Annotated in this window: 54 protein-coding genes (2 of these 54 only partly in view); 20 read left to right on the top strand and 34 right to left on the bottom strand. The window is 71.4% G+C overall.

Annotation, left to right across the window (positions count from 1 at the left end; translation table 11 throughout):
* Positions 1 to 749, top strand: the 3' portion of a protein-coding gene (locus ACWEVS_RS05760) for an aspartate kinase (protein ID WP_354921164.1). 526 nt of this gene lie to the left of the window's left edge; the window shows 749 of its 1,275 coding nt (coding positions 527-1,275); its start codon lies off the left edge, out of view; it ends in the stop codon at positions 747 to 749.
* The gene (locus tag ACWEVS_RS05755; protein WP_452550139.1) at positions 746 to 1,807 is read left to right on the top strand and encodes an aspartate-semialdehyde dehydrogenase; all 1,062 of its coding nucleotides are present in this window, start codon (positions 746 to 748) and stop codon (positions 1,805 to 1,807) included. The genes ACWEVS_RS05760 and ACWEVS_RS05755 overlap by 4 nt, the downstream gene beginning before the upstream one ends.
* Before the next feature lie 581 nt (positions 1,808 to 2,388).
* On the opposite strand, the gene ACWEVS_RS05750 is transcribed toward ACWEVS_RS05755, so the two are convergent.
* Positions 2,389 to 3,159: a hypothetical protein gene (locus ACWEVS_RS05750; RefSeq protein ID WP_452550137.1), complete on the bottom strand. Its 771-nt coding sequence runs from the start codon at positions 3,157 to 3,159 to the stop codon at positions 2,389 to 2,391.
* 35 nt (positions 3,160 to 3,194) lie between these two features.
* On the opposite strand from ACWEVS_RS05750, the gene ACWEVS_RS05745 reads away from it, so the two are divergent.
* The 5 genes from ACWEVS_RS05745 to ACWEVS_RS05725 all read left to right on the top strand — a co-directional run bounded on the left by ACWEVS_RS05745 (position 3,195) and on the right by ACWEVS_RS05725 (position 8,945).
* Entirely contained in the window at positions 3,195 to 3,863 is a 669-nt protein-coding gene (locus tag ACWEVS_RS05745; protein WP_354921155.1) for a TetR/AcrR family transcriptional regulator, read from the top strand.
* Positions 3,864 to 3,966: 103 nt separating this feature from the next.
* A complete protein-coding gene (locus tag ACWEVS_RS05740) occupies positions 3,967 to 4,917 on the top strand; it encodes an LLM class F420-dependent oxidoreductase (RefSeq protein ID WP_452550135.1) in 951 nt (316 codons plus the stop codon).
* Between the two features lie 411 nt (positions 4,918 to 5,328).
* Positions 5,329 to 6,750 (top strand): amidase, encoded by a 1,422-nt coding sequence (locus ACWEVS_RS05735; protein ID WP_452413130.1) that lies wholly within the window; start codon positions 5,329 to 5,331, stop codon positions 6,748 to 6,750.
* A 128-nt stretch (positions 6,751 to 6,878) separates the two neighbouring features.
* Positions 6,879 to 7,223: a YkvA family protein gene (locus ACWEVS_RS05730; protein WP_452550133.1), complete on the top strand. Its 345-nt coding sequence runs from the start codon at positions 6,879 to 6,881 to the stop codon at positions 7,221 to 7,223.
* A 222-nt stretch (positions 7,224 to 7,445) separates the two neighbouring features.
* Positions 7,446 to 8,945, top strand: a complete 1,500-nt coding sequence (locus ACWEVS_RS05725) for a multicopper oxidase family protein (protein WP_452550131.1) — start codon at positions 7,446 to 7,448, stop codon at positions 8,943 to 8,945.
* Positions 8,946 to 9,086: 141 nt separating this feature from the next.
* On the opposite strand, the gene ACWEVS_RS05720 is transcribed toward ACWEVS_RS05725, so the two are convergent.
* The gene (locus ACWEVS_RS05720; RefSeq protein ID WP_449915889.1) at positions 9,087 to 9,209 is read right to left on the bottom strand and encodes a hypothetical protein; all 123 of its coding nucleotides are present in this window, start codon (positions 9,207 to 9,209) and stop codon (positions 9,087 to 9,089) included.
* Positions 9,210 to 9,261: 52 nt separating this feature from the next.
* Positions 9,262 to 9,759: a winged helix-turn-helix transcriptional regulator gene (locus ACWEVS_RS05715; RefSeq protein ID WP_452550129.1), complete on the bottom strand. Its 498-nt coding sequence runs from the start codon at positions 9,757 to 9,759 to the stop codon at positions 9,262 to 9,264.
* Between the two features lie 103 nt (positions 9,760 to 9,862).
* Here ACWEVS_RS05715 and ACWEVS_RS05710 point away from each other — a divergent pair, with 103 nt between their 5' ends.
* Positions 9,863 to 10,384 carry a pyridoxamine 5'-phosphate oxidase family protein gene (locus tag ACWEVS_RS05710; protein ID WP_452550127.1) on the top strand — a complete coding sequence of 174 codons (522 nt, stop codon included), beginning with the start codon at positions 9,863 to 9,865 and terminating at the stop codon, positions 10,382 to 10,384.
* A gap of 132 nt (positions 10,385 to 10,516) precedes the next feature.
* Positions 10,517 to 11,866 carry a N,N-dimethylformamidase beta subunit family domain-containing protein gene (locus ACWEVS_RS05705; protein ID WP_452550125.1) on the top strand — a complete coding sequence of 450 codons (1,350 nt, stop codon included), beginning with the start codon at positions 10,517 to 10,519 and terminating at the stop codon, positions 11,864 to 11,866.
* A 55-nt stretch (positions 11,867 to 11,921) separates the two neighbouring features.
* On the opposite strand, the gene ACWEVS_RS05700 is transcribed toward ACWEVS_RS05705, so the two are convergent.
* Both ACWEVS_RS05700 and ACWEVS_RS05695 read right to left on the bottom strand, forming a co-directional pair.
* Complete coding sequence (locus tag ACWEVS_RS05700; RefSeq protein WP_354921128.1) at positions 11,922 to 13,118, bottom strand: amidohydrolase family protein; 1,197 nt, start codon at positions 13,116 to 13,118, stop codon at positions 11,922 to 11,924.
* A gap of 67 nt (positions 13,119 to 13,185) precedes the next feature.
* A complete protein-coding gene (locus tag ACWEVS_RS05695) occupies positions 13,186 to 13,992 on the bottom strand; it encodes a tyrosine-protein phosphatase (RefSeq protein ID WP_452550123.1) in 807 nt (268 codons plus the stop codon).
* A gap of 42 nt (positions 13,993 to 14,034) precedes the next feature.
* Between ACWEVS_RS05695 and ACWEVS_RS05690 the strand changes: the two genes are divergently transcribed.
* The gene (locus ACWEVS_RS05690) at positions 14,035 to 14,679 is read left to right on the top strand and encodes a hypothetical protein (protein WP_452550121.1); all 645 of its coding nucleotides are present in this window, start codon (positions 14,035 to 14,037) and stop codon (positions 14,677 to 14,679) included.
* On the opposite strand, the gene ACWEVS_RS05685 is transcribed toward ACWEVS_RS05690, so the two are convergent.
* Positions 14,584 to 15,420: an SURF1 family cytochrome oxidase biogenesis protein gene (locus ACWEVS_RS05685; RefSeq protein WP_354921125.1), complete on the bottom strand. Its 837-nt coding sequence runs from the start codon at positions 15,418 to 15,420 to the stop codon at positions 14,584 to 14,586. The genes ACWEVS_RS05690 and ACWEVS_RS05685 overlap by 96 nt on opposite strands.
* Before the next feature lie 80 nt (positions 15,421 to 15,500).
* On the opposite strand from ACWEVS_RS05685, the gene ACWEVS_RS05680 reads away from it, so the two are divergent.
* On the top strand, positions 15,501 to 16,172 hold the full coding sequence (locus ACWEVS_RS05680; protein ID WP_449915869.1) for a VC0807 family protein: 672 nt from the start codon (positions 15,501 to 15,503) through the stop codon (positions 16,170 to 16,172).
* Here ACWEVS_RS05680 and ACWEVS_RS05675 read toward each other — a convergent pair.
* A complete protein-coding gene (locus tag ACWEVS_RS05675; RefSeq protein ID WP_354921119.1) occupies positions 16,146 to 16,613 on the bottom strand; it encodes a winged helix-turn-helix transcriptional regulator in 468 nt (155 codons plus the stop codon). The two genes, ACWEVS_RS05680 and ACWEVS_RS05675, sit on opposite strands and share 27 nt — an antisense overlap.
* Before the next feature lie 71 nt (positions 16,614 to 16,684).
* On the opposite strand from ACWEVS_RS05675, the gene ACWEVS_RS05670 reads away from it, so the two are divergent.
* The 3 genes from ACWEVS_RS05670 to ACWEVS_RS05660 are packed head-to-tail and all read left to right on the top strand — an operon-like array spanning position 16,685 to position 18,802.
* Positions 16,685 to 17,197: an N-acetyltransferase family protein gene (locus tag ACWEVS_RS05670; protein WP_449915867.1), complete on the top strand. Its 513-nt coding sequence runs from the start codon at positions 16,685 to 16,687 to the stop codon at positions 17,195 to 17,197.
* Entirely contained in the window at positions 17,194 to 17,796 is a 603-nt protein-coding gene (locus ACWEVS_RS05665; RefSeq protein ID WP_354921113.1) for a TetR/AcrR family transcriptional regulator, read from the top strand. Before ACWEVS_RS05670 ends, ACWEVS_RS05665 begins: the two co-directional genes overlap by 4 nt.
* Before the next feature lie 34 nt (positions 17,797 to 17,830).
* Positions 17,831 to 18,802 (top strand): NAD(P)-dependent oxidoreductase, encoded by a 972-nt coding sequence (locus ACWEVS_RS05660; RefSeq protein ID WP_452413123.1) that lies wholly within the window; start codon positions 17,831 to 17,833, stop codon positions 18,800 to 18,802.
* On the opposite strand, the gene ACWEVS_RS05655 is transcribed toward ACWEVS_RS05660, so the two are convergent.
* Positions 18,792 to 19,079 (bottom strand): hypothetical protein, encoded by a 288-nt coding sequence (locus ACWEVS_RS05655; RefSeq protein WP_449915863.1) that lies wholly within the window; start codon positions 19,077 to 19,079, stop codon positions 18,792 to 18,794. The two genes, ACWEVS_RS05660 and ACWEVS_RS05655, sit on opposite strands and share 11 nt — an antisense overlap.
* A gap of 93 nt (positions 19,080 to 19,172) precedes the next feature.
* Here ACWEVS_RS05655 and ACWEVS_RS05650 point away from each other — a divergent pair, with 93 nt between their 5' ends.
* Complete coding sequence (locus ACWEVS_RS05650; RefSeq protein ID WP_452413122.1) at positions 19,173 to 20,570, top strand: DUF7059 domain-containing protein; 1,398 nt, start codon at positions 19,173 to 19,175, stop codon at positions 20,568 to 20,570.
* A gap of 9 nt (positions 20,571 to 20,579) precedes the next feature.
* Here the strand turns inward: ACWEVS_RS05650 and ACWEVS_RS05645 are convergent, their stop codons facing one another.
* From ACWEVS_RS05645 to ACWEVS_RS05630, 4 genes are all read right to left on the bottom strand, one after another.
* Positions 20,580 to 21,440, bottom strand: a complete 861-nt coding sequence (locus ACWEVS_RS05645; RefSeq protein WP_452550119.1) for a sigma-70 family RNA polymerase sigma factor — start codon at positions 21,438 to 21,440, stop codon at positions 20,580 to 20,582.
* 359 nt (positions 21,441 to 21,799) lie between these two features.
* Complete coding sequence (locus ACWEVS_RS05640; protein ID WP_452550117.1) at positions 21,800 to 24,784, bottom strand: BTAD domain-containing putative transcriptional regulator; 2,985 nt, start codon at positions 24,782 to 24,784, stop codon at positions 21,800 to 21,802.
* Positions 24,785 to 25,020: 236 nt separating this feature from the next.
* Entirely contained in the window at positions 25,021 to 25,665 is a 645-nt protein-coding gene (locus ACWEVS_RS05635; protein WP_354921100.1) for a GNAT family N-acetyltransferase, read from the bottom strand.
* A 152-nt stretch (positions 25,666 to 25,817) separates the two neighbouring features.
* A complete protein-coding gene (locus tag ACWEVS_RS05630; protein ID WP_449915852.1) occupies positions 25,818 to 27,104 on the bottom strand; it encodes a pyridoxal phosphate-dependent aminotransferase in 1,287 nt (428 codons plus the stop codon).
* Positions 27,105 to 27,183: 79 nt separating this feature from the next.
* On the opposite strand from ACWEVS_RS05630, the gene ACWEVS_RS05625 reads away from it, so the two are divergent.
* On the top strand, positions 27,184 to 28,119 hold the full coding sequence (locus tag ACWEVS_RS05625) for a LysR family transcriptional regulator (RefSeq protein ID WP_449915850.1): 936 nt from the start codon (positions 27,184 to 27,186) through the stop codon (positions 28,117 to 28,119).
* Between the two features lie 11 nt (positions 28,120 to 28,130).
* Complete coding sequence (locus ACWEVS_RS05620) at positions 28,131 to 28,799, top strand: ribonuclease HII (protein ID WP_449915847.1); 669 nt, start codon at positions 28,131 to 28,133, stop codon at positions 28,797 to 28,799.
* 21 nt (positions 28,800 to 28,820) lie between these two features.
* Here ACWEVS_RS05620 and ACWEVS_RS05615 read toward each other — a convergent pair whose 3' ends face one another.
* The 17 genes from ACWEVS_RS05615 to ACWEVS_RS05535 all read right to left on the bottom strand — a co-directional run bounded on the left by ACWEVS_RS05615 (position 28,821) and on the right by ACWEVS_RS05535 (position 44,845).
* A complete protein-coding gene (locus tag ACWEVS_RS05615) occupies positions 28,821 to 29,207 on the bottom strand; it encodes an SCO5389 family protein (protein ID WP_449915844.1) in 387 nt (128 codons plus the stop codon).
* 55 nt (positions 29,208 to 29,262) lie between these two features.
* Positions 29,263 to 30,213 (bottom strand): ATP-binding protein, encoded by a 951-nt coding sequence (locus tag ACWEVS_RS05610; RefSeq protein WP_449915841.1) that lies wholly within the window; start codon positions 30,211 to 30,213, stop codon positions 29,263 to 29,265.
* Between the two features lie 88 nt (positions 30,214 to 30,301).
* Positions 30,302 to 30,676 (bottom strand): RrF2 family transcriptional regulator, encoded by a 375-nt coding sequence (locus ACWEVS_RS05605; RefSeq protein WP_354921079.1) that lies wholly within the window; start codon positions 30,674 to 30,676, stop codon positions 30,302 to 30,304.
* Positions 30,660 to 31,520, bottom strand: a complete 861-nt coding sequence (locus ACWEVS_RS05600) for an ABC transporter permease (RefSeq protein ID WP_354921077.1) — start codon at positions 31,518 to 31,520, stop codon at positions 30,660 to 30,662. Before ACWEVS_RS05600 ends, ACWEVS_RS05605 begins: the two co-directional genes overlap by 17 nt.
* The gene (locus ACWEVS_RS05595; RefSeq protein WP_449915839.1) at positions 31,517 to 32,317 is read right to left on the bottom strand and encodes an ABC transporter ATP-binding protein; all 801 of its coding nucleotides are present in this window, start codon (positions 32,315 to 32,317) and stop codon (positions 31,517 to 31,519) included. Before ACWEVS_RS05595 ends, ACWEVS_RS05600 begins: the two co-directional genes overlap by 4 nt.
* A gap of 1 nt (position 32,318) precedes the next feature.
* Positions 32,319 to 33,347, bottom strand: a complete 1,029-nt coding sequence (locus ACWEVS_RS05590; protein WP_452550115.1) for an ABC transporter substrate-binding protein — start codon at positions 33,345 to 33,347, stop codon at positions 32,319 to 32,321.
* A 93-nt stretch (positions 33,348 to 33,440) separates the two neighbouring features.
* Positions 33,441 to 33,842, bottom strand: a complete 402-nt coding sequence (locus ACWEVS_RS05585) for an ASCH domain-containing protein (protein ID WP_452550113.1) — start codon at positions 33,840 to 33,842, stop codon at positions 33,441 to 33,443.
* Between the two features lie 938 nt (positions 33,843 to 34,780).
* Positions 34,781 to 36,118: an LCP family protein gene (locus ACWEVS_RS05580; RefSeq protein WP_452550111.1), complete on the bottom strand. Its 1,338-nt coding sequence runs from the start codon at positions 36,116 to 36,118 to the stop codon at positions 34,781 to 34,783.
* A 126-nt stretch (positions 36,119 to 36,244) separates the two neighbouring features.
* Positions 36,245 to 37,144: an NAD-dependent epimerase/dehydratase family protein gene (locus tag ACWEVS_RS05575; protein ID WP_452550109.1), complete on the bottom strand. Its 900-nt coding sequence runs from the start codon at positions 37,142 to 37,144 to the stop codon at positions 36,245 to 36,247.
* 82 nt (positions 37,145 to 37,226) lie between these two features.
* Positions 37,227 to 38,780 (bottom strand): class I adenylate-forming enzyme family protein, encoded by a 1,554-nt coding sequence (locus ACWEVS_RS05570; protein WP_452550108.1) that lies wholly within the window; start codon positions 38,778 to 38,780, stop codon positions 37,227 to 37,229.
* Positions 38,777 to 39,919 (bottom strand): cytochrome P450, encoded by a 1,143-nt coding sequence (locus ACWEVS_RS05565; RefSeq protein WP_452550106.1) that lies wholly within the window; start codon positions 39,917 to 39,919, stop codon positions 38,777 to 38,779. Before ACWEVS_RS05565 ends, ACWEVS_RS05570 begins: the two co-directional genes overlap by 4 nt.
* Positions 39,916 to 40,647 (bottom strand): glycosyltransferase, encoded by a 732-nt coding sequence (locus ACWEVS_RS05560; protein WP_452550104.1) that lies wholly within the window; start codon positions 40,645 to 40,647, stop codon positions 39,916 to 39,918. Before ACWEVS_RS05560 ends, ACWEVS_RS05565 begins: the two co-directional genes overlap by 4 nt.
* A complete protein-coding gene (locus ACWEVS_RS05555; protein WP_452550102.1) occupies positions 40,647 to 41,603 on the bottom strand; it encodes a 3-oxoacyl-ACP synthase III family protein in 957 nt (318 codons plus the stop codon). The genes ACWEVS_RS05560 and ACWEVS_RS05555 overlap by 1 nt, the downstream gene beginning before the upstream one ends.
* A gap of 78 nt (positions 41,604 to 41,681) precedes the next feature.
* The gene (locus tag ACWEVS_RS05550; protein ID WP_452550100.1) at positions 41,682 to 42,233 is read right to left on the bottom strand and encodes a hypothetical protein; all 552 of its coding nucleotides are present in this window, start codon (positions 42,231 to 42,233) and stop codon (positions 41,682 to 41,684) included.
* A 50-nt stretch (positions 42,234 to 42,283) separates the two neighbouring features.
* Entirely contained in the window at positions 42,284 to 42,937 is a 654-nt protein-coding gene (locus ACWEVS_RS05545; RefSeq protein ID WP_354921045.1) for a hypothetical protein, read from the bottom strand.
* Between the two features lie 68 nt (positions 42,938 to 43,005).
* Entirely contained in the window at positions 43,006 to 43,968 is a 963-nt protein-coding gene (locus ACWEVS_RS05540) for a polyprenyl synthetase family protein (RefSeq protein ID WP_354921042.1), read from the bottom strand.
* Entirely contained in the window at positions 43,961 to 44,845 is an 885-nt protein-coding gene (locus ACWEVS_RS05535) for a LysR family transcriptional regulator (protein ID WP_452550098.1), read from the bottom strand. Before ACWEVS_RS05535 ends, ACWEVS_RS05540 begins: the two co-directional genes overlap by 8 nt.
* Before the next feature lie 72 nt (positions 44,846 to 44,917).
* Here ACWEVS_RS05535 and ACWEVS_RS05530 point away from each other — a divergent pair, with 72 nt between their 5' ends.
* Together ACWEVS_RS05530 and ACWEVS_RS05525 are read left to right on the top strand one after the other, a co-directional pair.
* Positions 44,918 to 45,727 (top strand): dihydrodipicolinate synthase family protein, encoded by an 810-nt coding sequence (locus tag ACWEVS_RS05530; protein WP_452550095.1) that lies wholly within the window; start codon positions 44,918 to 44,920, stop codon positions 45,725 to 45,727.
* Positions 45,724 to 46,167, top strand: a complete 444-nt coding sequence (locus ACWEVS_RS05525) for a MarR family winged helix-turn-helix transcriptional regulator (RefSeq protein ID WP_354921033.1) — start codon at positions 45,724 to 45,726, stop codon at positions 46,165 to 46,167. Before ACWEVS_RS05530 ends, ACWEVS_RS05525 begins: the two co-directional genes overlap by 4 nt.
* Positions 46,168 to 46,188: 21 nt before the next feature.
* Here the strand turns inward: ACWEVS_RS05525 and ACWEVS_RS05520 are convergent, their stop codons facing one another.
* Positions 46,189 to 46,995, bottom strand: a complete 807-nt coding sequence (locus ACWEVS_RS05520; protein WP_452550094.1) for an NAD(P)H-binding protein — start codon at positions 46,993 to 46,995, stop codon at positions 46,189 to 46,191.
* A gap of 78 nt (positions 46,996 to 47,073) precedes the next feature.
* Here ACWEVS_RS05520 and ACWEVS_RS05515 point away from each other — a divergent pair, with 78 nt between their 5' ends.
* Positions 47,074 to 47,484, top strand: coding sequence for a winged helix-turn-helix transcriptional regulator (locus tag ACWEVS_RS05515; protein ID WP_452550092.1), 411 nt, complete (start codon positions 47,074 to 47,076; stop codon positions 47,482 to 47,484).
* A gap of 139 nt (positions 47,485 to 47,623) precedes the next feature.
* Here ACWEVS_RS05515 and ACWEVS_RS05510 read toward each other — a convergent pair whose 3' ends face one another.
* The 4 genes from ACWEVS_RS05510 to ACWEVS_RS05495 form a co-directional block, all read right to left on the bottom strand.
* Entirely contained in the window at positions 47,624 to 52,444 is a 4,821-nt protein-coding gene (locus ACWEVS_RS05510) for a DNA repair ATPase (RefSeq protein WP_452550090.1), read from the bottom strand.
* A gap of 1 nt (position 52,445) precedes the next feature.
* Positions 52,446 to 54,530 (bottom strand): SPFH domain-containing protein, encoded by a 2,085-nt coding sequence (locus ACWEVS_RS05505; RefSeq protein WP_354921020.1) that lies wholly within the window; start codon positions 54,528 to 54,530, stop codon positions 52,446 to 52,448.
* Positions 54,527 to 55,072, bottom strand: coding sequence for a hypothetical protein (locus tag ACWEVS_RS05500; protein ID WP_354921018.1), 546 nt, complete (start codon positions 55,070 to 55,072; stop codon positions 54,527 to 54,529). The genes ACWEVS_RS05505 and ACWEVS_RS05500 overlap by 4 nt, the downstream gene beginning before the upstream one ends.
* Positions 55,073 to 55,146: 74 nt before the next feature.
* Positions 55,147 to 55,678 carry the 3' portion of a response regulator transcription factor gene (locus ACWEVS_RS05495; protein WP_354921016.1) on the bottom strand. The gene runs 119 nt beyond the window's last position, so 532 of the gene's 651 nt are visible here — the last part of the coding sequence; its start codon lies beyond the right edge, outside the window; its stop codon occupies positions 55,147 to 55,149.

The following is a 55,678-nucleotide window of genomic DNA, read 5'->3' as shown; positions in this document are numbered from 1 at the left end:
TCGACGGCGTCTACACCGCCGACCCGCGCATCGTGCCGCAGGCGCGGCAGATCCCCAGGATCTCCTACGAGGAGATGCTGGAGATGGCCGCCTGTGGGGCGAAAATCCTGCACCTGCGCTGTGTCGAGTACGCTCGCAGGTTCAACCTGCCGATCCACGTGCGCAGCTCATTCAGCACCAAGGAAGGCACGTGGGTCGTGGCCGACCCTTACACCGAAGGAACCGAGATGGAGCAGCCGATCATCTCCGGCGTCGCACACGACCGGAGCGAGGCCAAGATCACCGTTGTCGGGGTTCCCGACAAGGTCGGAGAGGCTGCCGCCATCTTCAAAACGCTGTCCGAGGCCGAGATCAACATCGACATGATCGTGCAGAACGTCTCGGCTGCCGCGACCGGCCGTACGGACATCTCCTTCACGCTTCCCGCGGCGGACAGCCAGACGGCGCTGTCGGCGCTCAAGCGGATCCAGGCCCAGGTCGGATTCGAGTCGCTGCAGTTCGACGACCAGATCGGCAAGGTGTCGCTGATCGGGGCGGGCATGCGCTCGCACCCCGGCGTCACCGCGACCTTCTTCGCCGCCATCGCGGACGCGGGGGTCAACATCGAGATGATCTCCACCTCGGAGATCCGCATCTCGGTGATCGTGGGGCAGGACGGCGTCGACGCGGCCGTGGCCGCGGCGCACCGCGCCTTCGACCTCGACTCGGACCAGGTGGAGGCCGTGGTGTACGGAGGGACAGGACGATGAGCAAGCGACCCACTCTGGCCCTGATCGGGGCGACCGGTGCCGTGGGCACCGTGATGCGCGAGCTGGTCTCGACCCGTGAGGACATCTGGGGCGAGATCCGTCTCGTCGCCTCCGCCCGCAGCGCAGGCAAGGTCCTCCAGGTCCGCGGCGAGGACGTCGTCGTCCAGGCGCTCGCGCCCGAGGTGTTCGACGGCGTCGACATCGCCATCTTCGACGTCCCCGACGAGGTGTCGGCCACGTGGGTGCCGATCGCCGCGGAGCGGGGCGCCATCGCGATCGACAAGTCCGGCACGTTCCGCATGGAGCCGGACGTCCCGCTGGTCGTCCCCGAGGTGAACCCGCTGGCCGCCCGCACCAGGCCGCGCAACATCATCTCGACGCCCAACTGCACCACGCTGTCGATGATGGCGGCGATCGGCGCGCTGCACGCCGAGTACACGCTGAAGGAGCTCGTCGTCGCCTCCTACCAGGCGGTGTCCGGCGCCGGCGTGGCGGGTCCCGCGCGGCTGTACGACGAGGTCGAGGCGCTGGCGGGCGACCGTTCGATCGGCCAGACGGCCGGTGACGTGCGCAAGGCCCTGGCCAACAAGCTCGAGGCCGACTCGCCGTTCCCCGCGCCGATCGCGTTCAACGTGGTGCCGTGGGCGGGCTCGTACAAGGACGGCGGCTGGGCCTCCGAGGAGCTGAAGCTGCGCAACGAGTCGCGCAAGATCCTCGGCATCCCCGACCTGAAGGTCTCCGCCACCTGCGTGCGGGTGCCGGTCGTGACCACCCACTCGCTGGCCGTCCACGCCCGGTTCGAGCGGGAGATCACCGTCGCCGACGCGCACCGCATCCTGGAGGCGGCGCCGACCGTGGTCCTCATGGACGACCCGGCCAACGGCGTGTGGCCGACCCCGGTCGACGTGGTGGGCACCGACCCGACCTACATCGGCCGGATCCGCCAGGCGGTCGACTTCCCGAACACGCTCGACATGTTCGTGTGCGGCGACAACCTGCGCAAGGGCGCGGCCCTCAACGCGGCGGAGATCGCCGAGCTGGTGGCCACGGAGTTCTGACCCGCATCTCCCGAGTAACCCCCGGCCCGCCGGGGGTTTCTCCGTTTCCACAGGTCTCCTTCCTGTACGGCCAGCAGTGCCCCGTTTCCCGCCCAGCGGGGCCGCGCCACGCGCCGGTGGTCTCCCTCCTGTACGGCAGGCGGCGCTACGCGCCGGTGGTCTCCTTCCTGTACGGCAAGCCGCGCCACGCGCCTCCGTGGTCACCGGCTGGTGCCCGTCGAAGGGACGCTCCTCGTGCGACGCCCCTTGCCCGCCGCCACGGACCACCCTGACGGACGACCCCTGATAGACGACTGGACGGACTCATGGGCCGCCCGGTCGTGGGCCGTCCCCTGCACGCCGTCCCACGTTCTTCGACGGGTGCCGTTGCGGCGGGGGCCGGAGTCCTGCTGGGCGGCGCGCCCGCGACGGACGGGACCACGCGCCCACGGAGGCGCCAGACCGGCTTGCCGTACAGGAGGGGCGCCGGGCCGGCGGTGTTACTCATGAGGGGCGCCGGGCCGGCGGTAGTGCTCAGGAGGAGGCGGCCCGGCCGGCGGTGTTGCGCATGACGGGCGCCGGGCCTGGTAGGAGGGGAGCGGTCACGGGAACAGGATGTCCCAGTGGTCGGACTCGCTGGCGAAGACGGTGCCCGTCTCCGAGCGGTACAGCGTGGCGCCGTCGGAGCGCACGCCCGCGCTGGGATATGTCTCGGTGATGTACCGGTCGATGCACTTGTTGTGGCTGATGTCGAGCTTGTAGCCGGCCCCGTGGCTGTACCGGCCGGGTGCGTGCCCCGCCTCGGTGCCGCCGGTGACCATGATCTTGCACCCGCTGGCCCGCTTCAGGTCGATCGCCCCGGCGACCGTGGCGGACCTGACGGACTGCAGCGACGTGCATGTGCGGTTGTTCTTGTCGGTGCAGTTCCCGCTGGACTTCCAGCGCAGACCCGCCGACGTGAGACGGTCCATGGCGAAGGTGTGAGAGACGCGCATCGTCCCGCGCGGCATGGCCCGCGACAGGTCGACCTTCGGCTGTTCCGCGGCGCCCGTGTACCAGCGGGCGATCCGGATCACGCCTTCCAACGCGTATGTTCTGATGATCGGCGGTCGCGCCTCGACGACGTCCTCTTCGACGGTCGAGCCGGGCCGAACCGGAGCTGCCGAGGCGGCAGCCGACAGCACGATGATGCAGGTCTGTATGGCGATGAGCGCGGCGACACAGAGCCGCACCAACCAACGTATCCACATGTGATGGCCTTTTTTCGCGGAGATGCCCTTCCGCCCGAAGGGTTCAATCCCACGATTCGGCGCCCGTGATCCCTCCCGTGCGCCGATCTTTACCCTGTGGCGGTGATCACCGTGCGGCTCCATGACCTCACGGGGCCGACTAACGTAAAGTGACGAGCGTGTCCGAACCCCGAACCCGAGGATCGGAGAGCACCCGAGAGCTCATCGTCGAGACGGCCTTGCGCCTGTTCAGGGAACGCGGCTTCGATGCGACCACGATGCGGGCCATCGCGGCGGAGGCAGGGGTCTCCGTGGGTAACGCCTACTACTACTTCGCCTCCAAGGACGAGCTGGTGCAGGCGTACTACGACCGTGCCCAGATCGCGCACGAGGAGGCCTGCCGCGAGCTGCTGGCCTCCGAGGCGTCGTTCGCGGCCAGGCTGACGGGCGTGCTGCGGGAGTGGGTGCGGGTGTCGGAGCCGTACCACGAGTTCGCGGTGAAGTTCTTCAAGCACGCGGCCGAGCCCACCAACCCGCTCAGTCCCTTCAGCGCCCAGTCGACGCCGGCCCGCGAGGCGTCCATCGCCATCTACCGGCAGGTGGTCGAGGGCGCGCGCGACCGGATGGACGCCGAGCTGCGCGAGGAGCTGCCCGAGCTGCTGTGGCTGATGTCGATGGGGATCGTCCTCTACTGGGTGCACGACACCTCGCCCGGCTGCGCGCGCACCTACCGGCTGATCGAGGTGAGCGTGCCGCTCGTCGACCGGCTGGTCGGTCTGTCGAACCTGCCCGGCCTGCGCGGCATCACCAAGGACTTCATCGCGGCGGTGCACGAGCTCAGGGCGTGACCCCGTGTCGTCGCGGCCGTCGCGCAGCGATGCGCCGCCCGTGGCATACCGTCTGGTTGGTATGGTCCTGTGTGCCGACCGGACCCCCGCGGGAAGGCTTGCGATGACCCGGAACCTGGGCATGACGATCCCCTTCTTCGACCGCTCCCTCGCCGCCTCCAAGGCGCTGATCGCCGAGCTGCCGGAGCTCGGCTACACCGACATCTGGTCGGCCGAGGTCGCCGGCGCCGACGCGTTCGTGCCGCTCGCGATGGCCGCCGAGTGGGCGCCCGGGGTACGGCTGGGCACCGCGATCGTGCCGGTGTTCACGCGGGGGCCGGGGCTGCTGGCGCAGTCCGCGGCGACGCTGGCCGACCTCGCGCCTGGCCGGTTCGTACTCGGCATCGGCTCCTCCTCGCCGGCGATCGTGGAGCGGTGGAACGCGGCCGCGTTCGGCAAGCCGTACGCCAGGACGCGCGACACCCTGCGCTTCCTCAGGAAGGCGCTGGCGGGGGAGAAGGTGTCGGAACGGTACGAGACCTTCGAGGTCCAGGGCTTCAGGCTGGAGCGGGCGCCGGAGGTGGCGCCGAGGATCGTGCTGGCGGCGCTGCGTCCCCGGATGCTCCACCTGGCCGCCGCCGAGGCGGACGGCGCGATCACCAACTGGCTGTCCCCCGAGGACGTACGGCGGGTGCGGGCCGAGGTGGGCGGCTCGACCGAGCTGATCGCGCGGATCTTCGTCTGCGTGAGCGAGGACGCCGACAGGGTGCGCGAGACGGGCCGCCGGATGCTGGCCGCCTACCTGACGGTTCCCGCCTACGCGGCCTTCCACGACTGGCTGGGACGGGGCGACGTGCTGCGGCCCATGCACGAGGCGTGGGCGGCGGGGGACCGCCAGGCGGCGCTCAAGGCGATCCCCGACGAGGTGGTGGACGCGCTGATCGTCCACGGCGACGCGGCGACGTGCCGGGCGCGGGTGGGGGAGTACGTCGCCAACGGGCTCGACACGCCGATCCTGGCACCCCTCCCAGGGGACCTGCCGATCCCCGAGGCGGTCCACGCCCTGGCGGGGTGACCCGCCCGTTCGCGCGGCACGTCCTGAGAGGCGGCGACCCGCCCTTCGCGCAGCGGTCGGTCCACGGCCTGAGCGGCGGCGACCTGCCCGTTCGCGCGGCATGTCGTGAGAGGCGGCGACCCGCCCTTCGCGCGGCTGTCCACGTCCTTGACGCGGCGACCCGCCCGTCGCGCAGTGGTCCACGTCCTGAGCGGCGGCGACCCGCCGGTCCCTGAGCGGGCGGGCGGCGCCGGGCGTGGTGGCCGTCGATCCGTGCTTGCTTGGGCCGGCGGTGCCCTGGTCCGGCGGTCCTGTGGCGCCAAGGGGTGTCCTGGGCCCGGTGAACGGCTTCTGGCGGTTCGCGGGGTTCCGTGCGGGCGCCGGGCGGGGGAGGGTGGGGGCGGCGATGTTCGCGGCGGGAAGGAGACATGGGTGGACGAGGTCCTGAGGCTGGACGCGGTCGGGCAGGCGCGGGCCGTGCGGGAGGGGCGGGTGAGCCCCAGGGAACTGGTCGAGGCCGCCATAGCGACGATCAGGGCGCACGACGGCGAGCTGAACACCATCGTCCACCCGCGCTTCGAGCGGGCGCTGGCCGAGCTGGACGACCTGCCCGAGGACGCCCCGTTCCGCGGGGTGCCGATCCTGGTGAAGGATCTCGGCTGGGCGCAGGCGGGCGAGCCGTACAACGCGGGGTCGAGCACGCTCGACGGCGTCGAGGTGGACGCCGACGCGCACGCCGTGACCCGCCTGCGGCAGGCGGGCTTCGTGATCCTCGGGCGGACGAGCACGCCCGAGTTCGGCACCACGATCACGACCGAGCCCGTGGCGTACGGGCCCACGCGCAACCCCTACGATCTCGCCTACTCGGCCGGCGGCTCGAGCGGAGGGTCGGCGGCGGCGGTCGCGGCGGGCATGGTCGCGGTGGCGACGGCGAGCGACGGCGGCGGGTCGATCAGGATTCCGGCCAGCCTCTGCGGGCTCGTCGGGCTCAAGCCGACGCGGGGCCGCGCCAGTCACGGACCGGGCGAGGGCGAGGGGTGGAGCGGCATGTCCGCGCTCGGGCTGGTCAGCCGTACCGTCAGGGACACCGCCGCGGTGCTCGACCTGATCACCGGCTACGTGCCCGGCGACCCCTACACCGCGCCCGCGCTGCCGGGTCCGCTCGCGCACGAGGTGGACGTGGAGCCGGGCCGGTTGCGGATCGGGTTCGCCCGCGAGCATCCCCGGCCGGACGTGCCCGGCGAGCCGGAGCTGGCCGCGGCCGTGACGGGCGCGGCGACGCTGCTCGAGAAGCTCGGGCACGAGGTGGAGGAGAGCTGGCCGGCCGCGCTCGGCGACGCCGACTTCCCCTCCTACTTCGGCGGGATCGTGGCCGGCAACGTGGCCGCCGAACTGGAGAGCATCGGCAGGTGGCGGGGCAGGCCGGTGGAGCTGTCGGAGCTGGAGCCGCGCAACCGGACCATGGCCGAGGCCGGGCGCGGGCGCAGCGCGGTCGACCACATCCTCGCGATGCGCTGGGTGGACCGCTACCGCCGCCGGATGGCCGCCTGGTGGGACGGCCACGACGTGCTGCTGGTGCCCACGCTCGGCATCCCGCCGTACCCGCTGGGGTGGTTCCCTCCCGACGACCTGAGCACCTCGTTCGGCCGGACGGGGCCCGCCGTCGCCTTCACCTCGCCGTTCAACGCCACGGGGCAGCCGGCGATCTCGCTGCCGCTGCACCGGACCGCGGCGGGGCTGCCGGTCGGCGTGCAGTTGGTCGCCGCGGCCGGCCGGGAGGATCTCCTCGTACGGCTGGCCGCCCAGGTCGAGCGGGCCCACCCGTTCGTGCACGCGGCGCTGCGGCACTCGTGAGAAACGTGGCTGTTCAGGCTGCCGCGCCGGCGGATGAGCGCTTTCTCGGCAGTCCGGCGGCCGCGATTCTGATGCGTAGGAACCCAAGCGCCGGGTATTGCGTTATATCGCGAAGAGGAGGTGCTCGTATGGTCAAGGCATCGAGGGCCGCGGCGGCCTGGAAGACGTACCGCGAGGTGAGCAAGCCCGGCACGCCCGGCGTGCTGACCAGGGTCAGGGCCATCCCCCGCCTGATCGGCGGCGTGATGCGCGGCGACTACGAGGGCATGGGCAAGGGCAAGCTGGCCATGATGGCGCTCGGCCTGGTCTACATCATCTCGCCGATCGACGTGATCCCCGACTTCCTGGTGCTCCTCGGCGTCGCCGACGACTTCGGCGTGTTCCTGTGGCTGATGGCCTCGATGCTGGGGGAGAGCGGGCGGTACGTCGAATGGGAGCGCAAGCGCCTCGTCGGTCGGGCCGAGCGACCCTAGCCCCGTCCCGGCGGCCGATCCCTTTTCATGCGCTGGTGTCCACCGCGCCGCCGCTGCCGGGGCGGCGCGAATCCTGAGACGTAAGCGCAGGCCGCACCGGCCTACCGGGCAGGGGTGGAGGCCGGGGCGTGTAGGGGCCTGATCGCATCGTGAACATCTCATGGCCGGGTCATGGCGGGTGGTTCTCCGGCATGACGCCAGGTCTGCCGCAGAGTGGAGGCCATGGTTTCGCGTAGATCAGTGCTCATATGCGGGCTTGCCGGGGGGCCCGCGATCGCCACCGCCGGCGCGATGGGCGGCATGTGGGCCACCGCCGGCCGCCGTACGGAGGAGCAGGCGGCCTTCGTCAACAAGCTGGCCATACCGCCGCTCGCCCGCTCGCATCACGACAGGCAGGGCCGGCGCGTCTTCGACCTGCGGGCCGCCCCCGGCACCATGCAGTTCAGGCCGGGGGCGCCTACCGCGACGTGGGGGCTCAACGGACCCTTCCTCGGGCCGACGCTGCGTGCCAGGCGCGACGAGACGGTGGTCGTCAACGTGCGCAACGACCTGCCCGAGGCCACCACCATGCACTGGCACGGCATGCACGTGCCCCCCATGATGGACGGCGGCCCCCACCAGCTCATCTCGCCGGGGACCACCTGGTCGCCGACCTGGACGATCAGGCAGCCGGCCGCCACCCTCTGGTACCACCCGCACCCGCACGGCAGGACCGCCCGCCACGTCCACCACGGGCTCGCCGGGATGTTCATCATCGACGAGACCGAAGCGCTGGCCCTGCCGCGCCGCTACGGCGAGGACGACATCCCCGTCATCATCCAGGACAAGCGGCTCAACGCCGACAACCAGCTCAACGAGGAGATCCCCACGGTCGGCGGGATGGGCGTCCTCGGCGACCTCATCACCGTCAACGGCACCGTCTCCCCCTACGTCGACGTGCGGTTCAAGCGGATACGGCTGCGCATCCTCAACGCCTCCAACTCCCGCTTCTACAACATCGGGATGGCCGACGACCGTTCGTTCGCGCTCGTGGCGACCGACGGCGGCCTGCTGAGCGCCCCGCTCGACACGAACCGGGTGCAGCTGTCACCGGGCGAGCGCGCCGAGATCGTCGTGTGCCTGCGGCCCGGCGAACGCCTGCCGGTCGTCAGCTACCGGTCCGACCTCGGCATCCACATCGGCGACCAGCGTTTCGCCGGTGGCTCCGACGTCCTCGAGATCCTCGAGCTGCGCGCCGCCACGGACCTCAACCCCTCGCCGCCGCTGCCCACCACGCTCGGCGAGCGGCCCGAACTCGACGTGTCCTCGCCCGCCGCCGTTCGCACGTTCGAGCTGGCCAACTTCGCGATCAACGGCCGGCTCATGGACCCCGGGCGGATCGACATCGGGGTGACGAAGGACACCGTCGAGGTGTGGGAGGTCGCGAACCTCGACGAGATGCCGCACAACTTCCACGTGCACGACGTCCAGTTCCTGATCCTGTCGGTCGACGGCGGGTCGCCACGACCCGAGCTGAGCGGCTGGAAGGACACCTTCTACGTGAAGCCGCGGACGAGGGCCCGGATCGCGATGCGCTTCCGGGACTACACCGATCCCCGCAGCCCGTACATGTACCACTGTCACATCCTCTGGCACGAGGACCAGGGGATGATGGGGCAGTTCGTCGTCCTCGGCCCGGGCGAGAAGCCCGGCACCCTGCCGCAGGCCCACGCCCACGGCTGACGCCCGGACCTCACGGGAGGACCCCGCTCTCCTCGGCGGGAGCGGGCGGTGCTGCCCGAGCGCCGCCGGCGCCCGCTCTTCTGGACGGGAGCGGGCGGTCCTGCCCGAGCGTCGCCGGCGTCCGCGGCGGGTGGCGAGCCGCTAGCAGAAGGCGCTGCCGAAAGTCGCGTGCAGGTGGGCGTTGCGGACGGGCGTGGTGGCGGCGCCCGTGACGTACACGGTGGCCGCGCGCCCCGCCCGGTCGCGCCCGCTGACCACGCTCACGCCCCGCAGGTCGCATGGCGACGACTCTCTCGCGGCCGGCGTCCCTACACAGTCACGCGTCCACCCCTGACGCGGTAGGGCCGGCCCCACCGTCGGCGGTCGGCGTTCCGGGGCCGGGGAGCACGTCGATGTCGCCCGCGTGCATCGGCTGGTCGCAGACCGCGCAGTGCAGCTCGACATGGCTGATCTCGCCGCACGCGTGGTGCCGGTAGAGCACCGGCGGTCCGGCCTCGCCCGCCGTCCACCGGTCGCCCCAGCGCACCATCACCAGCAGCAGGTCGCACAGCTCCAGCCCCTTGGGCGTGAGGACGTACTCGTGGCGCGGCGGCCGGGCCGAGTACTCCCGCCGCTCCAGCACGCCGTTCCCGACCAGCCATTTGAGTCGCTCGGCCAGCACCTTCCGGGAGATGCCGAGGTTGTCCTGGATCTGGTCGAAGCGGGTGATGCCGACGTAGACGTTCCGCAGGATCAGCGGCGACCACGGCTCGCCGATCACGTCCAGTGTGCGGGCGATCGAGCAGGCCATGTCGCCGAACGAGGTGCGCTGCATGGGGCCAGTCTAGAGGGAATAGTTCCCTCAGGGAACTCTCTCTGTTACCGTCCTGCCTATGGGTTCCCTGAGGGAACGCATCGATCGAGGGAAGAGGCCTGTGATGTCCGAGACAACGCCCACCGCCGAGCTCCTGTTCAGCCCCGCTGACGCCACGCCGGTCAGCACCGACGAGTCGACGGTGAAGCCATGGAGCCAGGCCAGGCAGTGCCTGGAGACGGCCCCGAAAGCCTGGCTGTCGACGGTACGGCCCGACGGCCGGCCGCACGCCATGCCGGTCCTGCTGGCCTGGCTGGACGGCTCGGTCTGGATCTCCACCCGGCCGGCCTCCCGCAAGGGCAGGAACCTGGCCGGCAACCCGCACTGCGTCATCACGGTGGCGGACCCGACCCTCGACCTGGTCGTCGAAGGCACCGCCCGACGGGCCACCGACGAGGCCACCATGCGCCGCGTGGCCGCCGCGCTCAAAGCCAAGTACGACTGGGACTTCATCGTGCGGGACGGCTCGGCCTACGAGGACGACCTGCCGGGATCGCCGGAATACGGCTTCTTCGAGATCACCCCGACGCGCGCGTTCGGCTACGGACCGGACGGGCTGACCGCCACCCGCTGGCGCTTCCCCTGAGCACGCCCCGGGGCCTGACGACGAAGCCGAGATCGGGCGCACCACGAAGATGCCCGAACATGTCCAGCGTTCGACCTGTTTGCCGAGCCGCTGGGCTGCCAGGCGAGTGCCGAGCCGCCAAGATGGACGGCTGTGCGCAAGATCCTTCTCGTCCTCGTTCCGCTGCTGGCCGGCTGCAGTGGCGTGACCACGCCGGCAGCGGCCCCTCCCGCCCGGCCTCAGCCCCGGCCGAAGCCCACGGTGGAAGTCCGGCATGACTCCCGCTGGCGGATCACCAGGCGCGGCGCCGAGCACGAGATCGAGGGCTACGCCGACCGGGTGAGCGTGCTGGCGGGCGAACGGTTCCGGCTGCGGGTCTCCACCACCGCGCCGAGCTTCGTCGCCAGGGCCTACCGGATGGGCGCGAAGCCGTACCGGGTCTGGCAGTCCGGCAGGACCGCAGGCGTACGGCAGGCACCCGCGACGACCGTGCGGGGCACCGTGACGGCCGCGAACTGGAAACCCTCGCTCACCGTCGACACCGGGGGCTGGCCCGAGGGTGCCTACTTGATCAGGCTGGACGCCTCCACCGGAGGGCAGCGTTATGTCCCGATGACCGTGCGCTCCGCCTCCACCGCAGGCCGCGTGGTGCTGGTGAACGCGGTCACCACCTGGCAGGCCTACAACCTGTGGGGCGGGCGCAGTCTGTACGAGGGGCCGGGCGGGTTCGCCGGGCGCTCACGGGCGGTCACCTTCGACCGGCCCTACGACACCACGGGCGCGCGGCTCTTCCTCGCCTTCGAGAAGGACGCGATCGAGGTGGCCGAGCGCAGCGGGGTGCCGCTGGCCTACCTCACCAGCCTCGACCTCAAGCCCGGCGTCCTGGACGGCGCCCGCGCCGTGGTGTCGCTCGGCCACGACGAATACTGGTCGCCCGCCATGCGCACGGCCGTCACCCAGGCCCGCGACCATGGCGTGAACCTCGCCTTCCTCGGGGCCAACGCCGTCTACTGGCGGATCGGGCTCCGCGGCAGGACCGTCGAGTGCGACAAGGAGCGCGAGTGCGCGCTCTGGCGGGACTCCGTGGCGGAGAGCGCCCTGGTCGGGCAGATGTACGACTGCTTCCCCGCCGACGCCGCCTACGTGGTGCGTCAGCCGCACCACTGGATCTACCAGGGCACCCGCGGCACGCGCTTCACCGGACTCGTGGGCCCGGAGACCGACAGGGTGTCGGTGAAGTCGCCGAAGAACGTCAAGGTGCTGGCCGAGTCGCCGGTCGACTGCGGTGGCCGGGCGACCACGGCCCACACCACCTACTACACCGCGCCCAGCGGGGCGGGGGTGTTCGCCTCCGGCACCATGCGCTGGGTCTGCGGGATGCGGGGAAGGCGGTGCGGGCACGGAGTGACCGACGCCGCCTCCGCCTTCACCCGTCGTGCCACGCTGAACATCCTGACCAGGTTCGCCGAGGGGCCCGCCGGGTCGGGTCACGCACGTAGTTGATCGGAGGGCTCGCCGCCCGCCGCGCAGCCCTCATGTTCTCCACCGAGATGACGCCTCAGAGCTGTTCCATGCGGAGCCAGGCGCGTGAGGGCAGGGGGTGGCCGAAGAGGCGGGAGGCGTTGCCGTAGGCGACCCTGGCGATGTCGGCCGGGGGCAGGGTGCCGAGGTTGCGGGCGACCGCCTTCTGGGTGTCGGGCCAGGTGGAGTCGGAGTGCGGGTAGCCGCTCTCCAGCAGCACGTGGTCGAGGCCGACGGCCAGCCGTACCCCGGAGAGGGCGTGGTCGTCGAGCGTGCCGAAGAAGAAGTTGCGGCGCAGGACCTCGCTGGGCTTGAGCCCGCCCTCCCACAGCGCCTCGGTGCCGACGGGGTGGTCGAGGGCGTAGTCGGCGCGTTCGGCGAGCATCGGCAGCCAGCCGACGGCCCCCTCGACGATGAGGATGCGCAGCTTGGGGAAACGCAGCGCGATGCCCGACCACAGCCAGTCGGCGCAGGCGAACATGGCGCTGGCGGGCATCAGCGTGGTGATCGCCTCGATGGGCGTGTCCGGGGAGGGCACGGGCGACCAGGAGGAGGCGCCGGTGTGCAGGCACACGACGGTGCCGGTCTCCTCGCAGGCGGCGAAGAACGGGTCCCAGTGGCGGGTGTGGATCGACGGCAGCCGCAGCCGCGTCGGGAACTCGGGGAAGACGACGGCCTTGAAGCCGCGGGCGGCGTTGTCGCGGATCTCCTTGGCGGCCACCTCGGGGTCGGGCAGCCACGGCAGCTGCAGGCCGATGACGCGCTCGGGGTAGGTGCCGGCCCAGACGTCGATGTGCCAGTCGTTCCACGCCTTGACGAGGGCGAGGCCGAGCTCCTGGTCGCGGGTCCTGGCGAACGGCATGCCGGACTGCCCGGCGAGCATGCCGGGGAAGCACAGCGCGGCCCAGATGCCGGCGGTGTCCATGTCCTTGATGCGGGCCTCGATGTCGAAGCAGCCGGGACGCATGTCCTCGAACCTGACGGGGTCGAGGGTCCACTGCTCGCGCGGCAGGCCGGCGCCGACGTCGAGCCCCGCGCAGGGGTAGGTCGCTCCGCCGTACCGCCAGACCTGGTGACCAGCCTCGGTTTCCACCACCTTGGGCGCCAAGTCGGCATATTTCGCCGCGACGCGGCCCTCGAAGATGTCGGGAGGCTCGATCAGGTGATCATCGGCGGAGATGATCACGTAGTCGCGCCGCCTCGGCTCGGGGTCGGGAAGGAGCGGCGTAGTCACGCAGGCAACCGTACGACGTGCGTATCACGTCGAACAAGCTGAGCGGTCACCTGTTGGTATCGGGCCCTTACCCGGGATCACCGGGAAGGCCGGTGATCCCGGGCTCGGGCTCACCCGATGAGGGTGCCGTGGGTGAACCCTCCGCCGCACTACCCAGGAGTACGGCACGCAGTCGCCCGATCGTGGATCGATCGATGTCGAGCACGTCGGCGCAGTAGCCCTCGACGGAGCCGTGCCGCTCGGACAGGTCGCGGAGGAACAGCCGCATCGCCCCGGCGGGCGCCATGCCGAAGCCCTCCCACATCGGGACGTGGGCGTGCCTGGTCCGCCAGTCGGCGATGAAGCGTTCGGTGGCCAGGCCGGTCAACGCGTAGTCGGCGACGATGTCGTCGTCCCCGACGCCGATGAGCGACAGCACGAGCGCGGTGAGGACGCCGGTGCGGTCCTTGCCGGCCGCGCAGTGCACCACGACGGGGGTGTTGCCGGCCTCGGCGACGGTCTCGAGGGCGAGCCTGAGCCGGTCGCCGCCGTCCTCGCTGATCTCCAGGTAGCGGTCGGCGAGAAACCTCGCGACGCCGCCGGCGGGATCGTAGGTGGTCATGTCCCACCGGCGGCCCTCGAGGGGCAGGTTGTGGTAGGCGAGGCCGTCGGATTCGGGGACGCGTCCCGAGCGCTCCACCTCGAAGGGGTGGCGCAGGTCGACCACCGTGCGGATGGCGAGCGCCTGGAACCTGTCGAGATCGTCACCCGTTAGCCAGCCGAGGGAGTCCGCGCGGTAGAAGCGCTTCCACCGCACGACCCGCCCGTCCCGGGCGACATATCCACCGATGTCGCGAAAATTGTGGAGCCGCAGGAAGTCCAGGTGCCGCGTCACCCCCCTCACCTTAGTCGGGAGATCTCGAAGATCCGGGGAGACATGGAGAGCCCCTCAGGCGTCAGGCCCGCGTGGCGAGTCGTCGGATCGGTCGCCAGGACGCTGCTCCTGGTGACACTGCTGTGGGGAGCGATCCTGGTGGCGCTCAGCACGGTCGCCGCCGAGGGCACGCCAGAGCAACTGCGGACCGCCCTGCACCGGCCCGATACCGTGGTCCTGGTCAAGGACACCGGGGAGTTGCGCTGGTCGACCGGCCCGCTCGGATGGCGGAGCCTGTACCCGGACGGCAGGGCCGCCATGGACGCCGCCTTGGCGGCGGCCGAGGAGCGCGGCGTCACCGTGGTGCGCGCGGACCGCGACAGGTGGCCGCCCGAGTGGTTCGAGGACGTACCCGCCCGACATGGCGTGCTGGTACCGCTGGCCTGGTCGGTCACCCTGCTGGTGATGCTGGCGAGGTCCAGGCCGCGCTACGCCACCCGCTGGGGCTGGTTCTGGCTGTTCACCGTCGGCGGCGTCGGCGCCCTGCTCTACCTGGTGATGGAGCCGCAGCCCATCTGGCGGGCGCTGGACGACCCACTGCCGCCGGGGGGCTCACGCCTCGATGGTGTCGGTGCGTTCCTGGTGGCCTTCGCGGTCGCCGTCGTCACCGGCGTCGGCTTTTTCGGCGTCGCGTCGCTGTTCGGCTGACCTGTCCTTCGCCTCGCGCCTGATCATGAGCAGCCAGCCGCCGACGGCCACGCCGATGAACAGCCACCACTGCACGCCGTACGCGAAGTTGAGCCCTCCGCCGGCGCCCACGTCGGGCGGCGGTACGGGCTCGGGCGCGGGCGAGGTGCGCGGCTGCTGCTCGGTGAGCGACACGTACCCGCCCACCAGCCGGTACGGCAGGCCCTGCCCGACGGCGTCGCTGTTGATGAGCAGCACCTGCCCCGGGGGCAGCCCCCCGCGGTTCTTGATGCCGCTCGACTCCTCGGTCTCGCTGGTACGTAGCCTTCCGGTGACAGTTACCTGGCCCGAGGGGGCGGGCGGCACCTCGGGCAGCGCGTCGGCCGTCGCGCCCGCCTTGACCCAGCCCCGGTTGACCAGCACCGCCTGGCCGGGGCTCGTGACCAGCGGGGTGAGGACGTAGAAGCCGAGCTGGCTGTTCTGGGTACGCCTGCGGACCAGCAACGCGTGGCCGGGGTCGTAGGTGCCCTGGACGGTGACGGTCCGGTAGCGGTCGTCCTCGGCGACGGGCCGGCCGGGGGCGACGAGCTCGCCGATGGGCACGGGTCTGGCCTCGAGGTTCCTGGTGACGACGTCGCTGTTGGACGAGCGTTCCTCGTACCGCCCGAACTGCCATTGGCCCAGCAGCACGAAGGCGGGAATGACCAGCAGCACCACCACGTGGAGTGCCAGCCACCTGGGCGTCAGGAGGAACCGGTACACGTCCCTAGGGTAGGCACTGCCCGCACCGGTCCGGCACCGAACCCGGGACAACTCGCCTGGTCATGGTCTACCGTCGGCATTTGTCGCCTTTCCCCCTTCAGGAGCCGTATCTCTCCATGGTCCTGCTCGCCGCGTCCCCCGCCGTCTTCCCGAAGGTCGGCCAGCTCGTCCGCCATGCCGCGCCCAGGGTCCTGGAAAACATGATCATGCCGGTCGCCTCCTTCTACCTGGGCATGATCGTCAGTGGGCCGATCGGCGGGATGGCCGCCTCGGCGCTCTGGGTCTACGGTGGGCTCGCGCTGCGCCTGATATGGCGCGTTCCAGTGCCCGGGGTGGCTCTGCTGGCGGTCCTGACGCTCACCGTGCGGACCGTGGTGGGGATGATGTCGGGCAGCGCCGTGCTCTTCTTCCTGCAGCCCACCCTGGGCATCTTCTGCGTGAGCGCCGCCTTCTTCATCAGCCTGCGCGGACGCAGGCCGCTGGCCGAGCGGATCGCGAGGGACCTGGTGCCGTTGCCCGACCACGTCGCCGCCCATCCGGGGATGCGCCGCTTCTTCGTCCGCCAGTCGCTCCTCTGGGGGTGCGCGCAGCTCGTCAACGGCTCCTTCACACTGTGGATGCTCCTCCACGAGGCGCTGGAGACCTTCCTGGTGGTCCGCACCGCGGGGGTCGCCGTGCTGCTGGGCGGCACGGCGCTCTGGTCGATGCTCGACCTGCGCAGGACCCTAGGCGCTCTGCAGCTTCGCGCCTGAGCCCGGCACCGCCGTCACCTCGCGGGGGCCGGCGACCTCGTGGCCGTCGGCGCATCTGAAGTGCTGTTCGAGCAGGGCACCGCAACCCCGGTGGGTGAGCACCACGGGCGGCCCCTCCTCGTCGGCCAGGTACGTGTCGCCCCAGTGCATCAGCGCGACGAGGATCGGATAGAGGTCGCGCCCCTTCTGCGTGAGGCGGTACTCGTCGCGCTGGCGCTGGCCCGGCTCCCGGTAGGGCTCCTTGCGCAACAGCCCCTCGTCGACCAGCCGGTTCAGCCGCGCGCTCAGCACCTGCCTCGGCGCGCCCGTGGTCGCCTGCATGTCGGCGAAGCGCCGCACGCCGCTGAACGCCTCGCGCAGCACCAGGAAGGTCCACTTCTCCCCGACGATGCCCAGGGTCCGCTCGATCGAGCAGTTGTCCACCCGGAAGCGCACGTTCATAGCTGAAGAGTACTTCGACGAACGCCTGAGTCCAATTGACAGACTCAGCTGCCGCGCGGAATGCTGAGTCTGTGATTGGAACTCAGATCCGCCAGGCCGGGCCGTACGACGAAGAACGGATCAGACGCTTCCTGGCGGGCCTGTCGCTCCACACGCAGACGCTGCGCTTCTTCAGCGGGATCCCCTCGCCCAGACCCAGCCTGATCAGGGCGTTGCTGGCGGTCGACGGCCAGCGGGACGCGATCGTCGCCGAGTACGACGGCGAGATCATCGGCCACGCGATGAGCTATCGGGGCGGCGTCGCCGACGTGGAGATCGCGATCGTGGTCACCGACGCGTGGCAGGGGTGCGGTCTCGGGAGAAGGCTGATCGGCACGCTTCTCGGCAGGGCGGCCGGCCGCGGCGCGACTACCGTCGGCATGGACGTGCTGGGCGACAACAGGCGGGTGCTCCGGATCATCCGGCGTATCTGGCCGGATGCCACGATGAAGGTCTCTTCCGGGTGTGTTGAGGTAACCGCTATGATCCAACCGGCCGCGGTATTTGCGGAACAAGGTTCTGTTGGACCACCATTGACCTCGTGAAGAGTGCCAAGAACGGACGCGACGGCCGTACCCGCATCATCGAGGGCGCCCTTCGCCGCTTCAGCCAGGACGGGGTCTCGGCCACCACGCTGGCGAGCCTGCGCGAGGAGAGCGGCGTCAGCGTCGGCAGTTTCTACCACCACTTCGCCAGCAAGGAACACGTTTTCGGCGTGCTCTACGCGGAGATCCTCAACGCCTACCAGCAGGCCTTCGTCGCCGAGCTGGTCAGCCACGACGACGCCCGCGCGGGCATCGAGGCGGTCGTCGCCTTCCACATGCGCTGGGCGGGCGAGCACCCCGAGCGGGCCAGGATCCTGGTCAGCGAGCGCCCGCCGCGCAAGAACGAGCCGGGCGGCCCCGAGGCGGCCGAGGCACGGCGCGCCTTCTTCCGCCAGGTCGCCGAGTGGTGGCGCCCGCACATGAAGAACGGCCTGCTCCAGCCGGTCGCCCCGACCATGTGCTACGTGCTGTGGCTCGGCCCCGCGCAGGAGATGTGCCGCCTCTGGTTCGCCGGCGCCCACACCCCCACCGAGGACGAGATCAAGGGGCTGGGTCAGGCGGCCTGGCAGAGTCTGCGGCAGAGCGACAGGGAGCAATGATCCCGGCACCCTCTGTGGTGTTATTGTCGCGATTGTGAGACGACCGCGCGTGCTCCTCCTGACCGGCCTGCCGGAGCCCGCTCTCGCGCGGCTCCGCGAGGTGGCCGACGTCGTCGAGGTGGCCGACCGGCCACCTCTCGGCTTCTCCGACGAACAGCTGGCCGACCTGGTCATCGAGACCGGCGCCGGTGTGCTCCTCACCCACCACGACCAGGTTCGCACCTCCGTCCTCGACCTGCCCGTCGACGTCGTCGCCTGTACGGGCGACCTCACCGCGATCGACGTCGCGCTGGCCGCCGAGCGCGGCGTGATGGTGCTCCACGACGGCGGCCAGGACGCCGACGCGGTCGCCGAGCTCACGCTGGCGCTGCTGTTCGCGGTCAGCAGGAACATCGTCGCCGCCGACCGGGAAGTACGGCGGGGCACGGTCAGCCGCAAGCGCGTGCCGGCCGCCGAGCGCCATCGCGGCTCGCGGCTGTCCGGCCGTACGTTCGGCATCGTCGGGCTGGGCCGGGTGGGCAGGGCCGTGCAGTGGCGGGCGGAGGGGCTGGGCATGCGGGTGATCGCGTGCGACCCCTACGTGCCCGAGGCCACCCACTCGCTGTTCGCGTTGCTCGCCGAGGCGGACGTGGTGTCGCTGCACGTGCCGCTGACCGCCGAGACGCGGGGGTTCGTCGGCCCGACCGAACTGGCCGCCATGCGCGAGGGGGCCATCTTCCTCAACACCTCGCGCGGCGCCCTGCACGACCTGACCGCCCTGGTCGAGGCGCTGCGCTGGGGACGGCTCGGCGGGGCCGGCCTCGACCACTTCGAGGGCGAGTGGCTCGACCGCTCGCATCCGCTGACCCGGCTGCCCAACGTGGTGCTCACGCCGCGCCTCGGCCAGGCCACGGGCGAGACGGCCGGGGAGCGCGCGGCGTCGGTCGTCGACGACATCGTCAGGCTGGTGCGCGGGGAGCAGCCCGTGCACGCGTGCACGCCGGTGGAGGCGTGGATCATCGCCTAGGAACGTGCCAGTGGCAGCGGTCGAGGGAGATGTCGAGCGCCACCTCGCACCGGTGGCGGCGCAGACCGGGGACGCGTACCCGGTCGTGGACGTCGAACCGGCCGTGCCTGGCCGCGCCGAAGCCGAGCTCACCGGTGAAGACGCGCAGGTCATCGCGGTTGCCGCAGGTCGGGCAGGTCCAGATGACGCGGTCGAGGCGGCGGTCGTAGTCGGAGCAGGCGCTGAAGTAGTCGTCAGGCCTGAACCGGGACTCGCAGGCGAGGCAGGGAAGCAGCATCGGTTCCGTTCCTCTTGGCACACGGGTGGGGCAGAAGGAGTATGACAGACGTAACTGTACGATTACCGTGAGTTTCGGATCTAGGATGGCCGGGTGGAACGACTGCGCGACCATCTCCTGAAGACCGGCTACACGATCGACGGCGTCCGCGATCGGCTCGGTGACATGGCGGCCTCGGCGCTCGCCAGGGAGGAGCTGGTCCCGGCCCTTCGCGCCACCAGGAGCGGCGACCCGCTCGACGCGTCGATCAGGCTGTGGTGGCTGGGCGTGCCCGTGCCGGCGGCCGAGCTGCCGTTCGAGGTGATGGAGTCGGGCCTGGTCGAGTTCGACGGCGACAGCGTCCGCGCGACCGTCCACCTCCAGCCGTGGGACGAGCACGGCTACGTCGCCTCCGACCGCAAGGTGCGCCCCGGCGACCCCGCGCTGCGCCCCGACCACGTCGTCGGCGCGGGCGGCGCCTCGGCGAACCTGGCCCAGCTGGTCACCCGCAGGCCCGTCGAGCGCGCGCTCGACCTCGGCACCGGCTGCGGCGTCCAGGTGCTGCACCTGGCCGACCGGGCGTCCCGGATCGTCGCCACCGACGTCAACCCGCGGGCGGTGGAGCTGGCCCGCCTGAGCTGGCGGCTGTCCGGCATCACGGGCGTCGACGCCCGCGTGGGCTCCATGTTCGAGCCGGTCGAGGACGAGCTGTTCGACCTCGTGGTCTCCAACCCGCCCTTCGTGATCGCCCCCGGCGGTGGCCTGACCTACCGCGAGACCGGTGCGGCGGGCGACGACTTCTGCCGCGACCTCGTCCTGCGGACACCGGCCCACCTCGCCCAGGACGGCCACGCCCACTTCCTGGCCAACTGGCTGCACGTGGAGGGGGAGGACTGGCGCGACAGGGTCGGCGGCTGGGTCGGCGCGACCGGCTGCGACGGCTGGGTGGTCGAGCGCGACGTGCAGGACCCGGCCGAGTACGTCGAGCTGTGGCTGCGCGACGCGGCCGAGCAGGGCACGCCCGCCTACACCTCCCGCTACGACGAGTGGCTGTCGTGGTTCGAGGCGAACAAGGTGGAGGGGATCGGCTTCGGCTGGATCACGCTGCGCAACGCGGGCGCCCTCGACCCGGTGGTCAGGGTGGAGCGGCTGACCCACCGGGTCTCCCTGCCGGTCGGCGACTACGTCGAGGACGTCCTCGACTCGATCGCCGCCGCCCACCGGACCCGCGATCTCGAACAGGCCAGGCTGCGGGTCGCCGAGGGCCTCCTCGACGAGCGCATCGGCGCCCCCGGCGCGGAGGATCCCGCCCGCATCGTGCTGCGCCAGACCCGCGGCCTGCTCCGCAGTACCGACGTCGGCACGGTGGAGGCGGCGCTGGCCGGGGTCTGCGACGGGCAGCTCGCCCTCGGCCCGCTGCTCAACGTGATCGCCGAGCTGGTGGGCGACGGCGAGCAGCTGCTCGCCGACACCCTCCGCCCGCTGATCGCCGAGGGCTACTTCCACGTGTAGGCGGCTCGGTCACATCGTGATGCCGAGCCGTTCCAGGCGCTCGGGGCCGGAGACGGAGTAGATCTCGACGATCCGCCCGTCCACGACCGTGAAGCTCATGACCGAGTACGGCCTGCCGTGCACCACGGTGACCACTCCGGCGGCGCCGTTCACCAGCACCGGACGGGCGGCCGTGGCGTTGCGGGCGAACCTCGCCGCCTGCTTGGCCACGGTCGCGGCGCCGCGGAGCACCGCCACGCCCGCCATGCTCACCGTACGCAGCACGATGTCGGGGTCCAGCACCGAGACGAGCGCCTCGAAGTCGCCGTCGCGGGCCGCGGCGAGGAAGGCGTCGACGACCTTCCGCTGCCTGCTGACGTCCACGTCGGGCGGGGGCGCCGCTCCCTGCACGCGACGGCGGGCCCGGCTGGCCAGCTGGCGCGTCGTGGCGGCCGAGCGCTCCACGATGGGCGCGATCTCCTCGAACGGCACGGCGAACATGTCGTGCAGCACGAAGGCCAGCCGTTCGGCGGGAGCCAGCGTGTCGAGCACCACCAGCATCGCCAGGCCGACCGAGTCGGCCAGCATCGCCTCGTGCTCGGGATCACCGCCGTCCGCCACGCTCACGACGGGGTCGGGGAAGCGCTCGCCGGCCGGTTCCGCGCGCCGCTCCCGCGCCCGCAGCATGCCCAGGCACACCCGTCCCACGACAGTGGTCAGCCACCCGCCGAGGTTGTCCACATCGCTCACGTCGGTACGGCTGAGCCGTAGCCATGCCTCCTGGACGGCGTCGTCGGCCTCGCTCAGCGAGCCCAGCATCCGGTAGGCCACCGCCTTCAGGTGGGCGCGGTACTCCTCGAACCGGCCGGCCAGCTGCTCGTCTGCGTCCATCGTTCCTTCTTCACGGTTCGTCGTCGCGCGTCCCGGACGGCACGATGGAGGACAGCCAATCACGGCGCGCCGGAAGCAGCGGTGGCGAGCCGGTTGATCGGGCGTTGATTGGTTTGCATGCGTACCGGCGCACCCTCGGAGCGTGGACACGCCCCGGGGGGTTCGACAGAAGCGGGGCGTGTCGCCCGACCGGCCGTCGTTGTGAGGCGGCTAGCTGTCACGTGGAGCATCCGGACACCGGGCCCCCTGGCGAAACGTGACGGTCAGACGGCTGGTCGGGCCCACACACACCGCACCCCGGAAAGAGACCAGCCTTGATCAACCATGTGTGGATGACACGTCTGGACGACGAGCTGTACTCAGGGCTCGACGACGGCGACGGAGTCGACACCGTCGAGGAGCGCCTTGAGGTCACCCGCCTCTGGGGCGCCGAGGCGGGTGAAGATGTCGAACGCCTGGCGTAGGCAGTCGACGCTCCTCGCGGTGCCGCCCAGGCCGTGCAGCGCCCTGCCCAGCACCGTGAGCGAGAGCCCCTCACCGTACGGGTGGCCGATCTCGCGGCTGACCGCCAGCGCCTGCTCCGCGTGACGCACCGCGTCGGAGAAGCGCCGGGCGGCGATGAACGTCTCGGCCAGCCTGACGCACACCCGCTGCTCCCACACGCGCTGCCTGCTGGCCCTGAAGAAGGCCAGGCACTCGGCGTGGTGGTGGACGGCCTCGTTGAGGCGGCCCACGCGCGACAGCACGATGCCGAGGTGGTAGCGGGCGCGGGCGGTGCCGGCGCCGCTGCCGATCTCGGTGAAGATGGCCAGCCCCTGCTCGGCGGCGGCGATCGCGTCCTCGGGGTTGCCCAGGCCGAGGTGGTCGCGGGCGGAGTAGCTGAGCACCAGCGCCTCGCCGGCCGCCACGCCGTTCTCTCGGTAGAACGCGGTGGCGGAGGCGAACCAGCCGAGCGCCTCGTGGTGGCGGCGCCGACGGCCGGAGACGACGGCGAGGGCGTTGAGCACCTCGCCCATGACGACGCGTTCGTCGCCTGCGGTCGACAGGTCGAGCACGAGCCTGAACTGCTCCTCGGCCTCGGCGAGCCGGTTGGCGCCGAACAGTACGCGGCCGAGGACGTAGCGGGAGCGCAGCTCCCCCGCAGGGTCGCCGATCTTCCGTGCCGTGGCGAGCACGGCCCTGGTGGCCAGGTCGAACTCGCGGGCGTGGGTGCCCGACTCCAGCAGCGGCTCCATGGCGACGAGGAGGTCGGCGGCGGGCAGCAGCTGCTCGCCCGTACGGCAGGACTCGGCGGCCTGGCCGATCACCGCGAACAGGCAGTCGCCCTCCGAGACGAGCCAGGCGACGGCGTCGTCGGCCGAGGCGAACGCACGCCCGCTGCCGACCACGACGAGATTGTCGGCGATCATGCTGCCCTCGTAGGCGAGCCGGTGCGCAGCCTGGGCCGAGGCGAGGTAGAAGCCGAGCAGCCGGCGCAGCGCCAGCGTCCTGGCCTGCGGGCGTTCGGTCTTGTCGAGGACGCGCCGCGCGAAGAGCTTGAGCAGGTCGTGGAAGCGGTAGCGTCCAGGCGCGGGCGCCTCCAGGAGGCTGGCGTCCACCAGCGACTCCAGCAGGTCCTCGGTCTCCAGCGTCGGGGCCGACAGGACGGCGGCCGCGGCGCCGACCGAGATGTCGGGTCCGTTCGGCAGGCTCAGCAGCCGGAACGCCCTCGCCTGGGCGGGGTCGAGCTGGCCGTACCCGAGGGCGAAGGTGGCCTCCACCGCCAGGTCGCCGACCCGCAGCTCGTCGAGGCGGCGCTGCTCGTCGGCCAGGCGGGGCACCAGGGAGGCGACCGTCCACGAGGGCCGCGCCGCCAGCCGGGCGGCCACGATCCGTACGGCCAGCGGCAGGAACCCACAGGCCGCCACGACGTCCATCGCCGCGCCGCGCTCGGCGGCGACCCTTTCCGGCCCCGCCACGGCGGTGAACAGCGACAGCGCCTCGTCCGGCTCCATCACGTCGAGGTCGATCAGCTTGGCCGAGGGCAGGTCGGCCAGCTTCACCCGGCTGGTGACGATCGCCGCGCAACCCGGCGAGCCGGGCAGCAGCTGGCTGACCTGACGGGTGTCGTGCGCGTTGTCCAGCAGCACGAGGATGCGCCGGTCGGCCAGCAGCGACCGGTAGAGCGCGGCCCGCTCCTGCAGCCCCTCGGGGATGACGTCGGGCGGGATGCCGAGCGCGCGCAGGAACGCTCCCAGCGTGGATTCCGGCGCGGTGGCCTCGTCGGTGAAGCCGCGCAGGTCGGCGTAGAGCTGCCCGTCGGGGAACAGGTCGTCGCAGGCGTGCGCGACGTGGACGGCCAGCGCCGTCTTGCCGACGCCGCCGATGCCGCAGATGGCCGCGACGGGCACGCCCTCGGCCGTCTGCGCGGACAGCAGCGTGCGCAGCCTGGCCACGATCGGGCGGCGGCCGGTGAAGTCGCTGACGGCGGCGGGGAGCTGGGCGGGGCGGGGCAACTCGTGCTCGTCGGCGCCCTCGGCGACGTCGGCCCCGGCCGGGCCGTCGGCGGTGGGGACGGGGGACGGGCTGGGCGGCGTCATCAGGCTGGGGTCGGCGGCGAGGATCTTGTGGTGCAGCGCGGTCAGCTCGGGGCCCGGCTCGATGCCTAACTCCTCGACGAGCGCGTCGCGGGTGTCGGTGAAGACGGCGAGCGCGTCGCCCTGACGCCCGCACCGGTAGTAGGCCAGCATGAGCTGGGCGCGCAGCCGCTCGCGCAGCGGGTGGTCGGCGGTGAGCGCGATCAGTTCGGAGACGACCGCGGCGTGCCTGCCGAGGGCCAGGTCGAGGTCCATGAGCTCCTCGATGGCGGTGATGTGGCGCTCGGCCAGCCGGTCGCGCTGGTGCTCGGCGTAGGGGCCGACGGCTCCGGCCAGCGGCTCGCCTTCCCAGAGCGCGAGGGCGGCGCGCACGCTCTCGGCGGCCTCGTCCGTTCTGCCGGCCCGGCGCAGCGTCTCGGCCTCCTGCATGCCGCGCTCGAAGAGCGTCAGGTCGAGGGATCCGGTGCGCAGGGCATAGCCCTTGCCGACCGAGGTGAGCAGCTCGGGGCGGGAACGGGGCGAGCGGTCGGGCTCCAGCACCGTGCGCAGCCGCGAGACGTAGGTGCGCAGCGCGCCGAGCGCCCTGGGCGGGGCTTCCTCTCCCCATACCGCGTCGATCATCTCGCCGGGGGTGATCGCCCGGCCTTCCCTGAGGAGCAGCATCGCGAGGATCGACCGCTGAAGCGGTGTGCCGAGATCGAGTTCGTCGCCATCGCGCCACGCGCGGACGGGACCGAGCACGGCGAACCGCAGCCCCTCACCAGCCATGCTCACAGTCTCCAACGCAATGGGCCATTTTGCTACCAAATACTAGTTGCCCAGAGGTGGCCGTTTCATTGATTGCGCTTTGATCCGGCGTTAAGCGGGTCGAGGGATGCTGAAACTCGCAAAGGCATGGCCCAGTTCAACGGGGGCGGTCATGCCTTACCGGTTCGAAACAACACCAGGCCCTGCCCGGCGGTGCGGGCAGGGCCGTCGTGTCCGAGTTTTTCGTAGGAACGTGCTTAGGCGGCTTCGACGAGACCGAGTCTCTGAGCCATCCGTTCTCGAACCACCGGCCATTCCGAGCCCAGGATCGAGTAGTACGCGGTATCTCGGACCGTATCGTCGGCGCCTCGGCTGTCTGCCCGTCGCACGCCGTCAAGGTGTGCGCCGAGAGCCTCGATGGCGGCCCGGGATCGCGTGTTGCGTACATCGGCTTTGAGGGTGATGCGGTGGACGCCCCAGGTGTCGAAGGCCAGCGAGAGCATCAGGAACTTGCTCTCCCGGTTCACACCGGTGCCCTGCGCCGAAGCGGAGAGCCAGGTGTAACCGATGTCGGCCACGGACGGGATCTCGCCCACCGCGCCACGTGTACCCGGAGGCCAGGGCATCGGGCCCTGCCAGTACTCCAGGTGCATGAGACGGGTGGCACCGACCACGCGGTCGGTGTGCAGCCACCGGATGGCGAAAGGCAACGTCCGGCCTTCCGCCTGCTCAGCCAAAGCGGCCTCCACATAGGAGACCATCTCTTCCCGCCCATCGGGAACACGAGTGAAGGCGTACGTGGAACGGTCTTCACACGCCGCGGCGACGAGGTCATCGACCACCGCGAGGCTGAGAGGTTCCAGGCGCACGAGGCGCCCGGACAGGGTGACAAAAGCGGGCATGAGCACATGATGGGGCTTGCACGCCGCAGGAGATACCAGGACTCACGCGCTATCTTTTGCAGGTTTCTGCAATGGTCGCGTTTTCCCAGGTCAGCAGGCTGATCGTAGGGGGTGGCGAGCGGCCCGCGGGGCAAAGTTTGCCAAACCGATGCCTAGCCGTGCGCGGGCGTTGCGGCCATGGTGCGGCGTGGGGTTCTCCCCGCCGCCTGCTGCCGCGTGGACAGGTCGTGCAAACCTCTCGAGAGGTGGGCCAGGTTGGCCGAGATCCACGGCAGCGACAGGGGGTCCGAGGAGGTCAGCGCGGTCATGCGCTCCTCCTGGCTCTCGCCGTACAGGAGGCTGGTGGCCACCCGCACCCTCGCGGCCGACGGGTCGTCGCCGAAGGCGTGTCCGGGCAGTACGGCGATGCCGTGATCCTCGATCAGCAGTTTGGTGACTTCTGCCGAGCCGCCCACCCTCAGGTGTCCGAGGTCGGGGTAGAGGTAGAAGCCGCCCTGCGGGGCCGGGACGCTCGCCCCCGCCTCGACGAACGCGGCGTGGACGGCGTTGGCGACCACCGCGTGCAGCCGCCGGCTGCGCGCCACGCGTTCGACCAGCTCCACGGGTTCGGTGAAGGCGTAGGCGGCAGCAGCCTGGACGGGAGCGGCCGGCGCCGACCAGATCTCGCTGGCGATCGCCAGGACCTTGTCGAGCAGTCCGCGCGCGCCGTGGGGCAGCCTGGCGACGCCGATGCGCCAGCCGCCGAGCGCGAGGCTCTTGCTCAGCCCGGTGGTGATGACCGTGCGTTCCGGCGCCAGGTCGGCCGGCGACAGGAACGGGGTGTCGATGTCGTGGACGAGGTCGCGGTAGATCTCGTCGGAGATGATCACGAGGTCGAGCTCGCGGGCGACCTGGACCAGGCGGCCCATGGTCCGCGGCGAGGCGAGTCGTCCCGTGGGGTTGTCGGGCAGCGTGACGAGCACGGAGCGCACGGTCCTGCCCTGCGCGCGGGCCCGCAGGACGGCGGCGGCGACCAGGTCGGGGTCGGGCGCCCCGCCCTCGCCGGGAGGCGTCGGCACCATGATCGGCTCGGCGCCGACCAGGTCGGCCTGCGCCGCGTAGCTGACCCAGCTCGGCTTGGGCAGCACGATGTCGCCGCCGATGGCGAGCTGCAGGCCGTACAGCAGGGGCTTGCTGCCCGGCGCGCAGACGACCTGGTCGGGTTCCGTGACGAGTCCCCGTCGGGTCCAGTAACCCGCCGCCGCCTCGCGCAGTTCCATGGCGCCCGCGACCGGCCCGTAGCCGTTGCGGTCGGCGGCGGCTACCAGCCTGTCCAGCAGCGCCGGGTGCACGGGCAGCCCTGCCTCGCCGAAGGCCAGGTGCAACACGCGTTCCCCGGCGCGCCGTCTTCGTTCGATGTCCTCGTTCGCCGCCAGGGTGGCGGAAAGCGTCACGTTCATGTTTGTCACGTTCCCAGCCTGGTTGTATGAAGGCATCAGCACAAGCGAGGCTTTTCATGGGTAGGCATAAGGAAGTCCGATGCTCGATTTGCGGCGTCTTGTGGTGATCTGCGAGTTCGCTCGGCGGGGCAGCATCGCCGCCACCGCCGAGTCGCTGGGATACAGTCCCTCGGCGGTCTCGCAGCAACTGGCCGCGCTGGAGCGGGAGGCGGGCACCGCGCTGCTCGACCGCACCGCGCGCAGCGCCGAGCTGACCGACGCGGGCCGGCGCCTGGTGGCGCACGCCGAGCGCATCCTGACCATGGTCGAGGAGGCGGAGTCCGACCTGTCGGCGCAGGCGGGCACGCCCGCGGGCCGCGTGGTGCTCACCGCCTTCCCCACGGCGGCGGTCGCCTTCGCGCCGGTGCTGGCGCGCTCGCTGCGCCGCCACACGGAGCTGACGATCAGGCTGGGACAGTCGCGCTCCGGGCGGGGCATGCGCGAGGTGCAGTCGGGCGAGGTCGACATCGCGCTCGTCGACGACTGGTACGGCAGGGCGCACGACAGCGAGTCGCTGCGGGTCTTCCCCCTCCTGCACGACCCGCTGGTCCTCGTGGTGCCGCGCAGGCACCGCCTGGCCGACCCCGAGGTGCCGATCGACCTGCGGGAGCTGCGCGACGAGCCGTGGATGGCCACCCCTGACGGCGAGCCGTCCCGCCTGGCCGTGGACAGGCTCTTCGCCGACGTGGGCGGCGCGCGGCCGACGCCGTGGGAGTTCGAGGGCCTCGGCACCATCCTGTCCCTGGTGGCCAAGGGCATCGGCATCGCCGCCGTCCCCGCCCTGGCCCTGGCCGCGGGCGTGCGGGGCATCGCGGTGCGCCAGTTCCCCGGCTCCGCCGGAGGCCGTGACGTGCTGGCCGTCGCCCGGCGCTCCAGCGTCCACCGGCCCTCGGTGTCGGTGACGCTGCGGGCGATCCACGTCGCCGCCCGCTATCTCGCCGCCGATCTGGAGCCCGTCAGGCTGGCGCACCGGTAGCCTTCGGTGCCGTGGCTCCGACGTACGAGATCGAGACCCTGCTCGCGGGCGCCCGCGGAAAGATCGTCGCGGGCGTCGACGAGGTCGGCCGCGGCGCGTGGGCCGGCCCCGTCATGGTCTGCGCGGTCGTCACCGACCTGTCCGAGCCGCCCGGCGGGCTGACCGACTCCAAGCAGCTGTCGGCCGCCCGGCGCACCGCGCTCGTGCCCGAGCTGGAGCGGTGGGCGAAGGGCATCGCGTACGGCACGGCCTCCCACGAGGAGATCGACGCCCTGGGCATGACGGAGGCGCTGCGCAGGGCGGCCCGGCAGGCCCTCGAGGCCCTTCCGGTGCGGCCCGACGTGGTGATCCTCGACGGCTCCCACGACTACATCGGCGCCCCGTGGCCGGTCCGCCTGGAGGTCAAGGGCGACCAGGCGAGCATCTCGGTGGCCGCCGCCTCGGTGCTGGCCAAGGTTCGGCGCGACACCCTCATGGCGGACCTCGGCTGCGACGAGTACGGCTTCGCGGAGAACGCGGGCTACCCCTCGCCCGTCCACCAGGCCGCGCTGGCCGAGCACGGCCCCACGCCGCACCACCGCCTGTCCTGGTCCTACCTGGACGACCTGCCGCGATGGCGCCATCTCAAGAAGCACAGGGACGCGGCGGTCGGCGAGGGGCAGATCTCCCTGTTCGGCTGAGCCCGCCGGTGACGCACAGGATCAGCAGTCGACGAGCTCCGGCCGCTGGTTGAGGATCTGCGCCCGCGGCGTCACGAAGTCGCGGAGCGCGCCGGTCGCGGCCGGGTCGAACACCGCGACCCTGTGACAGTTCTGGAAGGCGAGCCGTACCCCGAAGTGGCGCTCGAGGGCACCGCGCATCGCGTCGCTGGCCAGGCAGCGCAGGAGCTGGCCGCGAGCCTCCTCGTCCGGGGGCGGGGTGTGGTTGTCGGCGAACTCGGCTCCTGAATGTTCACGCTGCTTGACCAGCTCGCTGATCATCGACCAGGCGTAGGGCAGGGAATCGCGGACGCAGGCGACGAACGCCGCGTCGTCGATCTCACCCTGTCTCGCCTGCTCGAGAAGATCGTTGGGAACGGTCAGCGACATGCTTTCTCCTCTCGAAGGGGGCCCACTCGACGCTAGGTGTGGTCGTGGGCGTGCTCTAGATGGCCTGAGGGCGACAGTCGAGTGACGCCGGGCCGTACACGAAGCCGGGGTCGATCTGCTCGGCGAGGTCGCGCCCGGTGCGCTCGTTGGCCCACGCGCGGGCGTTGCGCAGGTGGAACTCCGCGGCCTGCCTGCCGAACCTCTCCCAGTCCTTCTCCTGCGCGTCGACGTGCTTGAGCAGCACCGACAGGGCCTCGGCGTTGGCCGGTTCGAGGTCGTCGAGGGTGAACCGCCTGCCCTGCTCCATGGCGCGGACCGCGGTGGAGTGCTCCAGCCAGGTCAGCAGGTCGTCGCCGACCTGGTCGTGCAGGAACTCCACGTCGGCGGGCCCGTGGACCTTGTTGCCCACCACCGCGACGGGCACGTCGTGGTCGGCGGCGTAGTCCTTGTACTGCCGGTAGACGCTCACCCCCTGCCGGGTCGGCTCGGCCACCAGGAAGGTCACGTCGAACCGGGTGAACAGGCCGGAGGCGAAGGAGTCGGCCCCCGCCGTCATGTCGACCACGACGTACTCGTCGTGGCCGTCGACCAGGTGGTTGAGCAGCAGCTCGACCGCACCGACCTTGGAGTGGTAGCAGGCGACGCCGAGGTCGTCCTCGCTGAAGGGCCCGGTGGCCATGAGGCGCGGCCCTTCCGGCGTCGCCACCGTGTACGGCAGGTCGGCGAAGCGCAGGATCCGCGAGCCGCGCCCCGGCGGGGTCGTCTTGACCATCGCGGCGGCGGAGGGGATCAGCGGATTGGAGCCGCGCAGCAGCTCTTTGATCTCGGTGAGGCGCCCGCCGAGCGGCTCAGGCTCCTCGTCCACGCCGAGGACCAGCGCCAGGTGCTGGTTGATGTCGGCGTCGACGGCCACCACCGGCCTGCCCTGACCGGCCACGTACCTCGAGAACAGTGCGGACACGGTGGTCTTGCCGCTGCCGCCCTTGCCAACGAACGCCACTCTCACGCTGAAGCCCCATCTGACGATGAAAACCGTTACCGATTCAGCATGACACAAGGGGACGCGAGGCGGCGTGATTTTGCCGAAACGCTGGTCAGAGCGAAACGATCTGCGCGAACGTGATCTCGGTCAGCAGCCTCTCCTCGTGCTCGCGCAGGGCGGCCCACACGTCGGCGAGCGGCTCGGCCACCCCCGGATACTCGTCGGGTGACGGCCACCCCTCGACGACCGCGATCACGTCGGCCAGCGTGATCGCGGCGGCGTCGCGAGCCAGCCAGTAGCCGCCCTCGGGGCCGCGCTGGCTGCGGATCAGCCCGGCCCTGCGCAGCTGCAACAGGATGTTGTCCAGGAACCTGCGGGGGATGCCCTGCGCCGCGGCGATCCGCTCGGCGGGCACCGGGCCCTCCGGCGCCGCGGCCAGCTCGGTGACCGCCCGCAGCGCGTACTGCGTCCTAGCGGAGATCCGCACGAAGGCCCCAGCGGCGGCGAAGGGCGTTGTCACCGAGCTCGAAGAGCACGTCGATGACGATGCCGATCAGCAACACGACAATCATGGTGGCGAGCAGGCCCGCCGAGTCGGCCAGCTCCCTGGCGTAGTGGAGCTGCTCGCCGAGCGAGGGCTGGTTGGCGATGATGACCACGATCTCGCCCGCCATCAGCGACCGCCACGCGAAGGCCCAGCCCTGCTTGAGGCCCGCCAGGAACGACGGGAGCGAGGCCGGCAGGATCACGTGCCAGTAGAGCTGGAGCCGGCGGAAGCCGAGCACGTGCCCCGCGCGCAGCAGCAGCGGCGGCGTGTAGTCGACGCCGGTGATCAGGCCGTTGGCGATGGAGGGCGCGGCGCCGAGGATCACCACGAAGGTGATGGCGCTCTCGCTCAGCTTGAACAGCAGGATCGCCAGCGGGAACCAGGCGATCGACGGCATGGTCTGCAGGCCCGTGATGAGCGAGCCGAAGGCCGCCCGCAGCACCCTGACCCTGGAGACCAGCGCGCCGACGATCAGGCCGATCAGTACGGCGGCGGCGAATCCGGTCACCGCCCTGCGCATGGTCACCCCGACGGCCTGCCAGAACTCGGCGGTGGCCAGGCGGTCGAACAGCACGGGGAAGACCTCGGACGGGCCGGCGAAGACCCAGGGCTCCCAGAACCCCGCCCAGACCACGCCCTGCCAGATGATCAGCACGATGCCGACCGCCAGCGTGATCGGCCAGACCCGCGCCCAGAGGCGGCCGGCCAGGGCGCCGCGCCGCTTCTCGGTGATCTCCAGGGCGTCGAGGCCGGCGATCTGGGCGGCGTGAGTGTCGGTGGTCACGGCGTTCCTCCCTCGCGGCCGCCTCCACCCGCGGGACCCGACTCACGCGAGCCGCCGGCGTGGCGGGCCACCTCCTGCTTGAGCTGGTCGGTGATGCGCGCCGCCAGCCCCGCCACCTCGGCCGAGTCCGTACGGCGCGGCCGGGCGAGCTCCACGGGGAACTCCTCGACGACCTTGCCCGGCCTGCTGCTCAGCAGCACGACCCGGTCGCCGAGCCGTACCGCCTCGCGGACGTTGTGGGTGACGAACAGCACCGACAGCCGCCGCTCGCGCCAGATCCGCTCCAGCTCGTCGTGGAGCAGGTCGCGGGTCATGGCGTCGAGCGCGCCGAACGGCTCGTCCATGAGCAGCACGTCGGCGTCCTGGGCCAGCGAGCGGGCCAGCGCCACGCGCTGGCGCATGCCGCCTGACAGCTGGTGCGGCCGCTTGGGGCCGAAGCCGCCCAGGTGGACCATCTCGAGGAACTCCTCGGCCCTGGCCCGCCGTTCCCGCCTGGGCAGCGCCCGCATGGCCATCTCGACGTTGGCCGCGACGGTGAGCCAGGGGAACAGCGCGGGTTCCTGGAACATCATCGCGACCCTGCGGCCGGTCGTGGTGATCGTGCCGCCGGACGGCCGGTCGAGCCCGGCCACCAGCGAGAGCAGCGTGCTCTTGCCGCATCCCGACGCGCCGAGGAGGCAGACGAACTCGCCGGGCGCCACGCCGAGCGAGACCTTGTCGAGGGCGAGCAGGTCGCCGTAGAGCTTGGAGACCCCTTCGAGCCTGACCGCGACCTGGCGGTCCACCTGGACGGTCATGTCACTTGTCCTTGATCGACTGCTGGCCCTTCGCGGCCAGGACCTCGTTGAGGACCTTCAGGTCGTAGATGCCGTTGAGGTCCACCGGCTTCAGCAGCCCGACCTTCACGGCGTGGTCGGCGCTGCCGGTCAGCGAAGCGGCGATCGGGTCGTTGGTGAACGTGATGTTCTTGAACGCGCTGGCCAGCACCTCGGGCTTGAGCGGCTTGCCCGTCAGCTTCTCGACCGAGGCGTTGACCACCTTCGCCGCGGCGTCGGGGTCGGCGTTGATCTCCTCGGTCGACTGGACGTGCGCCTCGATGAGCTTCTTGAGCAGGTCGGGGTTGGCCTTGGCCCACTCCTGCCGGACGATCAGGTGAGTGATCACGAACTGCTTGTCCGGCCAGAGCTCGCGCTCGTCCTGCAGGATCTTGCCCTTGCTCTCGATGACCAGCCTGCTGGCGAACGGCTCGGGCACCCAGGCGCCGTCGATGTCACCCGTGGCGAACGTCTGCAGGGTCTGCGAGTTCTCCTGCGGGACGATGCTGACGTCGCCGCCGCCCTTGGTGTCGGTCTTGAGGCCCTTCTCCTGCAGCCAGTAGCGCAGGGCGACGTCCTGCGTGTTGCCGAGCTGCGGAGTGGCGATCTTCTTGCCCTTGAGGTCCTCCACCGAGTTGATCTCGGGCTTGACGACGAGGTAGACGCCGCCGGAGGCCGCGCCCGCCACGATGTTGATGGCCTTGCCCTTGGACTTCTCCCAGGCGTTGATGGCCGGGTTGGGGCCGATGTAGGTGGCGTCGACGGCGCCGGAGAAGACGGCCTCGATGGCGGCCGGACCCGCGTTGAACGTGCTGGTCTTGAGGGGGACGCCGAGAGACTTGGCGTAGATGCCCTTCTCGACGCCGTAGAGGGCGGTGGAGTGCGTGATGTTCGGGAAGTACCCGAGGCGCACCTCCTTGGCGGCAGCAGCCGGCGCGCCCGACGAGGAGGACCCGCACGCGGCCGCGAGCGAGGTCATGGCCAGTATGGCGGCGGCGGCTAGCCTCTTCATCGCAACTCCCTATTTCCTACTTAATAAGTCGGCTATATGCACATCAAAACCCTTCATTCCCTTCTAGTCAAGTCGGAATTACGAGACCCTTTGTCAGGGAGATCCGTCAGCTCCCGGCCGGGAGGGGGCGGCGCTGTCGGGCCACTCGGTGGGGCCGACGAGCTCGATCTCGATGGCCAGGACGCCGAGCGCCTCCTTCTCGGGTCCGTAGATGCGCCGGACGTCGGCTAGCTGCTCCGCCAGCGGGCTGTCCGGGTTGACCCGCTCCGGGCCCTCGGCGGCGAACATCTCCTCGAAGGAGGCGTAACACGCGACGCGCCGCACCATGGTGACCGCGTCGTCGTCGCCGCAGACGAACCTGATCCGGTCACCGGCCTTGAGGGTGCTCAGGTTGGGACAGCGGACGCGCACCTCGACGGTCTTGCGCCCGGAGGCGACCAGGTCGAAGTAGTGGCGGTAGAGGTCCATCTCGCGCGCCTGCGCGCCTGTGGTCATGATGCGATCCCATCGGTCGGTGGCGGCCGCCCCGGTGTCCCTCCTGTACCCAACCCGGCACCGCCCTGCCCCCGGGTCGCCCTGCCTCCGGTACCGCCCTGCCCCTGGCACCCGCCCTGCCCCCGACGCCCGCCCTGCCCTCGGGTCGCCCTGCCCCCGGGTCGCCCTGCCTCCGGTCGGCCGGTGCTCGGTCAGTCGGTGGGTGGTCGGCCGGTGCTGCGGGGCGCGGGTGGATGCTCGGTGCCGCCCGTGCCGGCTGAATGGCCGGGGTTGTGGGAGCGCGGGTGGCGGCACCGTGAGCCGTGCTGTACCTCGAGGTGAGGCCTACCTACCCACACATAGCGGAGACATGAATCCCTCTAGCACTCTCCGTGACTGATCGACTACTTTAAGTAATCAGACGGTCGCCCCCAGTCACCGCACGCAGGAGGTTCCATGCGTCGTCCCGCCCGCTTACCCGCCGCCTGTAGCCTGCTCCTGTCCGTCGCTCCGGCCCAGGCCGGACCAGTGCCGCCAACCGTGACCCGGTAGCCGACACCGCCCCGTCTCCGGCCCGGCGCCGCCCCACCCCACGCCCCACATGGCTCCGGGCCGGCCCGGCGGTGTCCCGCCCTGTACGCGCAGCTCGTGCCCACGGCTCGTGTCCACGGCTTTGTCCACAGCTACGTGCTCACGGGTCGTGCCCACGGGTCGTGTCCGCACTGGCCCCGGGCCGGTTCGGCGTCCACACCATCCATCCCCACTCAGGCGCCGGGCCGGTCCGGTTCACGGCCCCGTGGTCGGGCACGGATCCACTCCTCAAGCCCCCCCGTGAAGTCACCGAAGGAGATCGTGCTGAACGTCCGAGCCCTGCCCGCCGTGGCGACCCTCGCGCTGGCCGCCGCCGTCGTTCCGCCCTTCGTGCCGGGCGGCGGCGGCCCCGCCGGTCGAGGGGGCCGCTAGCAGACCTCGTCCAGCGAGATCGCCCGCTCCGAGGAGGAAGGGGTGGGCGACGGGGACGGGGTCGACACGGTGCGCCGGGGGGCGCCGGACCTGTCCTTCAGCGCCTCGGACACCTTGCGCCTGATCAGGTGCCAGTCCGGGTAGGCCGTGTTGATCAACGGGGGCACGAACTGGAGGCTCTTGATGTGGGTGCCCTTCACCTTCTGCCCGAGGTCGACCAGCGCCGGCAGCAGGTCGGCCGGGATGTCGGTGGAGATGGCCCGCTTGGTGGCGGCGGCCAGGTTCTCGAAGCTGTTGAGCAGCGTCACCGGGTCGGCCTGCTGGGCGACGGCGTTGAGCAGGCACTTCTGGCGGCCCATGCGCACGTAGTCGTCGCTGTAGGTGCGTGAGCGGCCGAACCACAGCGCCTCCTCGCCGGACAGCTTGCGGGTGCCGGCGGGCAGCAGGCCCTCGTTGTACTTGCCGTAGGTGATCGGCTCCCTGATGGTGATCCTGACCCCGCCCATCGCGTCGATGATCTGCGCGAAGCCCGCCATGTCGACCATGGCGTAGTAGGTGACGGGGATGCCGAGGATGTCACTGATCGTCTGCTTGAGCAGGGCCGGGCCGCGGTGGCCGTTCTTCACGCCCGGCACCATCTCGGGGTAGTCCTCGGCGTACTGGAAGATCTCGTTGAGCAGGCCGGGGGTGGCGGGCGGCTCGCCGGTGAAGCCGTAGGGGAAGCGGTCGCGGGCCGGGCCGTCGGGCAACTGCACCTGCTGCAGGTTGCGCGGCAGGCTGAAGAGCGTCGTGGCGCCCGTGGCGGTGTCGATGCTGGCGACGGTCATGCTGTCGGTGCGTACGCCGGGCCGGTTGGGGGCGGCGTCGGCGCCCACGAGCAGGATGTTGACGCGGGTCGCGCCCTTCCACGGGTCCCTGGCGATCACCGGGCTGGTGCTGGTGGCGGAGAACACGGTGGTCACCACGTCGTGGGAGAGGTAGGCCACGCGGCCGGCCCACGCGCTCGGCGCGATGACCAGCATGCACAGCGCGCCAGCGACGGCGAGGTTCAGGTTGTGGCCCGCGCCCTTGGGCCGGACGAGCCAGAAGGACCAGAGGATCACGACCGACCAGGTGACGCCGACCGTCGCGATGGCGACCGTGAGCGCGGCGAGCCAGGCAGGCTGGACGGCCAGCGACAGCAACTGGCCGCGGAAGGCCGTGGCCATGGTCACGATCAACCCGACGAGCACCAGGTAGACCGTCATGAGCAGGAAACCGGTGCGATGCCGTCCCGTGGCGATGTGGGCCACACCCCACAGCAGCGCCGAGCCGATCGTCAGGCTCACACCCATACCTGGGCCGAATTCGCGACCTTTGCCAGCCATCCCGCCCCAACCTCAGCTATCAGCAGATCCATCACAGATTAGTAACGGTTGCGGATCGATCGGCCAGGTTGCGGAACGCGTCGGTCCAAGCTTTCACCAAGAGGCCGCTCCGGCGAACGAGGTGGGTGCCGGGGTGTATCCCAGCAGCTCGCGAGCCCGGCTGATGTCCAGCGTACGCTCGACGGCCAGATGGCCCACGGCGTACCTGGTCAGCCTGGGTGGGCGGCCGGTGAGCCCGGCGACGATCTCGGAGAGGGCGGCCATCCGCATGGCGGGGCCCGCGCCGACGTAGAGCGGTTCCGCGGCGAGGCGGCGTTCGCGCAGCACCTCGCGGAGCGCGGCCTCCAGGGTGACCGGGTGGCTGTCGGTGACGTTGTAGACGCCGATCGGGGCCGTGACGGCCAGCAGGCAGGCCTGGGCGAGGTTGTCCACGGAGGTGAGGCTGAGCCTGGTCGCGCCGCTGCCGACGGCGAGCAGCCGGCCCGCCCTGACCGAGCGCAGCAGGCGGGGCAGGAGCGTGGTGTCGCCCCTGCCGTAGATCGCGTGCGGGCGCAGGATCACCGCCGCGCCCATGACGGTGTTCTCCGCGGTGGCCTTGGCCGCGCCGTAGGCGTTGGCGTAGCGCCTGACCGGGGCCTCGTCCTCCTTCGCCATGACGGTCGGGCGGAACGGGTCGTAGACGCTCGCCGTGCTGACATGGACGAAGCGGGCGCCGGGAAAGGCGGCCATCGCGTTGCGGGTGCCTGTGACGTTGGCCTGCCAGATCTCGCGCGGCGGACCCCAGTCGGTGACGCTGCCCGCGCAATGGATCACCGCGTCGACCCGCTCGTCCGGGGGCCGTCCGTGGACCAGGTCCCACGAGGTGTAGGGGACGGTGCCCAGGTCGGCGTGGGGACGCCGGCCGTACGCCAGCACCTCCCAGCCTCGGGCGGCGGCGGCCCTGCAGACGGCGCCGCCCACGAAGCCGGACGCCCCGGTGACCGCGACCCTCATGACAGGCCCCACCCGAGCCCCCGGAGGCAGGTGACCCCGACGGCATGGAAGGCCGGGCCGGGAGCGTGTCCGCAGGCGGGGGTCATCGGGCCACCAGCCGTCTGATCGCGGCCCTGTCGAGCTTGTCGCTGCGGCCCTTGCGGGGCAGTTCGGCGAGCGTGACGATGCGGTCGGGGAGCGCGGGGGCGTCCATGAGGTCGGGCAGCGCCTTGCGCACCAGCTTCTCGTCGTAGCCCGCCGTCGTGGTCAGCGCCAGGACGACCTCCTCGTCGCCGGTGTCGGGATCGGGCAGGCCGACGACCGCCGCTTCGCCGACGCCCGGCAGCGCGGCGATGGCGGGTTCGTAGACGCCGGGATAGATGTTGACGCCGTCCCTGAGGATCATGTCCTTCTTCCTGCCGAGCAGCACCAGCCTGCCGTCGGCGTCGAGGCGGACCAGGTCGCCGGTGGCCACCTCGGTGAGCGGCGGGTCGCCGAGGTAGCCGCGGGCGAGGTGCGGCCCGTTCACGAACAGCTCGCCGTCGTCGGCGACCCGCACACCCACGCCCGGCAGCGGGGCGCCGAGCAGGTCGCCGCCCGTCGCGGCCAGCTTGTCCTCGGCGGAGGCGACGGCGATCGGCAGCGCTTCGGTCATGGCGTACACCGACAGGATGTCGGCGGCGGGCGCCGCCTGCCGTGCCCTCCGGAGAACGGCGGGCGGCGCGGGCGCGGCCCCGAGCAGCAGGCAGCGCAGGGTCGCGGGCAGCCTGGGGGTGCGCTCCAGCAGCGCGTGCAGCCGTACCGGAACGGAGAAGGCGTGGGTGGCTCCGCGCCTGGCCAGCTCGCTCGCGTAGTCGCCGCGGCCCGGCATCGACCAGGTGGCGCCCGCGATGAGCGCGGGCAGACCGAGGATGAACTGGTCGGTGTGCACGACGTCGCCCGGCCCCAGCCGCACCGCCTCGGTGAACAGGCGCAGCCCCGCGGCCAGCGACCGCCTGGTGTGCACGACTCCCTTGGGCCGCTCCGTCGTCCCGGACGTGAAGGCCACCACAGCCGCCTGGTCCGACGTCACCGGCCCGCCCGCCCCAGGCCCGCCCGGTACGGCAGGCAACGCACCCCCCAAAGGGGGCCCGCCCGGTACGGCAGGCAACAGCTCACCCGCCAAGGACCCGCCCGGTACGGCGGGCAGCCCGTCCAGCCTGAGCGCGCCCCGGGGGACGCCGGGCAGCCACGGCCCGGTGTAGAGGTGGCGGGCTCCGGGGAACGGCTCGCGCAGGTTCGGCAGCACCAGCCCCCTGCGCCTGGCCACTCCTTTCAACGGCCCGCTGAGCAGGTACAGCAGCGATTCGGCCAGCACCCACCGGGGGCGGGTGTGCGCCATCCGTCCCGCGAACACCTCGGGCGCGAGCCCGGGGTCGGCCAGCACGAGCGTCCCGCCCGCCGCGACCGCGCCGAGCGCCAGCGCGACGGCGTCGGGCCCCGGCCGTACGGCGAACAGGACGCCGAAGTCGTCCGTGTCGTGCAGGGCGTGGGCGACGGTGAGGAGGCGGTCGCGGAGCGCGCCGTAGGTGACGGGAGTCCCGTCGGGTGCGATCAGCGCGGTCCTGCCTGGCGCGCTGTCAGCGGTGGCGAGCACGCCGGAGATAATGTCGATCATGCTTTCCTGACCCAGAGGTGCGCGTAGGTCGGGATGAGGACGCCGCGCGCCGCGCGCCTGCCCACGACGCGCAGGTCGTGCTGGAGCAGGGTGGCGGCGACGGCGCGGATCTCGGCCAGCGCGAGCGGGTAACCGATGCAGAAGTGCGGCCCCGCGCCGAACCACAGCCTGCGCAGCTCGGGCGGGTGCGGCCGGGAGAGGTCGAAGGGGCCGTGCGCGCGGGCGCAGTTGTGGGTGGCGATGAGCACGCGGTCGCCCGGCCGTACCGGGATCGTGCCGACGGTGGCGGGTTCGGCGACCGAGCGCAGCATCACCGGGGTGGGGGTGGTCACCCGCATGGCCTCCTCGACGGCGCGGTCGAGGTCGGCGCCCGCGATCCGCCGGTCGCCGCCGAGGTGCCCGTGGTCGTGCAGCAGCGCGACGAGGCGGGGGACGAAGGTGGCCACGGTCTCGGTGCCGGTCAGGAAGAACGCGCCCGCCGCGCCCCTGGCCTCGGCTTCGGACAGTCCGAGCGAGCGCATCCTGCCCATGACGGTGGACGGGTCGCCGGCGAGGTAGGCGGCGGAGGCGATGTCGCCGATCCGGTCGAGGACCTCGCGGGCGGCCACGACCTGGCGGTCCGACAACCTGCGGGTGCGCAGCGACACCATGGCGGCCACGCGTTCCCCGTCGGCGAACAGCGCCCGCGCCCGTTCGGCGGGCACCTCGCCGAGCCCGATCACCCTGCAGATCACCGAGCCGGCCATCAGCCGCATGGCGTCCACGAGGTCCACCCGCTCGTCCTGGTCGAGCCGGGCGGACAGCTGCTGCAACGGCGGGTCGAGCACGTCGGCGACGAGCGCCGAGACGGACGAGGGAGTGAAGAGCGGCGCGAGCTTGGCGCGTAGCGCGGCGTGGCCGGCGCCCTCCATGTTGAGCAGCACGGACGGGCCGAGCACCGGTGTCCACAGCTCGCCGGGGGAGCCGGGTCCGTCCTTGCGGAAGCGCGGGTCCATGAGCACCCGGCGGGCGGTGGCGGCGTCGTTGACGACCACGCCGAGCCCGGGGACACGGACCACGGGGCCCATGCGCGCCAGCAGGCGGACCAGGGGATAGGCGAAGGGGTGCGCGGCCAGGTAGAGCCTGGTCTCAGGGGTCATCGGATGTCGATCACGTCTGGCCGGTAGTGGTGGTCGATGTACCAGGCGAGGGTGCGGACCAGGCCGTAGGCGCGCAGGCGGCGCACCGAGCCGAACACCACGACGTCGCGGCGGGAGCCGTACGCGCCGGTGAGCCTGCGCACGCGGTTGACCAGCTCGCGGTCCTCGTGCATCTCCTCGATCGCGGTGCGGGGGAAGCCGCCGGAGCGCTCGTAGAGGTCCGCGGTGATCGCCAGGGTGGCGCCGGGCATCATCACGTACGGCCCGCGGTACTCGGGCGAGCGGTTGCTCGGCCGTACCTTGCCGAAGAAGGCGGCGGTCTCGACCACGGCGGGGATGAGGCGGCGCTCCCAGAGTCTCAGCGGGAACTCGTCGGTGCGCGCCCGCAGCTTGCCGCCGACCAGTTCGAGGCCGTCGTCGAAGGCGCGGCGGATGTTCGCCGTCCAGTCGGCGCGCGGCAGGCAGTCGGCGTCGGTGCGCGCCAGGTGGGTGGCGCCGTTGGCGATCGCGTGGCGCATGCCGGTGTCGGAGGCGGCGCCGGTGCCCTTGCGCGTCTCGTGGACGACCTCGGCGCCGAACGACCGGGCCACCTCGGCGGTGCCGTCGGTGCTGGCGTTGTCGACGACCAGCAGGGTGAAGTCGCGGTCGCGCTGCTCGCGCAGGGCGCGCAGCGTGGCCCCGATGCTCGCCGCCTCGTTGTAGGCGGGCACGACGACCCAGAGGCGCATCACATCTCCGCCAGCATGACGCCCATGCTGATGCCGCCGCCGAGGCCGAGCATCGCCACCCGGTCGCCCGGTGCCCAGCCGCCCAGCTGGAGCTGCAACGGGAGCGTGGCCGAGGCGCAGTTGCCGTGCTCGGGCAGGCTGACGATCAGCCTGTCCTCGGGGATGCCCAGCGTGTCGGCCAGGAAGCGCAGGTACGGCAGCGCCACCTGGTGCACCGCGACGATCGAGAAGTCCGTCCACGACAGCCCCGTCCGCTTGAGGGCGTTGAGGAAGATGTCGGGCCCGACCTTCTCGAACGCCTCCTTCAACCGGCGGCCGTCGCCGCGGAAGTAGGAGTGCTCGGGGTCGCGGGGATGCGCGGAGCCGCCGCCGGGCAGCGTGCCGACGTCCCACGCGGTGCTGTCGGCGGAGAAGTCGCGGTAGAAGATGCCGCGTCGCGGGTCGGCGGCGACCAGCACCGCGGCTCCCGCGTCGGACAGCGTGTAGCCGGCGAAGGACTCGACGAATTGCCGGCGATCCTCCACCTGCCATCTGATCGCCCGGCTCGGCGTCTCGCCGGAGCACACCAGCACCCTGCGGTACGCGCCGGACACGATCAGCGCCTCGGCCACCTGGATCCCGTTGAGCAGGCTGTTGCAGGCGTTCTTCACATCGAACACCGGGCACGACAGGCCCAGTTTCGCGGCCACGATGTGCGCGGTCGCCGGCTCGACCATGTCCTGCGACGCGGAGGCGAAGACCAGCAAGTCGACGTCGGTGTCGAGCTGCCTGGCGGCCTCGGCGGCCAGGTCGGAGGCCTGCTGGTCGCCCGCCGCCACATGCCTGCGCCTGATGCCCGTCAGGCGTTCGATGAGCCCGCTGGGCGCCCTGAATCCCTCGATCCGCTCCTCGACCTCACCGCTCGTCCGCGTCAGGCCGGGGAGGTACGTCGCTATGTCCACTATGCGCGCCTTCACGCGAAGCAGGCTAGTCAACCGACTTGCAGAACACTTGACGGGGCGATGGACGACCCTATACCTGCGGGGTCGCTCCGCTCAGGACTGTGCGATCCGCTGGACCTGTGTGAGATCGGCCAGGTAGAGGTGCGGGACGTCCACGAACACCCGCAGGGGGCCGCAGCCCAGGCCGAGATCCCGCGCGATCTCGGCCTGGACGTCTCTGAGCGGCACGTAGTTCAGATAGCAGGTGTAGGCGTTCTGCGAACGGAACGACGCCGTCATCACCAGCGCGCCCTCCCTGATCCTGACCGCCACCGCGGCCAGGCACGGCACGGCGTCGTACGGCTCGCCCGGCCTGGTCAGCGACACCCACGCGCTCTTGCTGTACGGCCTGGCCCGCAGCAGCGTGGTCGCCCACTCCAGCTGGGGCGTCAGGCGCTGCCCGTAGCTGTACTTGAACGGCGGGATGACGTCGCCCTCGGTGAACTTACGGGTGTAGAGGGCGTGCTTGGCGACGTCGCCGTACCGCCTGAGGATCGGGTCGTCGTCCCATCGCACGTCGCCGATCTCGAACAGGACCGCCGCGCCCTCGATGACCGGGCCGCGGTCGTCGTCGGCGGGCACGCCGGACGCCTGCACGTGCCGCATCAGCCATATCCACGCCTCCCCACACGACGCCCACCTCGTGGGCTCTGCCATCAGGTCTCCACGTTCGGGAAGTTGTAGGGGTTGTGGGGCAGGCGGCGCCGCCTGGTCACGTTGCAGCGCACGTAGTAGACCGAGTAATGCACCAGCGCCACCAGCAGGATGCTCAGCAGCAGCAACGGCGGGTTGAGCTCGCCGCCGCTGAGCCCGGTGACGCCGACCGTCAGGTAGGCGGAGTTCACCAGGGCCAGCATCATCACGTTGACCCCCGGCCACGCCAGCGGCGCGTAGGTCTCCGGGTAGCGGGGGTCGACCGGCAGGTTCGGCGACCAGTCGAACTCGTCCTTGAGGCGGGTGACGTAGAGCAGCCGGAAGTTGTTGAGCGCCCTCGCCGTCCTGGCGTGCGCGTTCACCGCCTCGATCAGGCGCAGGAAGGGCAGCACGCCCAGCAGGCCGAAGGCCGCCACCAGCGCGTAGAGGTACCACGGCACGGTGTCCCACCTGGTCAGGCTGGCGGGGTCGACCACCTTGGTGCTGGTCAGCGCGATCGCGGCGGCGAACGGCGCCGACAGCAGGCTCATCGCTAACCGGGTCATCTTGAGCCGCTCCTCCTTGGCAGCCAGATGAACCGCGTAGATCCCGTTGAAATCCACGGCGGCCAGTTGGAGGAACTGCGTCGCTTCGAGCGGCGTCGGGGGTTTCCGCATGAGCGTGCTCCTGGAATGCCAGATGCCTCCAGTATGAGCGGCCGTCCTGAGTTTTGTACCAACAAATCTCAACTTGCTCGGGTCAAAGTTTGCCGCTCCGCGTGGTCGATGTAGGCGGTCGGCAGGCCGTACATGATCGCGGCCATCTCGCTGTCGTGGATCACGGGCAGCGCGGAGACGGCGTCGGCGGCCAGGCCGCGGCAGTACTCGAGGGTGTCGCCGACGATCGTGGTCTCCCTGAGCGCGGCGAGGGTGGCGGCGACGTCGTCGCGCAGCACCGAGGGGTCCTTGGCCATCGCGCGCAGCATGGGGAAGGTGTAGACGCCCTGGCGCAGGTCGTTGCCCGACGGCTTGCCGAGCCGCTCGGCCGGCGCGGTGAGGTCGAGCAGGTCGTCGAGGATCTGGAAGATCAGGCCGAACCGCTCGCCGTACAGGGCCATCCTGGCCTTCTCCTCGTCCGAGGCGTGCGCGCAGATGGCGGCGACCAGGCAGGCAGCGCGGAACAGCGCCGCGGTCTTGCCGGTGATCGAGCGCAGCGCGCTCTCGACTGTCCTGCCCGGGTCGAACTGGTCGGCCGTCTCCATGAACTGGCCCTCGGCCAGTTCGACGACCGTCGCGGCCAGCACCTCGGCGACCGGCCTGGACACCGAGGTGATCGCGGCCAGACCCGCTCTGGCCAGCATGAAGTCGCCGATGACCAGCGCCTTGCCTTCGCCCAGCTCGGCGTTGAGCGTGCGGGCGCCCCGGCGCTGCGCGGCGCCGTCCATGAGGTCGTCGTGGACGAGGGAGCCCGCGTGGATCAGCTCCACGCACGCGGCAGCGGTGATCACCCGTCGGTCGGGAGTCTTCCCCAGAGCCAGGCAGGTGGCCAGCGTCAGCGCGGGACGCAGGCGCTTGCCGCCCGCGGTGATGATCCTGTCGGCACCCGCGTTGATGCCGGGCAGCGCGGAGGAGCCGGCCAGCCGCCTCATCCTGTTCTCCACCTTGCGCAGGCCGTGGGTGATCGCGGGGGTGTTCAGCAACTCATCCATGCCCTCCAGCCTGGGTCGCCCTTGCTGTGGATCGCCTGAGAGCGGCTGTGAGCGGGCTCAGCGCGGGATGCGTGCCGTACCCGCGGCGGAAGGCGATCAGCGTGCGCCGCTCGATCGGCAGCGCGGTCAACATGACGCCTACCGGCGGATTCGCCGCGGCGAGCAGGGGGACGAGGGCGACGCCGTGGCCGGCCGCCGCCAGCAGCAGGACGGTGTCGAAGTCGTCGATGTGATGAACGACACGCGGCTCGAACCCGGCGGCGTGGCAGGCGCGCACCGCCATGGTGTGGCACAGCGTGCCGGGCGTGCTGACGATCCACGCGTCGTCGCGGGCCTCGGCGAGGGTGCGCCTGGTCGTGAGGTACATCGGCTCGGTGAGCAGCGGCATGGTCTCGATGCCCTCGTCGACCACCGGGGGCACGAAGTCGTACTCGTGGACCAGCGCGACGTCGAGCTCGCCCGCCCGCAGCGCGGCGGCGACGTCGGCCGGGTCGATCTCGGAGATCATCGGCTCCAGCGCCGGATGATCGTTCCGTAGGACGGCCAGCGCGCCGGGCAGCAGCGCGCGGGCCGCCGTCGGGAACGCGCCGATCCGCAGCGGCCCCGCCGGGCCGGTGCGCGTGGCGGCCAGCGCGGCCTCGGCCCGCTCCAGGCTCTCCAGGACGGTTTCCGCGTGCTCCACCAGCACCCGCCCGGCAGGCGTCAGCACGACCGTGCGGCCCGTTCGTTCCAGCAGCGGCAGGCCGGCCTCGCGTTCGAGCGCGCTGAGCTGCTGGGAGACGGCCGAAGCGGTGAAGGTGAGCGCGTCGGCGACGGCGGCGATCGTGCCCCTTCTCGACAGTTCGCGCAGGAGGCGGAGCTTCCTCGGATCGAGCATAAGAACACCTTACGGTGCGGCGTAGAAACGTGAACTGGTGGTGATGGTGGTCCGTCCGCCAGGGTGAAAGGCATGCTTTCCGGAATCTACGTACCGCTGATCACGCCGTTCACCGCCTCGGGGGAGGTGGCCTACGACGCGCTGGAGAAGCTCGCCGCCGGCGCGCTCGACCAGGGCGCCGCGGGGCTGGTCGCCCTCGGGACGACGGGCGAGCCCTCCTCGCTGACGCCCGCCGAGCGCCACCAGGTGGTGCGGATCTGCCGCGACGTGACCGCCGCGTACGGCACGCAGCTGATCGTCGGCGACGTGGAGCTGGCCGAAGGCGCCACGGCCGCCCTCGTGACCGTGCCGGCGTTCGTCCGGCCGGGCGAGCGCGGCGTCCTTGCGCACTTCGAACGGCTCGCCGAGCGCACCCCGGTGCCGCTGGTGATCTACCACATCCCCTACCGGACGGGACAGCCGCTGAGCGCCGCCACCCTGCGGCGGCTCGGCGAGCACCCGATGATCGCCGGGGTCAAGTACGCCACGGGCGCCGTCGACCAGGACGCCGTCGCGCTGCTCGGCGACCTGCCGCCGGACTTCTCCGTGCTGACCGGCGACGACACCTACCTGTCGCCCATGCTCGCGCTCGGCGCCACCGGCGGCATCCTGGCCTCCGCGCACCTGCACACCGCCTCGTTCGTGTCCATGGCCGCCTCGTGGGACCGGGCGCTCGGGCACCGGCTGGCCGCCCTGTCGGCGCAGCTGTTCGCCGAGCCGAACCCGACCGTGATCAAGGGCGTGCTGCACGCGCACGGCCTCATCCCCACGCCCGACGTACGGCTCCCGCTGGTACCCGCGACGGCGGAATCGGTGGCCCGAGCCCTAGATTGGGGCGCGTGAACTGGCTGAACGAGACAGAGTACGCCGCCTGGATCGGCTACCGGCGGATGCGGCTGCTCCTCGATCTGGAGATCCAGCGCGACCTGATGCGCGAGTCGGGACTGTCCGAGCCCGACTACGACGTCCTGTCGAACCTGTCGGAGGCCCCGGAGCACCGCATGCGGCTGACCGAGCTCGCCGTCCACATGCGGTGGTCGAAGAGCAGGCTCTCCCACCACATCACCCGCATGGCCGAGCGCGGGCTGGTCAGCAGGGAAGAGGTCGCCCACGACGCGCGGGGCGCGGCCATCGTCCTCACGTCCAAGGGGCTCAGCACGATCAAGGAGGCCGCCCCCGGACACGTGGCCTCCGTGCGCAGGCACTTCATCGACCTGCTCACCGAGGACGAACTGCGCGCCATCGCCCAGGTGGCGCGGACCGTGCTGGCACGGCTCGAATAGCGGGTAAGCCGCCCACCCCGCTCAGGCGGCCGGCCGGCCCGCGGTGATGACGTCGAGGGCCCTGCGCGGGGTCCCGCCGAGCAGCGCGCGCAGGTCGCCCGCCGTACCCGACATGAAGCCATGGGCGATCGACGAGTACGTGCTCATGATCATCGGCTCTTGGAAGGCCCGCAGGCCCAGGAGCGGAAGCACCGACCGGGCCTCGGCCAGTGGGACCGGCTCGTAGGACGCCCCCAGCGCCGCGGCCACGTCGGCGCCGCCGATCGCCTCCTCACCGACCAGTTCATAGGTACGGCCGGCGTGCGCGGCGGCCTCCAGCGTGACGTTCGCCGCGACGTCGGCCAGGTCCTCCCTGGCCACGGCGGACAGGCGGCCGTCGGCGAGCGGGGCGGTGATCCTGCCCTCGGCGTCGGGGACGGTGAGACCGGCGAAGAACTCGGCGTACAGGCCGTTGCGCAGGACGGTCCACGCGGTGGTGCCGCGCCGGAGCCTGCGTTCGGTCCAGCGGTGGGGAAGCGCGTAGGTCAGGTGGTCGCCGTCGCCGCTCAGGCTGGTGTAGACGATGTGACCCACCCCCGCCCGCTCGGCGGCGCTGATGGCGGCCTCGTGCCGGGCGATGACCACGTCGTCCTCGCCGTACCCCGCGGAGACCAGCAGCAGGGTGCCGACCCCCCGGAAGCCCTCCACCAGCGTGGCCGGCTGGTCGAAGTCCACGAGGCGCTGACCGTGCTCGGGGGTGCGGCTGCCGACGACCACGTCGTCCCGCCCCGCCAGACGCTTGACGATCAGCTGGCCGAGCCCTCCTGAGCCGCCGGTGACCAGAATCATGAACAGCCTCCTTGCCAGATGGTTCTCTTTGGTAACCAGTATCGTGACGGGGGTCGTCCGCCATAAGGAGGCACATTCATGTCAGCCACTCACACCGGGGTAACCACCTCGGGCGAGCCTCACGTCTCCTGCGCCGAGGACTGCGGGATCAGGGAGGTGCTCGACCGCATCGGCGACAAGTGGTCGGTGCTGGTCGTGGTGGAGCTGGCGCAGGGGGTCCGGCGGTTCAGGGAACTGCAGCGGGCGGTGGACGGGATCTCGCAGCGCATGCTCACCCTGACCGTGCGGCGGCTGGAACGGGACGGGCTGGTGTCGCGCACGGTGTATCCGACGGTGCCGCCGCAGGTGGAGTACGCGCTGACGGACATGGGGCACAGCCTGACCCACCTGCTCAGGGCGATGACCGCATGGTCGGCCGAACACCGCGAGGCCATCGCCGAGTCCCGCCGGCGCTGGGACGCCGACCACCCGGACTCCACCATCCGCTGATCCCGCGCGCTGGGCCGACCGCCGATCCGGCTCGGCGCCGCCGGTGGGTCAGGGGCCGAGGCCGGTGGGTCAGCGGACGGGCTCAGGGGTCGGGGTGGCGGAGGGCGGGGAGGAGAACCCGGCCCGCGCCGCCGGTGGGTCAGCGGTCGGGATGGCGGAGGGCTTGGCCGATGTCGCCCACCCGGTCGGCCAGCAGGCCGATGGCGCCGACCGCGCGGGTCATCGGGTCGTCCTCGGCCCCGCCCAGCGCCTTGGTCCGCAGGTAGGCCGCCTTGATGTCCGCCCACCTCGCCGCCTGCTCGGGAGTGAGCCGCCCGCGCAGCTCGGCCAGCTTCAGCAGGTTCGCCTCCGCGCCGCTGGTGAGCGTCTGCGCCTCCCCGAGGTAATGGTCGTCGATCACCTGCTCCAGCTCGGCGTCGTTCATCACCGGCACGATCCGCTCGGCCAGTTTGTTCATGTTGCGGTAGGAGCCCTGCAGCCGGTACGGCGGCTCGGTGCGCGAGTCGTCGGACTGGGCGGCCGAGGCGATGTAGGCCTGGTTGTTGGCCAGCACCACCTCCTGCACCCTGACCAGCTTGCGCAGCACGCTGAGGATCTGGTCGAGCTCGACCTTGGTGTAGGGGTGGCTGAGCTGGTCGGTGCGCACGCCCTCCTCGCCGCGCGCGATGCGGACCAGCAGCTCGACGTCGCCCCGGTCGCGGGTGGACAGCGGGGCCAGCACCGGGTTGGAGGTGAGGGCGTTGTCGATGTAGCTGAGCGCGAACAGGTCGTCCTTGCCGGACAGCACGTCGCCGAGGTTCCAGACGTCGGCGCGGTTGGCGAGCATGTCGGGGATGCGGAAGCGCTGCCCCGACTCGGTGTACGGGTTGCCCGCCATGCAGACGGCGAAGCGCTTGCCGCGCAGGTCGTAGGTGCGGGTGCGGCCGTTCCACACGCCCTCGATGCGCCGCTGGGCGTCACACAGCGAGATGAACTTCTGCAGCAGCTCCGGTGAGGTGTGCTGGATGTCGTCGAGGTAGAGCAGGGCGTTGGTGCCCGCCTCCAGGGCGAAGGAGATCTTCTCCACTTCCTGCCGGGCGGTGGCGTCGGGCGCGTCGTCCGGGTCGAGCGAGGTGACCTCGTGGCCGAGCGCGGGCCCGTTGACCTTGACGAAGAGCAGCCCGAGGCGGCTGGCGACGTATTCCATGAGCGTCGTCTTGCCGTACCCGGGTGGGGAGATGAGCAGGAGCAGGCCCATCTGGTCGGTGCGCTTGCCCTCGCCCGCGGCGCCGAGCTGCTTGGCGAGGTTGTCGCCGATCAGCGGCAGGTAGACCTCGTCGAGCAGCCGGTTGCGGACGAAGGCGCTCATCACCTTGGGTTTGTACTCGTCCAGCCGGAGCCGGTCGCGCTCCTGGGCGACGAGCTCGCCGCGGCGCTTCTGGTAGGCGCGGTAGGCGGGGACGCGTTCGGCGCGGAACGCGCGTGTCCTGGCCAGCGTCTCGTCGAGGCGCAGGGTGAGCGTCCGGTCGGTGATCCTGGCGTGGGTGCCGAGCAGCCCCTCGACCGTGGCGGTGAGCGTGGCGCTGGAGTCGTGGCGCGGCAGCTCGCACAGCTGGACGGCCAGCGCCTCCGGCAGGTCGTCGGACCGGTCGAAGGCGCTCAGCCACGCGCCGGCGAGCTGGATGCGTTCGGGCAGGTCGAGCGCCCGCAGGTCCTCCTCGAACTCGCGGACGCGGGCGGGTCCGAGCGACTGCCGGAACCGGTCGAGGATGCTCCTGGCGGCGGCGCTGGTGACGAAGCCCTCGGGCCGGCCGGCGAGCTCCTCGACGAGGTATTCGCCGGCGAGCGCCACCGCGGCCGGGTCCGCGGCGCCGAGGACGTGGGGCGCGACGAAGGTGGAGACGGCGGTGGAGAGCTCCGCCGCCAGGGTGTCGAGCGCCTCCACCCGGCCGAAGGCGGCACGGGCTCGCACCAGTGACGCGGCCCGCGTGGCCAATGTTTTACGTGAAACATCATCCAGGCCGAAGGCCCAGTAGAGCTGGGCCGCCGCCCGCGCCGCCGGAGGGTAGCGCAGCAGGCCCGCGCCCTCCTGGAGCCGTTGCAGCGCGGCGAGGATCGAGGTCGCGTCGTGGTCGTGGACCCCGCGCTCGTAGCCCTCGTCGTAGCGCTCCTCGGCGGCGAGCCGTACCGCGGCGGCGAGGTCGGCGCCCGGGGCGACGGTGGGCAGCAGCGAGGCGGCCAGGTGTTCGGCGCGGTAGACGTCCGCGGTTTCGGAGACGAGCAGCTGGGACCAGAACGGCTGCGTGTCGGCGAAGGAGCCGGGGACGGGGGAGCGGTAGTCGGTGCCGGTGATGGAGAAGTGCATGGCGCCGTCGTGCGGTACCAGGGTCAGGTCGATCGGCTGGGTGTTGACGGCGAAGGCGTGGCGGCCCAGCCGGAGCGTCTCGCCGTCGGCGGAGAACAGGTCGAGACGGTCACGCAGCGCCCGGCCCGCCTCCTGCTGGGCGGCCTTGATGCGGCCGTCGAGCTCCTCGGCGCGCACGGTGGCGCCGAGCGCCCGCAGCTCGCCCGCCGAGGAGCGGAGCTTGGCGACCATGGGGTCGGTGGCGAAGTAGGTGTTGATCTCGTCGAGGGACGTCAGCGCCGACACCCGCCGGGTGACGCTCGCGAGGATGCGATCGGTGGAGGCGGCGATGCGGTCGGCTCGCCGGGCCCGCTCGTCGAGCTGGGTCTGCTTGCGCGCTGAGAAGGCCTCGTAGACGTCTTCGCGCTTGGCGGTGAGCTGGGCGGCGAAGTCGTCGAACTCGCCGAAGCGCGACTCCAGCGTCTCGAGCTGGAGCATGAGGCGGCCGAGCTGCTCGTCGCAGCGCTCGGGGGTGTCGGCCATCGCCAGCGCGCCCGTGACTGCCTGCCCGAGCAGGGCGAACTCGGCGGCGAACGCGGCCCGTCCCTCGGTGGCGAGCAGGTGGGTGCGGCGGCCGTCGAGGACGGCGCGGGCGCGGTTGACCCCGCCGAGCACCTCGCCGATGCGTTCGAGGATGGAGGTGCGGACCGTGGCGTCGGCGATGTCGAGCGAGCCGACCACCTCGGTGACGACCTCCAGCCCCTCGGCCTGGGCGACGAGCCGCTCGGCGACCGGCTCGGCGGCGGCGACGGTCGCGATGGCGGCGGCGTCGGCCTCGAGCTGGGCGACGGCGGCGTGGTAGCCGGTGAAGGCGTCGGCGCCCTCCAGGAACGCCACCGCCCGCCGGCCGGTGGACGCCAGCTCGTCGGCGAGCGTGGCGGCGAGCCTGTCGAGGGCGGCCAGGTCGATGTAGCGGACCTCGCGCAGCGTCGCCAGGCGGCCCTGCGCCCGGCGCAGCTCGGCCAGGCGGGCGACCCAGGCATCGGCCGAGGCCGGCGTCTCGGCGCCGGCCTGCCGTACCAGGGTGGTGGTCTCGGCGGTGGCGGCCTCCATGGTGGCGGCGGCCTGCCGGGTGAGCTCGGCGACGTTCTCGTACTCGTCGAGGACCTGCTCGGCAGTGGCGCGCACGTCGCCCAGCGGGCCGCGCAGCCCGTGGTCGCCCAGCCAGTGGTAGTGGTCGAAGGCCCGGGTGCAGGCGGCGATCAGCGCCTCGAAGGTCGCCTGGGAGGGCGCCATCTCCTCGACCATGCGGGCCACCGACAGGCAGTCGGAGATGCCGCGCACCAGCTCGGCGTTGCCGATGCGTTCCAGCGGCCCGGTGCCCGTGGGCTGGGCGGCGGCGTAGGTGTCGGAGACGTACGGCGTCTGCCACACCTGCATGGGGTGGACGCGCGTCGGCTCCTCCGAGGTCGCCCTGAAGACCACCAGCGTGCCGTCGTCGAACAGCGAGTAGCCGTGGCACGGCAGCGGGTTGGCGACCTCCTTCCTGATCACGTTGTACGGCAGCAGCAGCGACCGGCCGTCGGCCCGCGCGTGGAAGACGTAGAGCACGTCCTCGCCGTTGGGGGAGCGGATCACCCGCTCGAACTCCAGGTCGGCCACCTGGGTGTCGAAGGTCTTGGACACGCCGGTGGACAGGTAGTAGCCGCCGGGGAAGATGATGCCCTGGTCCTCGGGCAGCCGCTGGCAGGCGAGCGCGATGCCGTCGAGCCTGGTGACGGACTTGGTGCGGGTGTTGAAGACCAGGTGCCGCCACTCGGTCTCCTTGTACGGCTTGACGCGCAGCAGGATGAGCGGCCCGATCCTGGCGTGGTCGACCTCGGCGTCGGCCAGCGACTGGAGCGGTTCGGCGACGGGCTCGGTGTAGATGCCCTCGCCCGACTCCGTGTTGTTCTCGATCTTGATGGTGAGGTCGCCGCCGACCGTCTCGACGAACACCTCGTCCTCGATCGAGATGTGCGGGTGCCGGCCGAGCACGTGGTCGTCTCGCGTGGTCGGCGTCCACTCGAAGTCGTGCGAGGGCGGGAAGACGTGGTCGCGCTCGCCCCTGTTGTCGAGGTAGGCGGTCGCCCCGTGGGTGTCGACGGCCCAGCGCAGCACCCGCAGGTCGCTCGGCCCCGTCTGGAAGACGGCCAGCAGCTTGCCCTCCAGCCGTCGCAGCTGCAGGAGCCTGGTCTCCTTGTAGTAGCGGTACAACTCCGCGAAGTCCTTCCGGAACGCCGGGTCGCTGAGCGCCCCCAACTGTTCCGCGTCGAACCTGAACGCGTCGCCGTCGCGGCTGAACCTGTGGACGGAGAACACGTCATCCACAGCCGTCTCCGGCTTCAGCCCGATGAAGACGTTGTAGCCGAAGAGCATCAGGTCGCCGACCGAGACGATGTCGCGGGGGACGCAGTTGTTCTCCGTACGGATCCGCTCGGTGCCGATCAGGCGGAGTTCGGCACCGCCGAAGACCTTGAGCCGCTCCTCGTTGACCGCCTCGGCCGCCCTGGCCAGCTCCCTGGCCTGGACCGACAGGCGGTTGCGCAGCACCTCGTAGGTGCCCGCCTCGAGGGCCGCCTCCTGCGCAGTGGTCACGTCAGCCCTTCACCGCCGTGAGCGCGGCCACCGACGACTCGGCCACGCCGAGCCTGCGCGCGCTCTCCAGGAGCTCGTTCAGCCTCGCCGTCTCCGGCCCGCCGTGCGAGATGAGCCGCATGAGCAGCGCCGAGACCGTCAGGTTCTTCACGTCCTCGGTGCTGATCCCGCCGACCAGCCTGGCCAGGTCCTCGGTGAGGCTCGCCGACCCGTTGAGGTACGGCTCGGCCAGCGTCCGCGTGACCGACGAGTGCTCGACGAACCCGTCGACGGCCTTGGCCGCGGTGATCGACCCGACCACCCTGTCGAAGAACATGCTGTCGCCGCCGACGATGTCGATGTTGGCCTTGGCCAGGCCCGCCGCCACGACGTTGGCCTGCGACTCGGCGACCTGCCGCTGCACGTCGATGTGCTTGAGCCTGATCTCCTTGTCGGCTTCGAGGCGCAGGCGGTACTCCTCGTGCGCCCTGGTCGCCTCGTCCATGGCGGCCATCGCCCTGGCCTTCTCGACGAGGCCCTCGGCCTCGGCCTTCAGCCGGTCGCCCGTCACCAGCGCCATGGCCTGCTCGCCCTCGGCCTGCGCCTTGAGCCGCTCGCCCTCGACCAGCGCCATCGCCTTGGCGCCCTCGGCCTCGGCCCGTAGCTTCTCCGCGGTGGCCAGGGCCTCGGCGCGGCCGACCTTCTCGATCGCGTCGGCGCCGCGCTCCTTCACCTGGACGTCGGCCAGGCCCTTGGCCGCGGCCTCCGCCTGCAGGCCCTCGGCCAGCCTGATCTTGGCCCGCGCGTCGAGCTCGGCGGCCTGCTGCCTGGCCTCGGCCAGCGTGAGCTCCTCGCGCGCCTTGTGCTTGGCCGCCGCCTCGGCGGCCTCGGCGGCCTTGATGTCCTTGACCAGGCTCTCCTGCGCCTCGGCCTCGGCCTGGATGATCGTGGTCTGGCGCAGCCGCTCGGCCTCCTCGACGGCACGCAGCTTCTTGATGTTCTCTTCCTGCTCGGCGACCGTCTTCTCCACCGCGATCCGCTCGCGCACGACCTCGGCGATCGACCGCTTCTCGGTCTCGACCTCCCTGTCCTTGGCGATGCGCGACAGCTCGGTCTCCCGCTCGCGGGAGATGACCTCCAGCATGCGGTCCTTCTCGATCCGCTCGGTCTCGATGGCGATGACCCGCTCGCGGTTCTTCTCGGCGACGGCGACCTCGCGGTTGCGGTTCTCGGTCTGGACACCGAGCTGCTCGTCGGTCTTGATGTGCGCGGCCTGCGCCTTGAGCCGCTCCTCGGCCTGCACGCGGGCGATCTCCGCCTCCTCGCGCGCCTTCATCGTCTCGATCTCGCGCTTCTGCTTGATCTCCGCGTCCGCCTGGCGGCGCCTCAGCTCGAGGATGGCCTCGGCGGCGTCGACGTTCTGGCGGGTGATCTCCTTCTCCTCGCTGCGCCTGAACTCGTTGGTGCGCACGTTCTCGGTGGCGGTCAGCTCGGTGATCTTGCGGATGCCCTGGGCGTCGAGGATGTTGGCCGGGTCCAGCTTGGCCATCGGCGTCTGCTCCAGGTAGTCGATCGCGGCGTCCTCCAGGCTGTAGCCGTTGAGGTCGGTGCCGATCACCTGGATGATCCGGTCGCGGAACTCCTCGCGCTTGGTGTAGAGGTCGACGAAGTCGAGCTGCTTGCCGACGGTCTTGAGCGCCTCGGAGAACTTGGCGTTGAACAGCGCCTGGAGCGTCGTCTCGTCGCTGGCCCGCTCGGTGCCGATGGACTGGGCGACCTTGATGACGTCCTCGACGGTCTTGTTCACCCGCACGAAGAACGTGATGCGGATGTCGGCCCTGATGTTGTCGCGGCAGATCAGCCCTTCGCCGCCGGTGCGGGCGATCTCGATGGTCTTCACCGAGATGTCCATGACCTCGGCCTTGTGCAGCACCGGTAACACGACGGCCCCGGTGAAGGTCACGTCGACCCTGCGGACCTTGGAGACGATGAGCGCCTTGCCCTGCTCGACCTTTCTGAACAGCCGGCTGATGGCGAAGAGCAGGCCGATGGCGACGATCAGGATGACGGCCAGCAGGATGCCGAAACCCGTCGAGATGACACTCATGTGTGGTCCTCCATGACGTAGAAGAACTCGCCCTCCGCGTCGTAGTCGAAGATCAACGCGGTCTGGCCGCGGGAGAGGATGTCGCCGCCGGTCGTCCTGACCTGGACGACGGCCGACGCGCCGTCGGGGGCGGTGACCTCGGCCTGGCCGAAGGTGGCGTCGGCCCGGCCGGTGCGCACCACGCACCGCTGTCCGACGAAGTCGTGGCGGGAAGGCTCCTTCCTGTCGGGGAAGAGCCTGCGCAGGGGGATGATCAGGAGTTTCGTGCCCGCCCATCCGGCCGCGAGGGCGACGGGGAGCACGAGCGGCCCGCCGCCGACGAGCACCACGCCCGCCAGGCTCACGAACCAGGCCAGGGCGACGAACAGGGAGAAGGCGACGGTCGCCGGGATGCCGCCGAGGCCGAGGGGAAGCTGCACGTCGTCGAGGTCGACGTCACCGCCCATGACCATCACCACGAGCCAGTAACCGACGACCACGACGAGTAAGAAGCTGAAGAGCACGGCTGGGAAGGCCAGCGCGGCGTCGACGAATGCGGGCATCGGCTCCCTCGGATCATGCGCCCGTAATGGGGCGAATATATCGGCGGGGAGGTTGCAGGCCGCTTGAAGAACGCTTAACGTCCCGGTACGGCCAGCCCCGTCTCGTAGGCGACGATGACGGCCTGGACCCGGTCGCGCAGGCCGAGCTTGGTGAGCACGTTGCTCACGTGCGTCTTCACGGTGTGCTCGCTGACGACCATCTCCGCGGCGATCTCGGCGTTCGACAGGCCGCGGGCGATCAGCGCGAGCGTCTCCTGCTCCCTGGTGGTGAGGACGGCGAGCCGTTCCGGCGAGACCGCCGTCGCGGCCGGGCGCGAGGTGAACTCGGCGATCAGCCGGCTGGTGACGGTGGGGGCCAGCAGCGACTCCCCGGCGGCGACCACGCGGACCGCGCTGACCAGGTCGTCCCTGCGCACGTCCTTCAGCAGGAACCCGCTGGCGCCCGCCCGCAGCGCGTCGTAGACGTAGTCGTCGAGGTCGAAGGTGGTGAGCATGATGACCCTGGTCTCCTTGCCCACCAGCCTGGCCGCCTCGATGCCGTCCATCCTGGGCATCCGGATGTCGAGCAGCAGGACGTCGGGCCGGTGCTCGCGCACCAGCGCGACG

Source organism: Nonomuraea sp. NPDC003754, from assembly GCF_053605785.1.
The sequence above is the reverse complement of the archived record's forward strand: the minus strand, read 5'-3'. Positions and strand labels throughout refer to the sequence as shown.

Bases quoted from the DNA above. Each gene is read 5' to 3' on its own strand.
- ACWEVS_RS05755 (WP_452550139.1), top strand. From the start codon at position 746: ATGAGCAAGCGACCCACTCTGGCCCTGATCGGGGCGACCGGTGCCGTG.
- ACWEVS_RS05750 (WP_452550137.1), bottom strand. From the start codon at position 3,159: ATGGAGCCGCACGGTGATCACCGCCACAGGGTAAAGATCGGCGCACGG.
- ACWEVS_RS05740 (WP_452550135.1), top strand. From the start codon at position 3,967: ATGACCCGGAACCTGGGCATGACGATCCCCTTCTTCGACCGCTCCCTC.
- ACWEVS_RS05730 (WP_452550133.1), top strand. From the start codon at position 6,879: ATGGTCAAGGCATCGAGGGCCGCGGCGGCCTGGAAGACGTACCGCGAG.
- ACWEVS_RS05725 (WP_452550131.1), top strand. From the start codon at position 7,446: ATGGTTTCGCGTAGATCAGTGCTCATATGCGGGCTTGCCGGGGGGCCC.
- ACWEVS_RS05715 (WP_452550129.1), bottom strand. From the start codon at position 9,759: ATGCAGCGCACCTCGTTCGGCGACATGGCCTGCTCGATCGCCCGCACA.
- ACWEVS_RS05710 (WP_452550127.1), top strand. From the start codon at position 9,863: ATGTCCGAGACAACGCCCACCGCCGAGCTCCTGTTCAGCCCCGCTGAC.
- ACWEVS_RS05690 (WP_452550121.1), top strand. From the start codon at position 14,035: ATGGAGAGCCCCTCAGGCGTCAGGCCCGCGTGGCGAGTCGTCGGATCG.
- ACWEVS_RS05675 (WP_354921119.1), bottom strand. From the start codon at position 16,613: ATGAACGTGCGCTTCCGGGTGGACAACTGCTCGATCGAGCGGACCCTG.
- ACWEVS_RS05655 (WP_449915863.1), bottom strand. From the start codon at position 19,079: ATGCTGCTTCCCTGCCTCGCCTGCGAGTCCCGGTTCAGGCCTGACGAC.
- ACWEVS_RS05645 (WP_452550119.1), bottom strand. From the start codon at position 21,440: ATGGACGCAGACGAGCAGCTGGCCGGCCGGTTCGAGGAGTACCGCGCC.
- ACWEVS_RS05640 (WP_452550117.1), bottom strand. From the start codon at position 24,784: ATGGCTGGTGAGGGGCTGCGGTTCGCCGTGCTCGGTCCCGTCCGCGCG.
- ACWEVS_RS05635 (WP_354921100.1), bottom strand. From the start codon at position 25,665: ATGCCCGCTTTTGTCACCCTGTCCGGGCGCCTCGTGCGCCTGGAACCT.
- ACWEVS_RS05630 (WP_449915852.1), bottom strand. From the start codon at position 27,104: ATGAACGTGACGCTTTCCGCCACCCTGGCGGCGAACGAGGACATCGAA.
- ACWEVS_RS05625 (WP_449915850.1), top strand. From the start codon at position 27,184: ATGCTCGATTTGCGGCGTCTTGTGGTGATCTGCGAGTTCGCTCGGCGG.
- ACWEVS_RS05615 (WP_449915844.1), bottom strand. From the start codon at position 29,207: ATGTCGCTGACCGTTCCCAACGATCTTCTCGAGCAGGCGAGACAGGGT.
- ACWEVS_RS05595 (WP_449915839.1), bottom strand. From the start codon at position 32,317: ATGACCGTCCAGGTGGACCGCCAGGTCGCGGTCAGGCTCGAAGGGGTC.
- ACWEVS_RS05590 (WP_452550115.1), bottom strand. From the start codon at position 33,347: ATGAAGAGGCTAGCCGCCGCCGCCATACTGGCCATGACCTCGCTCGCG.
- ACWEVS_RS05585 (WP_452550113.1), bottom strand. From the start codon at position 33,842: ATGACCACAGGCGCGCAGGCGCGCGAGATGGACCTCTACCGCCACTAC.
- ACWEVS_RS05580 (WP_452550111.1), bottom strand. From the start codon at position 36,118: ATGGGTGTGAGCCTGACGATCGGCTCGGCGCTGCTGTGGGGTGTGGCC.
- ACWEVS_RS05575 (WP_452550109.1), bottom strand. From the start codon at position 37,144: ATGAGGGTCGCGGTCACCGGGGCGTCCGGCTTCGTGGGCGGCGCCGTC.
- ACWEVS_RS05570 (WP_452550108.1), bottom strand. From the start codon at position 38,780: ATGATCGACATTATCTCCGGCGTGCTCGCCACCGCTGACAGCGCGCCA.
- ACWEVS_RS05565 (WP_452550106.1), bottom strand. From the start codon at position 39,919: ATGACCCCTGAGACCAGGCTCTACCTGGCCGCGCACCCCTTCGCCTAT.
- ACWEVS_RS05560 (WP_452550104.1), bottom strand. From the start codon at position 40,647: ATGCGCCTCTGGGTCGTCGTGCCCGCCTACAACGAGGCGGCGAGCATC.
- ACWEVS_RS05550 (WP_452550100.1), bottom strand. From the start codon at position 42,233: ATGCGGCACGTGCAGGCGTCCGGCGTGCCCGCCGACGACGACCGCGGC.
- ACWEVS_RS05545 (WP_354921045.1), bottom strand. From the start codon at position 42,937: ATGCGGAAACCCCCGACGCCGCTCGAAGCGACGCAGTTCCTCCAACTG.
- ACWEVS_RS05540 (WP_354921042.1), bottom strand. From the start codon at position 43,968: ATGGATGAGTTGCTGAACACCCCCGCGATCACCCACGGCCTGCGCAAG.
- ACWEVS_RS05535 (WP_452550098.1), bottom strand. From the start codon at position 44,845: ATGCTCGATCCGAGGAAGCTCCGCCTCCTGCGCGAACTGTCGAGAAGG.
- ACWEVS_RS05530 (WP_452550095.1), top strand. From the start codon at position 44,918: ATGCTTTCCGGAATCTACGTACCGCTGATCACGCCGTTCACCGCCTCG.
- ACWEVS_RS05520 (WP_452550094.1), bottom strand. From the start codon at position 46,995: ATGATTCTGGTCACCGGCGGCTCAGGAGGGCTCGGCCAGCTGATCGTC.
- ACWEVS_RS05515 (WP_452550092.1), top strand. From the start codon at position 47,074: ATGTCAGCCACTCACACCGGGGTAACCACCTCGGGCGAGCCTCACGTC.
- ACWEVS_RS05505 (WP_354921020.1), bottom strand. From the start codon at position 54,530: ATGAGTGTCATCTCGACGGGTTTCGGCATCCTGCTGGCCGTCATCCTG.
- ACWEVS_RS05500 (WP_354921018.1), bottom strand. From the start codon at position 55,072: ATGCCCGCATTCGTCGACGCCGCGCTGGCCTTCCCAGCCGTGCTCTTC.